General features: G+C 72.8%; 48 protein-coding genes (1 of these 48 running past the window's edge). 30 read left to right on the top strand and 18 right to left on the bottom strand.

Features of this window, described 5'->3' with window-relative positions; translation table 11 throughout:
* Nucleotides 1-54 carry the 5' end (the start) of an AAA family ATPase gene (locus BIV23_RS42795; protein WP_071386396.1) on the bottom strand. 1,809 nt of this gene lie to the left of the window's left edge, so 54 of the gene's 1,863 nt are visible here — the first part of the coding sequence; the start codon lies at nt 52-54; its stop codon lies beyond the left edge, outside the window.
* 426 nt (nt 55-480) lie between these two features.
* Nucleotides 481-1,101, bottom strand: a complete 621-nt coding sequence (locus BIV23_RS42790) for a uridine kinase family protein (RefSeq protein ID WP_079173770.1) — start codon at nt 1,099-1,101, stop codon at nt 481-483.
* Nucleotides 1,102-1,316: 215 nt separating this feature from the next.
* On the opposite strand from BIV23_RS42790, the gene BIV23_RS42785 reads away from it, so the two are divergent.
* The 8 genes from BIV23_RS42785 (at nt 1,317) to BIV23_RS42755 (ending at nt 10,399) form a co-directional block, all read left to right on the top strand.
* Nucleotides 1,317-2,273 carry a hypothetical protein gene (locus BIV23_RS42785; protein WP_177240240.1) on the top strand — a complete coding sequence of 319 codons (957 nt, stop codon included), beginning with the start codon at nt 1,317-1,319 and terminating at the stop codon, nt 2,271-2,273.
* Nucleotides 2,274-2,339: 66 nt separating this feature from the next.
* Nucleotides 2,340-3,881 carry an amino acid permease gene (locus BIV23_RS42780; RefSeq protein ID WP_071386394.1) on the top strand — a complete coding sequence of 514 codons (1,542 nt, stop codon included), beginning with the start codon at nt 2,340-2,342 and terminating at the stop codon, nt 3,879-3,881.
* A 175-nt stretch (nt 3,882-4,056) separates the two neighbouring features.
* Nucleotides 4,057-5,433 (top strand): peptidase C39 family protein, encoded by a 1,377-nt coding sequence (locus BIV23_RS42775; RefSeq protein WP_071386393.1) that lies wholly within the window; start codon nt 4,057-4,059, stop codon nt 5,431-5,433.
* 100 nt (nt 5,434-5,533) lie between these two features.
* Nucleotides 5,534-5,674 (top strand): SCO1431 family membrane protein, encoded by a 141-nt coding sequence (locus tag BIV23_RS49380; protein ID WP_107471435.1) that lies wholly within the window; start codon nt 5,534-5,536, stop codon nt 5,672-5,674.
* Between the two features lie 81 nt (nt 5,675-5,755).
* The gene (locus tag BIV23_RS42770) at nt 5,756-6,409 is read left to right on the top strand and encodes a TetR/AcrR family transcriptional regulator (protein ID WP_071386392.1); all 654 of its coding nucleotides are present in this window, start codon (nt 5,756-5,758) and stop codon (nt 6,407-6,409) included.
* 274 nt (nt 6,410-6,683) lie between these two features.
* A complete protein-coding gene (locus BIV23_RS42765; RefSeq protein ID WP_071386391.1) occupies nt 6,684-7,856 on the top strand; it encodes an acyl-CoA dehydrogenase family protein in 1,173 nt (390 codons plus the stop codon).
* Between the two features lie 345 nt (nt 7,857-8,201).
* Nucleotides 8,202-9,302 carry an Rv3169 family protein gene (locus BIV23_RS42760; RefSeq protein ID WP_071386407.1) on the top strand — a complete coding sequence of 367 codons (1,101 nt, stop codon included), beginning with the start codon at nt 8,202-8,204 and terminating at the stop codon, nt 9,300-9,302.
* A gap of 14 nt (nt 9,303-9,316) precedes the next feature.
* The gene (locus BIV23_RS42755) at nt 9,317-10,399 is read left to right on the top strand and encodes a phosphotransferase family protein (protein ID WP_071386390.1); all 1,083 of its coding nucleotides are present in this window, start codon (nt 9,317-9,319) and stop codon (nt 10,397-10,399) included.
* A gap of 30 nt (nt 10,400-10,429) precedes the next feature.
* Here BIV23_RS42755 and BIV23_RS42750 read toward each other — a convergent pair whose 3' ends face one another.
* A complete protein-coding gene (locus BIV23_RS42750; protein WP_071386389.1) occupies nt 10,430-10,864 on the bottom strand; it encodes a hypothetical protein in 435 nt (144 codons plus the stop codon).
* Nucleotides 10,865-11,108: 244 nt separating this feature from the next.
* On the opposite strand from BIV23_RS42750, the gene BIV23_RS42745 reads away from it, so the two are divergent.
* The 4 genes from BIV23_RS42745 to fxsA all read left to right on the top strand — a co-directional run bounded on the left by BIV23_RS42745 (nt 11,109) and on the right by fxsA (nt 15,266).
* Nucleotides 11,109-11,549, top strand: a complete 441-nt coding sequence (locus BIV23_RS42745; protein WP_067046457.1) for an Lrp/AsnC family transcriptional regulator — start codon at nt 11,109-11,111, stop codon at nt 11,547-11,549.
* 70 nt (nt 11,550-11,619) lie between these two features.
* Complete coding sequence (locus tag BIV23_RS42740; protein ID WP_071386388.1) at nt 11,620-13,236, top strand: amidohydrolase; 1,617 nt, start codon at nt 11,620-11,622, stop codon at nt 13,234-13,236.
* A gap of 589 nt (nt 13,237-13,825) precedes the next feature.
* Nucleotides 13,826-14,614, top strand: a complete 789-nt coding sequence (locus tag BIV23_RS42735) for a polyprenol monophosphomannose synthase (RefSeq protein WP_071375086.1) — start codon at nt 13,826-13,828, stop codon at nt 14,612-14,614.
* 88 nt (nt 14,615-14,702) lie between these two features.
* A complete protein-coding gene (gene fxsA / locus BIV23_RS42730; RefSeq protein WP_071386387.1) occupies nt 14,703-15,266 on the top strand; it encodes an FxsA family membrane protein in 564 nt (187 codons plus the stop codon).
* A gap of 82 nt (nt 15,267-15,348) precedes the next feature.
* Here the strand turns inward: fxsA and BIV23_RS42725 are convergent, their stop codons facing one another.
* The 4 genes from BIV23_RS42725 to yczE all read right to left on the bottom strand — a co-directional run bounded on the left by BIV23_RS42725 (nt 15,349) and on the right by yczE (nt 18,830).
* Nucleotides 15,349-15,723 carry an RNA polymerase-binding protein RbpA gene (locus BIV23_RS42725; protein ID WP_003977404.1) on the bottom strand — a complete coding sequence of 125 codons (375 nt, stop codon included), beginning with the start codon at nt 15,721-15,723 and terminating at the stop codon, nt 15,349-15,351.
* Between the two features lie 278 nt (nt 15,724-16,001).
* Nucleotides 16,002-17,348, bottom strand: coding sequence for an MFS transporter (locus BIV23_RS42720; protein WP_071386386.1), 1,347 nt, complete (start codon nt 17,346-17,348; stop codon nt 16,002-16,004).
* 55 nt (nt 17,349-17,403) lie between these two features.
* Entirely contained in the window at nt 17,404-18,180 is a 777-nt protein-coding gene (locus BIV23_RS42715) for a glycerophosphodiester phosphodiesterase family protein (protein WP_071386385.1), read from the bottom strand.
* Nucleotides 18,177-18,830, bottom strand: coding sequence for a membrane protein YczE (gene yczE, locus BIV23_RS42710; RefSeq protein ID WP_071386384.1), 654 nt, complete (start codon nt 18,828-18,830; stop codon nt 18,177-18,179). The genes BIV23_RS42715 and yczE overlap by 4 nt, the downstream gene beginning before the upstream one ends.
* Before the next feature lie 102 nt (nt 18,831-18,932).
* Here yczE and BIV23_RS42705 point away from each other — a divergent pair, with 102 nt between their 5' ends.
* On the top strand, nt 18,933-20,441 hold the full coding sequence (locus tag BIV23_RS42705; protein ID WP_071386383.1) for an SCO1417 family PLP biosynthesis transcription factor: 1,509 nt from the start codon (nt 18,933-18,935) through the stop codon (nt 20,439-20,441).
* Nucleotides 20,442-20,486: 45 nt separating this feature from the next.
* Here the strand turns inward: BIV23_RS42705 and BIV23_RS42700 are convergent, their stop codons facing one another.
* Complete coding sequence (locus tag BIV23_RS42700; protein WP_071386382.1) at nt 20,487-22,094, bottom strand: P-loop NTPase family protein; 1,608 nt, start codon at nt 22,092-22,094, stop codon at nt 20,487-20,489.
* 38 nt (nt 22,095-22,132) lie between these two features.
* Nucleotides 22,133-22,327, bottom strand: a complete 195-nt coding sequence (locus tag BIV23_RS42695; RefSeq protein ID WP_071375079.1) for a hypothetical protein — start codon at nt 22,325-22,327, stop codon at nt 22,133-22,135.
* A 310-nt stretch (nt 22,328-22,637) separates the two neighbouring features.
* Here BIV23_RS42695 and BIV23_RS42690 point away from each other — a divergent pair, with 310 nt between their 5' ends.
* From BIV23_RS42690 to BIV23_RS42650, 9 genes are all read left to right on the top strand, one after another.
* Nucleotides 22,638-23,030 (top strand): ankyrin repeat domain-containing protein, encoded by a 393-nt coding sequence (locus BIV23_RS42690; RefSeq protein ID WP_071386381.1) that lies wholly within the window; start codon nt 22,638-22,640, stop codon nt 23,028-23,030.
* Nucleotides 23,031-23,330: 300 nt separating this feature from the next.
* Nucleotides 23,331-24,749 carry a hypothetical protein gene (locus tag BIV23_RS42685; RefSeq protein ID WP_071386380.1) on the top strand — a complete coding sequence of 473 codons (1,419 nt, stop codon included), beginning with the start codon at nt 23,331-23,333 and terminating at the stop codon, nt 24,747-24,749.
* A gap of 188 nt (nt 24,750-24,937) precedes the next feature.
* Nucleotides 24,938-26,065: a glycosyltransferase family 4 protein gene (locus BIV23_RS42680; protein WP_071386379.1), complete on the top strand. Its 1,128-nt coding sequence runs from the start codon at nt 24,938-24,940 to the stop codon at nt 26,063-26,065.
* Entirely contained in the window at nt 26,062-27,237 is a 1,176-nt protein-coding gene (locus BIV23_RS42675; RefSeq protein WP_071386378.1) for a glycosyltransferase, read from the top strand. Before BIV23_RS42680 ends, BIV23_RS42675 begins: the two co-directional genes overlap by 4 nt.
* Entirely contained in the window at nt 27,234-28,202 is a 969-nt protein-coding gene (locus BIV23_RS42670; RefSeq protein ID WP_079173768.1) for an SGNH/GDSL hydrolase family protein, read from the top strand. Before BIV23_RS42675 ends, BIV23_RS42670 begins: the two co-directional genes overlap by 4 nt.
* A gap of 81 nt (nt 28,203-28,283) precedes the next feature.
* The gene (locus BIV23_RS42665; protein WP_071386377.1) at nt 28,284-28,991 is read left to right on the top strand and encodes a GntR family transcriptional regulator; all 708 of its coding nucleotides are present in this window, start codon (nt 28,284-28,286) and stop codon (nt 28,989-28,991) included.
* 69 nt (nt 28,992-29,060) lie between these two features.
* Nucleotides 29,061-30,590, top strand: a complete 1,530-nt coding sequence (locus BIV23_RS42660; protein WP_071386376.1) for a hypothetical protein — start codon at nt 29,061-29,063, stop codon at nt 30,588-30,590.
* Between the two features lie 31 nt (nt 30,591-30,621).
* Complete coding sequence (locus tag BIV23_RS42655; RefSeq protein ID WP_071386375.1) at nt 30,622-31,500, top strand: hypothetical protein; 879 nt, start codon at nt 30,622-30,624, stop codon at nt 31,498-31,500.
* Between the two features lie 64 nt (nt 31,501-31,564).
* Nucleotides 31,565-36,208 carry a hypothetical protein gene (locus BIV23_RS42650; protein WP_071386374.1) on the top strand — a complete coding sequence of 1,548 codons (4,644 nt, stop codon included), beginning with the start codon at nt 31,565-31,567 and terminating at the stop codon, nt 36,206-36,208.
* A 39-nt stretch (nt 36,209-36,247) separates the two neighbouring features.
* Here the strand turns inward: BIV23_RS42650 and BIV23_RS42645 are convergent, their stop codons facing one another.
* On the bottom strand, nt 36,248-36,781 hold the full coding sequence (locus tag BIV23_RS42645) for a hypothetical protein (protein ID WP_071386373.1): 534 nt from the start codon (nt 36,779-36,781) through the stop codon (nt 36,248-36,250).
* Between the two features lie 431 nt (nt 36,782-37,212).
* On the opposite strand from BIV23_RS42645, the gene BIV23_RS42640 reads away from it, so the two are divergent.
* The 4 genes from BIV23_RS42640 to BIV23_RS42625 are packed head-to-tail and all read left to right on the top strand — an operon-like array spanning nt 37,213 to nt 41,717.
* Nucleotides 37,213-40,242 carry a sensor histidine kinase gene (locus BIV23_RS42640; protein ID WP_071386406.1) on the top strand — a complete coding sequence of 1,010 codons (3,030 nt, stop codon included), beginning with the start codon at nt 37,213-37,215 and terminating at the stop codon, nt 40,240-40,242.
* On the top strand, nt 40,239-40,673 hold the full coding sequence (locus BIV23_RS42635) for a roadblock/LC7 domain-containing protein (RefSeq protein WP_071386372.1): 435 nt from the start codon (nt 40,239-40,241) through the stop codon (nt 40,671-40,673). Before BIV23_RS42640 ends, BIV23_RS42635 begins: the two co-directional genes overlap by 4 nt.
* 9 nt (nt 40,674-40,682) lie before the next feature.
* Entirely contained in the window at nt 40,683-41,075 is a 393-nt protein-coding gene (locus BIV23_RS42630; RefSeq protein ID WP_071386371.1) for a DUF742 domain-containing protein, read from the top strand.
* A gap of 36 nt (nt 41,076-41,111) precedes the next feature.
* The gene (locus BIV23_RS42625) at nt 41,112-41,717 is read left to right on the top strand and encodes a GTP-binding protein (protein WP_071386370.1); all 606 of its coding nucleotides are present in this window, start codon (nt 41,112-41,114) and stop codon (nt 41,715-41,717) included.
* Between the two features lie 118 nt (nt 41,718-41,835).
* On the opposite strand, the gene glpK is transcribed toward BIV23_RS42625, so the two are convergent.
* The 5 genes from glpK to BIV23_RS42600 all read right to left on the bottom strand — a co-directional run bounded on the left by glpK (nt 41,836) and on the right by BIV23_RS42600 (nt 47,931).
* On the bottom strand, nt 41,836-43,356 hold the full coding sequence (gene glpK, locus BIV23_RS42620) for a glycerol kinase GlpK (protein WP_071386369.1): 1,521 nt from the start codon (nt 43,354-43,356) through the stop codon (nt 41,836-41,838).
* 138 nt (nt 43,357-43,494) lie between these two features.
* The gene (locus BIV23_RS42615; RefSeq protein ID WP_071386368.1) at nt 43,495-44,238 is read right to left on the bottom strand and encodes an MIP/aquaporin family protein; all 744 of its coding nucleotides are present in this window, start codon (nt 44,236-44,238) and stop codon (nt 43,495-43,497) included.
* A gap of 263 nt (nt 44,239-44,501) precedes the next feature.
* Nucleotides 44,502-46,163, bottom strand: a complete 1,662-nt coding sequence (locus tag BIV23_RS42610; RefSeq protein ID WP_071386367.1) for a GGDEF domain-containing protein — start codon at nt 46,161-46,163, stop codon at nt 44,502-44,504.
* 134 nt (nt 46,164-46,297) lie between these two features.
* Entirely contained in the window at nt 46,298-47,488 is a 1,191-nt protein-coding gene (locus tag BIV23_RS42605) for a lipid-transfer protein (protein ID WP_071386366.1), read from the bottom strand.
* Entirely contained in the window at nt 47,485-47,931 is a 447-nt protein-coding gene (locus BIV23_RS42600; RefSeq protein WP_071386365.1) for a Zn-ribbon domain-containing OB-fold protein, read from the bottom strand. Before BIV23_RS42600 ends, BIV23_RS42605 begins: the two co-directional genes overlap by 4 nt.
* 133 nt (nt 47,932-48,064) lie before the next feature.
* On the opposite strand from BIV23_RS42600, the gene BIV23_RS42595 reads away from it, so the two are divergent.
* Nucleotides 48,065-48,880 (top strand): M15 family metallopeptidase, encoded by an 816-nt coding sequence (locus BIV23_RS42595; RefSeq protein ID WP_079173765.1) that lies wholly within the window; start codon nt 48,065-48,067, stop codon nt 48,878-48,880.
* A 46-nt stretch (nt 48,881-48,926) separates the two neighbouring features.
* Complete coding sequence (locus tag BIV23_RS42590; RefSeq protein ID WP_071386364.1) at nt 48,927-49,463, top strand: NUDIX domain-containing protein; 537 nt, start codon at nt 48,927-48,929, stop codon at nt 49,461-49,463.
* Nucleotides 49,464-49,473: 10 nt separating this feature from the next.
* Here the strand turns inward: BIV23_RS42590 and BIV23_RS42585 are convergent, their stop codons facing one another.
* Nucleotides 49,474-51,834: a glycoside hydrolase family 31 protein gene (locus tag BIV23_RS42585; protein WP_079173764.1), complete on the bottom strand. Its 2,361-nt coding sequence runs from the start codon at nt 51,832-51,834 to the stop codon at nt 49,474-49,476.
* A 214-nt stretch (nt 51,835-52,048) separates the two neighbouring features.
* On the opposite strand from BIV23_RS42585, the gene BIV23_RS42580 reads away from it, so the two are divergent.
* Together BIV23_RS42580 and BIV23_RS42575 are read left to right on the top strand one after the other, a co-directional pair.
* Nucleotides 52,049-54,025 carry an acetoacetate--CoA ligase gene (locus BIV23_RS42580; RefSeq protein WP_071386362.1) on the top strand — a complete coding sequence of 659 codons (1,977 nt, stop codon included), beginning with the start codon at nt 52,049-52,051 and terminating at the stop codon, nt 54,023-54,025.
* 127 nt (nt 54,026-54,152) lie between these two features.
* Entirely contained in the window at nt 54,153-55,046 is an 894-nt protein-coding gene (locus tag BIV23_RS42575) for a hypothetical protein (RefSeq protein WP_071386361.1), read from the top strand.
* An 88-nt stretch (nt 55,047-55,134) separates the two neighbouring features.
* Here the strand turns inward: BIV23_RS42575 and ptsP are convergent, their stop codons facing one another.
* Both ptsP and BIV23_RS42565 read right to left on the bottom strand, forming a co-directional pair.
* Nucleotides 55,135-56,805 (bottom strand): phosphoenolpyruvate--protein phosphotransferase, encoded by a 1,671-nt coding sequence (gene ptsP, locus BIV23_RS42570; protein WP_071386360.1) that lies wholly within the window; start codon nt 56,803-56,805, stop codon nt 55,135-55,137.
* Nucleotides 56,806-56,883: 78 nt separating this feature from the next.
* A complete protein-coding gene (locus tag BIV23_RS42565; RefSeq protein WP_071386359.1) occupies nt 56,884-57,333 on the bottom strand; it encodes a PTS sugar transporter subunit IIA in 450 nt (149 codons plus the stop codon).
* Nucleotides 57,334-57,671: the final 338 nt, after the last annotated feature.

The following is a 57,671-nucleotide window of genomic DNA, read 5'->3' as shown; positions in this document are numbered from 1 at the left end:
TCGCAGCCAGGCGAGGTCGGCCGGGGCGTCGGGGCCCTGCGTGCCGAAGTCCATCCGTCCCCCCACAGACCGTACCCCCGTGGTTCACCACCGGGCGGACGCCCGGGGCCGCCGCGGTCGAACCGCCGTGCCGCGGACCGGAGTTGCCGTGTGCGAGGCAGCCGCTCGTAACCCGCACCGATGGCATCGTACCCGCGCCGGGACCGCCTGCCGAAGGGTGCCGTAGGAGCCGTTTGACGAGGTGGGAGCGGACGGCGCACACAGGCTTCGTGACCGAGAGTGAGCGGTTCGGTGCGCGGGGCGCCCGGAAAGCGGCTTAAGGGCAATACGAAGCCCCCGGTCACGGGGGAACAACCGGGGGCTTCGCGTTGGTGAGCGGTTCCGATTGACCGCACATTGAGAACGTAAGACCTGTACGGGCCCCCGGTCAAGCAGAGTTGAGGCACTCGGAGAAGTTCACCCACAGGTGCCTTCACAACTTCACCACATTGCCGATGGCCCGTCACTCAGGGTCACGGTCTGGTCCGGTCCAGGGGTTGACCCGGGACCCGGCAGTACCTCGTACCCCACCGGCGTCTGTGTCACCAGGAGATCGGCATGGGGGTACGAGGGGTCCGCGGCGAAGTGCGCGCGCTCCGCCTCGACCCAGCCGTCCCAGAACTCGCGCTGCTCCGCCCCGTCCCGCAGCCGGCCGCGCGCCCAGGACTCCTCCCGGGGCAGCTCCATCCACAGCAGCCGCGCCAGATGCGGCCGCAGCTCCCGGCGCCCGGCGCCGACGCCCTCCAGCAGCATCACCGGCGCGGCCGGCAGCGGCCGCGGTGCCGCGAAGGCGCGGGCCCGCCAGTCGTAGGGGGTGTAGTACCCGCTCTCGCCGCGGGCGAGCGGCCCGATCACCTGGGTCAGGAGCCGGTCGGTCCAGGCGAACAGCTGCTCATGGCTCGCGATGTCGTCGAGGTGCAGCACCGGCGCCCCGTCCAGCGCGGCGGCCAACCGCCCGGCGAACGTGGACTTCCCGGAGCCGGCGTGCCCGTCGACGCCGATCAGCCGGACCGGCCCGAGGGAGGGCGGGAGCCGGCGCAGCCGGGCGGCGAGGTCGCGAATGGCGGTTCCCGAGGTGTGCGGCGGTGTGGACGGATTCCCGGAAACAGTCTAGTCGAGGCTTGAACCATCGGCTGGCGGCCAGTCAATGGCCCGGAAAAACATTCGGGAAATCACCTGACCGATATGTCGAATTCGGCGTTCCGGGCGTGCCCGCCCGTGAGTAGGGTGCCTCCAGCGCAACTGACCATGCGTCGCACGGGGACTGGTAGGGGGACATGGCTGCGGAGTTATTCGAAGGGCAGTATGTGTGGCATCCGGCCGCCGACGACCGTGTACTGGCCAGTGTATGCGTCGATGTGCGCGCCGGGCGTTATCGATACGCGTACGAGGCGCTCGCCGAGACGCGTTCCGACTTCGGCCTGCGTGCCCATCGCTCGCTGGTTATCGCCTCCGAGGCCGCCGGCACCGATCTGGTCGAGCGCTGGCTCGCCGAGGAGCCGACCCCCGAGGCCGCGCTGATGTGGGCCCGGGTCGCGGTGCAGCGCGCGCTGCGTGCCGCGGACGCGCACGACGAGCGCGCCGAGGCACTGGAGCGGATCGCCGTGACCGCCTGCGATCGCGCCGCCGCCCTGGCTCCCGCGGACCCCACGCCGTGGGCGGCCAAACTCGCCATGGCCCGGCTGCACCGGCTGCGCGACCCGGCCCCGCACGGCCTGCTCACCGCCCCGCCCGGCCCCTGGCGGCTGTTCGCGCACGTCCTGTCGCTGGACCCCTGGCACCGCGAGGCCCACCACCGCTTCCTCTCCTTCTTCTTCACGCGCCACGGCGGCTCCGTCAACGCGGCCTGGGACGTGGCCGCCTTCCTCAGCCAACGGGCACCCGCCGACTGCGCCCTGCGGCTGCTGCCCCTGGTGGCCCTGGTGGAGAGCTACAACCCGACTCAGTTGCTCGCCGACCAGGTCTGGGAGCAGCCGCAGTGGCGTGCCACCGCGCTCGCGATCTACCAGAACTGGCTGCCCGCGGTGGCGGGATACCGCTTCACCCCGGTGCTCGACCTCGCCTACCTCGCGCACGCGCTGGTCATGGGCCAGCGCGAGTTCGAGGCCCGGGCGGTGTTCACGGCGATGGGCCCGTACGCCTCGCGCATGCCCTGGAGCGCCTTCGGCGACCCGGCCGAGCAGCTCTCCCGGGCCCGGCGCGCCTGCGGCTTACCCGTCCCCGGACCCGCCTGACCCCGCACGGTCTCCGCCCCCCACCGGGAGGCGTGTGCTCCGCCCCCACCGAGAGAAAGGCGAACAGTGTCGGAACGGATGTCGGCTCCACGGGCGAAGGCCCGTGCGGGCGAAGAGGCGGTCGCGCTCGACGACGACGCGACCCTGCATGCGATGGGTTATCCGCGCAAACTCACCCGGCGCTTCCAGGCGTTCGACAATTTTGCGATCTCCTTCACCATCATCAATATCCTCTCGGGTATTTTCTCCTCCTTCGGATTCGGAATGGGTGCGGGCGGCCCCCGCATTCTCGTTTTCGGCTGGATCGGCGTATCGGTGATGGTGCTGCTCATCGGCGCGGCCATGGCGGAAGTCGCCTCGGCCTATCCGACCAGCGGTGCCCTGTATTTCTCCGCCGGTAAACTCGCCAAGCGGCACAAAGGGGCCTGGTCCTGGTTCACGGGCTGGCTGAACTTCGTCGGCCAGATCGGCGGCACCGCCGCCACGGGCTACGCGGCCGCCACCTTCGTCCAGGCCTTCGTGAGCCTCCAGTGGTCGTCCTACCGGCCGACCACGCATCAAACGGTGCTGATCACAGCGCTGATCATCGTGGTGCAGGGGCTCGCCAACACCTACACCGTGCAGCTCGTCGCCGTACTGAACCGCATTTCCGTCTGGTGGCTGCTGATCGGACTGGTCGTGATCGTGGGCGCACTCATAGTGATCCCCGATCATCATCAACCGGCTTCGTTCGTGACGCATTTCGAGAACAACACCGGCTTCACGAGCGGACTTTACGGCGGCATGCTCGGTCTGCTGGTGACCAGCTGGACCTTCACCGGCTTCGACGGCAGCTTCCACATGTCGGAGGAAACGGTCCGCGCGACGGTCAACGCACCGAAGGGGATCACCCGCGCCGTCGGCTATTCGGCGATCACCGGTCTGATCCTGATGCTCGCATTGGTCTATAGCATTGGCGACTACGCCAAGCAGGCCGGCGCGGGCGCACCACCCGTGCAGATCCTCATCGACGCGCTCGGCCTCGGCGCCGCCAAGGTCATGCTCCTCATCGTCATCGGCGCGATGCTCTTCTGCGGTCTCGCCAACCTCACCAGCAACACCCGGCAGATCTTCGCCTTCTCCCGGGACGGCGCGATGCCCGGCTCGCGCTGGTGGCACTCGGTCTCGACGCGCACCCGTACGCCCGTGAAGGCGGTCTGGCTCGCGGTCGCCTGCTCGCTGGCCCTCGTCGTGCCCGGCTGGTGGTCCCACACGGCGTTCACCGCGATCGTCAGCGTCAACGTGGTCGGTCTCTTCCTCGCCTACGCCGTGCCGATCTTCCTGCGGCTGCGGCTCGGCGACGCGTTCGAACCCGGCCCCTGGCACCTGGGCCGCTGGGGCCGGCCGGTCGGCTGGCTCGCGGTGGTCTGGATCCTGCTCAGCAGCGTGCTGTTCATGCTGCCGCAGGCCTCGCCGATCACCGTCGACTCCTTCAACTACGCGCCGATCGCGCTTGCCGCCGTCCTGCTCGTCGCGACGGTGTGGTGGTTCGCCACGGCCCGCCGCCGCTTCCAGGGTCCGGTCAGCTATGGCGGCCCCGACGAGGTGGCGGCGATGGACCTCGTCTGACCGCCCGCACCCCGCGCCCCGCCCAGGGGCGCGGGGAACGCCGTCAGAGGCGCAGACCAATATTCGTCGCGCGGCATGCGCCGAAGCGCTGGCAGGGCCATGGCGCCTGCTTCATAGTTGGCGCGAACCACCTACCGGACCAGCCCGACCCGGACACCTGGGGGTAACCGCGCCCATGAGCAGAGCCCAGCAGCCGTCCCGCAGAACCGTCCTCACCGTGGCCGCGGCGGTCGCCGCAGCCACGGCCGGCGCCGCGGCCCCCGCTGCCGCCGCCGCGCAGCGGCCGTCCGCCGAGGCCGGCGCGCCCGCCCGGACACCGGCCCGCCCCATCGACTACCGGGCCTGGACCACGTACCGCCAGTGGCGCCAAGGCGCCGCCGAGGGCGTCCGGGCCGTCTCCGGCGCCCGCCCCGGCGTCGTGATCGGCATCCCCGCCGGCCGCACCGACTACACCGACCCGCACACCGGCACGACCGCCACCTGGGAGTACGCCGTGTGGACCTCCCCGGTCCACCTGCTCACCGTCCCGGCCACCGAGGTCGTCGCCTCCTGGAACGCCCACACCCCCGAGGGCACCTGGCTCCAGGCCGAGCTCCGGGGCACGTACTCCGACGGCACCGCCACCCCCTGGTACGTGATGGGCCGCTGGGCGGCCGGCGACCAGGACATCAGGCGGACCTCGGTGGACGGCCAGGCCGACGGCAGGAGCGCCGTCTCGACCGACACCTTCGCCATCGACGACGCGAGCACCGGCCTGCGCCTGGTCTCGTACCGGCTGCGCCTGACCCTCTACCGCAGGCCCGGCACGGAGCTGACCCCGACCGTCTGGCGGCTCGGCGCCATGGGCTCCGACATCCCCGACCGCTTCACGGTCCCGGCCTCCGCCCCCGGCCTCACCCACGAACTGACCGTCCCGCGCTACTCGCAGGAGATCCACAAGGGCCAGTACCCGCAGTACGACAACGGCGGCGAGGCCTGGTGCAGCCCCACCTCCTCACAGATGATCATCGAGTACTGGGGCGGCCGGCTCACCCCCGGACAGCTGGCCTGGGTGGATCCGTCCTACGCCGACCCGCAGGTCGACAACGCGGCCCGGTTCACCTACGACTACCAGTACGAGGGCTGCGGCAACTGGCCGTTCAACGCCGCCTACGCGGCCACCTTCGACGGCATCCAGGGCGTGGTCACCCGGCTCGCCTCGCTCACCGAGGCGGAGACGCTGGTCGCGGCCGGTATCCCGGTCATAACGTCCCAGTCCTTCCTGGCAAGCGAGTTGACCGGCGCGGGCTACGGCACCTCCGGCCATCTGATGACCGTCATCGGCTTCACCGCGGAGGGCGACGTCATCGCGAACGATCCGGCCTCGCCGGACGACGCGGCGGTCCGACGGGTCTATCGCAGGCGGGAGTTCGAGAACATCTGGCTGCGGACCAAGCGGTACAACGCCTCCGGCAAGGTCGTCTCCGGCAGCGGGGGAGTCTGCTACCTCTACTTCCCGGCGCGTCCGGGCCCGCGCCGGCGCAAGGCGCTCGCGGCGGTGGGCGTGTGCTGACCGTGTGAGCAAGCTCATCACCGCACAAGCCGTCGCGGGTGGCAAGGTGGACAAACGGGTGGGGAACCTGTCTGTACGTCCGACCTCTGCGAGTAACGCCATGAGCGCACACCCGGTCACCGCCACCCGCGCCCGCACCGGAGGGCCCCGCGACGACGGCCCGAAGATCGTCGAGCACGTCATGGGATGGGTCCTCGTGGCCGTCGTCGCGATGCTCGTGACCCAGCTCGGTCTGCTCTGATCCGACCCGCTCACGTGTGCGGCTTGTTCTGACATACTGCGGATGTCCCGCCGACCGCCTGGAACAGGGTCGAAATTGAACATGCCGCACCAGCGTGCCGCCGTCCGTCCCCGGATGCGCGGCACCGAGCGCTCGGTCGCGCGTCGCGCCGAACTCATCGCCATCGGGCGGAAGTTGTTCGCCGACACGTCCTACGACGCGCTGTCCATGGACGACATCGCCCGCCAGGCGCATGTCGCCAAGGGGCTGATCTACTACTACTTCCAGTCCAAGCGGGGCTACTACCTGGCGATCATCCAGGACTCCGTCGCCGACCTGGTCACCTTCGCGGCGAGCGGGCGCGACCTGGCCGCCGTCGACCGCGTCCACCGCACCATCGACAGCTATCTGCGCTACGCCGAGCACCACCAGGCCGCGTACCGCACGATCGTCAGCGGCGGCGTCGGCTTCGACACCGAGGTGCACGCCGTGCGGGACGGCGTGCGCGAGGCGATCATCGACACCATCGCCGAAGGCGCCTACAGCCGCCGGGACATCTCCGCGCCCGCCCGGATGGGCCTGCTGTCCTGGGTGTGCAGCGTCGAGGGTGCGACCCTGGACTGGATCGACCGCCCCGGGCTGTCCCGCGACCTCATGCGCGAGCTGCTGGTGAAGACGCTGGGCGGCGTCCTGCGTGCCGTGGAGGAGCTGGATCCGGCCTACCCGGCCCCGCAGCCGGCCCGCCGCGACAGCTGACACCCGGCCGTCCGGCGTGCGTCCGGCGGCGCGCGGACCCCACGTCACTCTCTGCTGAAGGCCGCGCGCACTCAGTAGCGCTGCTTTCTTGAAGTAAGCGGTCGTTAACTGGTGACGGGAGGTCCCCGATCGGGCATACTCACAGCGCACAGCCGCTGGTCAGCAGCCCCCGAGACCCGGGAGCGGGCGCCCGTGGCCATCCGGAACGATCAGGCGGAGCCGCTCCCACCCCACGGGCCAACCGCCTGCGCCCGACAGGGAGGAGACCGACGCCATGTCCGACCGCGCCCCGCAGCCGGTGGAGCGTCAACTGCCCACGGAAGAGGCGAGGGATCTGCTCGCCCTCGTCCGTGAGATCGCCCAGCGCGAGATCGCGCCGAAGGCCGCCGAGGAGGAGGAAGCGGGCCGCTTCCCGCGCGAGGTCTTCACCCTGCTCTCCGAGTCGGGCCTGCTCGGCCTGCCCTACGGCGCCGAGTACGGCGGCGGCGACCAGCCCTACGAGGTCTACCTCCAGGTCCTGGAGGAGCTGGCCATGGCCCGGCTCACCGTGGGCATAGGCGTCAGCGTGCACACGCTCGCCTCCTATGCGCTCGCCACCTACGGCACCAAGCAGCAGCAGATCGAGTACCTGCCCGCGATGCTCGGCGGCGGACTGCTCGGCGCCTACTGCCTCTCCGAGCCGTCCTCCGGCTCGGACGCCGCGTCCCTGCGGACGAAGGCCGTGCGGGAGGGCGAGGACTGGGTACTGGACGGCACCAAGGCCTGGATCACCCACGGCGGGATCGCCGACTTCTACACCGTGATGGCCCGCACCGGCGAGGACGGCCCGCGCGGCATCACCGCCTTCCTGGTCCCCGGCGACGCCCCCGGCCTCAGCGGGGCGGTGCCCGAGAAGAAGATGGGCCTGAAGGGCTCACCCACCGCACAGGTCCACCTCGACGGTGTCCGCATCGGGGACGACCGGCGGATCGGCGAGGAGGGCCAGGGCTTCCCGATCGCCCTGTCCGCCCTCGACTCCGGCCGGCTCGGCATCGCGGCCTGCGCCATCGGCCTCGCCCAGGCCGCGCTGGACCAGGCGGTCGCCTACGCCACCGAGCGCCGCCAGTTCGGCCGCCCCGTCGCCGACTTCCAGGGGCTGCGCTTCATGATCGCCGACATGGCCACCCAGATCGAGGCCGGCCGCGCGCTCTACCTCGCGGCGGCCCGGCTGCGCGACGCGGGCCGGCCGTTCGCCCGGCAGGCCGCCATGGCCAAGCTGCACTGCACCGACACGGCCATGAAGGTCACCACGGATGCCGTGCAGATACTCGGCGGCTACGGCTACACCGCCGACTTCCCGGCCGAGCGCTACATGCGCGAGGCCAAGGTCCTCCAGATCGTCGAGGGCACCAACCAGATCCAGCGGATGGTCATCGCCCGTCACGTGGCGGGACCCGAGGGTCGCTGAACTCCCCCCGGAGGACCGTGGGGGCTGCCAGCCTGATCCACTCCGGGTCGTGGCGGCCCGGCAGGGTGCGGCCCCGGTCGGCCCAGGCCCGCATGAGGGCGCGGTAGATGGGCGGATCCTGCGGCGCCGGCGGAGGCGGAACCGACTCCGCCGGGCGTGGGACGAAGAGTCGGCGCTGACGCCCGGTGTCTTCGTACATGAGGGTCATACCCGGGCAACGGCCTCTGGGCCGGACAGGTCACCGCCCGGTGGAATCGGGCGTCAGTTCACGCACGTCCGGTTCCCGCTCTGGTCACCTCCCGTCATCTGACGTACCGTCAGCGGACTGTCCACCAGGGGGTGTCCGTGGCCGACGACCGTCCCGTACCGCTCGACGAGTACCCCGTGCACCAGGTGCCGCTGTCCATGAAGCACGTGGCCACCGGGGACCGAAACGCCTACGACCGCTGCATCTTCCACGTCTTCGACCACGCCGGGCGAGCCCTGCTCGTCCTGGGCCTCGGCGTCTACCCCAACCTCGGCGTGATCGACGCGTACGCCACCCTGCGCACCGGCGACACCCTGCACGCCGTCCGCGCCTGCGACGCCCTCGGCGAGGACCGCATGCGGCTCGCCGTCGGCCCGCTGCGCATCGAGGTCGCCGAGCCGCTGCGCCGGCTGCGCCTGGTCTGCACGGACGAGCAGCTCTCGTACGACCTCACCTGGACGGCCGCCTTCCCCGCGCTGTGGGAGCCGCACCACCTCCAGCGCCGGGGCGACCGGCTCACCCTGGAGGGCCGCCGCTTCGTGCAGGCCGGCACCGCCGAGGGCATGATCCGGGCCGGGGGAGAGGAGTTCCCGGTCACCGCCGCGGACTGGACCGGCACCCGGGACCGCAGCTGGGGCGTGCGGCCGATCCCGGGCGAGGACGGCGGACCGCTCGCCGAGAACCACCCCACCGAGGGCTTCCACTGGATCTGGTGCCCGGTCCGCTTCGAGGACCGCTTCCTGATGGTCGTCACCCAGGAGGACGCCGACGGCCACCGCTCCCTCAACGACGCGACCCTCGTCCGCCCCGGCCACCGCGACCGCCAACTGGGCTGGCCCCAGGCAGAGATCAGCTACCGCTCCGGCACCCGCCACCCGCGGCGTGCGGTCGTGCACCTGGGCGACGCCCGCAGCTCCCGGAAACTCGACGTCGAGATCCTGGCCTCCTCGCCGCTCGCCGTCGGCGCCGGCTACCCGCCGGCCGACGACTGGCAGCATGGCACCTGGCGCGGACCGGGCTGGACCGAGCGCCGCACGTACGACATGACGGCGCCGCACCCGCTCGCCGCCTACGGCGTCACCGACCACTCCGCCCGCTTCCGGCTCGACGGACGGACCGGGTACGGCATCTTCGAACACGGCTCGTTCGGCCGGCACGACCCGAGCGGATTCACCGGCTTCGACTCGGTCGCGCCCTGACGGAGGAGCCCGGAATGCGCCCGCGCACCAGCACCCGCGACCCCGAGGAACTCGGCCGTCGCCTCACGGCCTGGCTCGGCACCCGGCTGCCCGGCGCCAAGGCCACCGGGATCACCGTCCCGGCCTCCAACGGCATGTCCAGCGAGACCCTGCTGTTCGACATCGCGCACCCCCGGCCACCGTTGCGGGCCTGCGCGTTGCGGCTGGCCGCGGACCCGTCGGCGTACACCGTCTTCCCGGAGTACGACATGGCCCGCCAGTACCGCACCCTGCGCCTGGTGGCCGAGCGCACCGACGTGCCCGTGCCCCGGGTGCTCTGGCTGGAGGAGGACCCGGAGCCGCTCGGGGCGCCGTTCTTCGTCATGGAACGGGTGGCGGGCCGGGTGCCGCCGGACGTCATGCCGTACACGTACGAGGGCAGTTGGCTGCATGCGGCCGGCGAGGCCGAGCGCGAGCACCTGGAGGCGGCGACCATCGGTCTGCTGGCCCGGCTGCACGACCAAGTCCCGGCCGGGGAAGCCGACTTCCTGTCCCTGCCCGGCGAGGGCGACGCGTTGCACCGCCATGTGTCGGCCCAACGCGCCTACTACGCCTGGGTGGTCGACGGACTGCCCCGCTCGCCGCTGATCGAGGACGCCTTCGACCAGCTGGCCCGCATGTGGCCGAGCGAGCCCGGCGCACCCGTGCTCACCTGGGGCGACGCGCGCATCGGGAACGTGGTCTACGACGGCTTCGACCCCGTCGCCGTCCTCGACTGGGAGATGGCGGCGCTCGCCCCGCGCGAGGTCGACCTCGGCTGGACGGTCTATCTGCACCGCTTCTTCCACGACCTCACGGTCGGCTCCGGACAGCGCGGCCTGCCCGAACTCCTGCGCCGCGACCGGGTCGAGGCCCGCTACGCACGCCTGACCGGGCACACCCCGCGCGACATGGACTTCTACCTCCTCTACGCCGCCCTGCGGCACGCGATCGTCATGCTGCGCATCGCCTACCGCCAGGTGCACTTCGGGGAGGCCGCCGTGCCGGCGGACCCGGACGCACTGATCCTGCACCACGACAGCCTGCGCGCCATGGTGCGGGGCGGGTACGGGAGTTGAGCCGGTCCGGCCGGCGGGAACCGCGGGGGCTCAGGCGGCCTGGTGGCGCATCTCCGGCATGCGCATCGGGCGCGAGCCCGGGCCGCCGACGTGCGAGAACGGCTGCGTCCGCCAGTTCAGACCCTGGGGCAGCGTGAGCAGCAGGGCGGTGTCCTGCTCCTGCGGCCCGGCGGACTCGTCCGCCGAGCGGGCCTCGGCCGCCGCGCGGCCCGTACCCGCACAGACCGTGAGCCCGAACGGGTTCCACGGCGAGGCGCACAGCGCGTGCTCCGGCAGGATCTCCTCGTCCGCCAGCAGCGCGATCGGCTGCGCGCAGTCCGGGCAGATCACCCGGTACATCTCGAAGGTGTCGTAGGCGTCCGGTTCGTCGTCGGGGGCGTCGGATTCGACGTACTCCGGATCGGGCTCGACGACCGGCTGCTGCCGCTTGGACGTGCTGCGACCAGGGCGATGGGCACTCTGCATGGGATTCTCCCCCTAAGGCTGGGCCGTGAAGGCGCTGCGGCCTCGACCACAGCAAGCACTTCCCGTCCGGTCCCGGGGGTAATCACGAGAACATCACGGAGCCCGTTCGAGGCGTGTGTCATTCGTCACATGCCGCGTGCAGGTGCGCGCGCTGGGCGATTCGCGGTGCTTTTCGGCGCGAACCGGCCATGACCTGCGCTCTCGGCTACCCCAGGAGATCAGGCGCACGGTAGGTTTTGGCGCCATGGAGGAGCTGGACCGACAGATCGTGCAGCTGCTCGTCAAGGACGGGCGGATGAGCTACACCGACCTGGGCAAGGCCACGGGCCTGTCCACGTCGGCCGTGCACCAGCGGGTGCGGCGGCTCGAACAGCGGGGCGTCATCCGCGGCTATGCCGCGGTGGTCGACCCCGAGGCCGTCGGACTGCCGCTCACCGCCTTCATCTCGGTGAAGCCGTTCGACCCCAGCGCCCCCGACGACATCGCGGACCGCCTCGCCGGCGTCCCGGAGATCGAGGCCTGCCACAGCGTCGCCGGCGACGAGAACTACATCCTCAAGGTCCGCGTGGCCACCCCGCACGAGCTGGAGGAGCTGCTGGCCAGGCTGCGCAGCCTGGCGGGCGTCTCGACCCGTACGACCGTGGTGCTGTCGACGCCGTACGAGGCGAGGCCGCCGAAGATCTGACTTCTCGGCGGGCGCGCTGGGCCGTGCCCCTGGTGCGGCGCCGCCGCGGCGGCGAGGGAAACTGTCGGCTATGAGTGAGCGCACCGCCGAGCCCCCCGAGACCGTTCTCCTGCGCCGCGGCGAGGTGCACAGCCCCGCGGACCCCTTCGCGACGGCGATGGTCGTGGAGGCCGGCCACGTCGCCTGGGTCGGCTCCGAGGGCGCCGCCGACGCCTTCGCCGAGGGTGTGGACGAGGTCGTCGACCTCGACGGCGCCCTGGTCACCCCCGCCTTCACCGACGCCCATGTGCACACCACGTCCACCGGCCTCGCCCTGACCGGCCTCGACCTGTCCGCGGCGCCCTCGCTGGACGCGGCCCTCGCCCGGGTCCGCGAGTTCGCCGCCGCCCGCCCGGACGACCGCGTCCTGCTGGGCCACGGCTGGGACGCCGCCCGCTGGCCCGGTGGCCGCCCGCCGACCCGCGCCGAGCTGGACGAGGCCACCGGCGGCCGTCCGCTGTACCTCTCCCGCATCGACGTCCACTCCGCGGTCGTCACCACCGCCCTGCTCGACCTGGTCCCCGGCGGTCTCCCGCGTACGGACGCCCCGCTCACGAAGGACGACCACCACGCCGTACGCCGGGCCGCGTACGCCGCCGTCACCCCGGCCCAGCGTGCCGAGGCCCAGCGCACCGCCCTGGCCCGCGCGGCCTCGCTCGGCATCGGCACGGTGCACGAGTGCGGCGGGCCGCAGATCTCCTCCGAGGACGACTTCACCGGCCTGCTCGCGCTCGCCGCCGAGGGGTCCGGTCCGCGGGTCGTCGGCTACTGGGCCGAGCGGGCCGACGAAGGCGTGGCCAGGGCGCGCGAACTGGGCGCCGTGGGCGCGGCCGGTGACCTCTTCGCCGACGGCGCCCTCGGCTCGCACACCGCCTGCCTGCACGAGCCGTATGCCGACGCCGCCCACACCGGCACCGCCTACCTGGACGCCGAGGCCGTCGCTGCCCATGTCGTCGCCTGCACCGAGGCGGGCCTGCAGGCCGGCTTCCACGCCATCGGCGACGCCGCCGTGAGCGCCGTCGTGGAGGGCGTGCGCGCCGCCGCCGAGAAGCTGGGCCTCGCCCGCGTCCGCGCCGCCCGCCACCGCGTCGAACACGCCGAGATGCTCACCCCCGAGACGGTCGCCGGCTTCGCCGAGCTGGGCCTGATCGCCTCCGTGCAGCCCGCCTTCGACGCGCTGTGGGGCGGCGAGGACGGCATGTACGCCCGGCGGCTGGGCGCGGAGCGGGCCCGCACCCTCAACCCGTTCGCGGCCCTGCTGCGCGCCGGCGTGCCGCTCGCCTTCGGCTCCGACAGCCCGGTCACCCCGCTCGATCCGTGGGGCACCGTGCGCGCCGCCGCGTTCCACCGCACGCCCGAGCACCGGGTCTCCGTGCGCGCCGCGTTCACGGCCCACACGCGCGGCGGCTGGCGGGCCGTGGGGCGGGACGACGCGGGGATCCTGGTGCCGGGTGCCCCCGCCGACTACGCCGTCTGGCGCACCGACGAACTGGTCGTCCAGGCTCCTGACGACCGGGTGGCCCGCTGGTCGACCGACCCGCGCTCCGGCACCCCCGGCCTCCCCGACCTCACCCCGGGCCGCGACCTGCCGGTCTGCCTGCGTACGGTGGTGGGCGGACGAACGGTGTTCGTACGGCCGGGCGAGTGATCTACCGGGGTGGCGCGGCGCCGGCCGGTCGCCTCCGCCGCGCCGCCCGACCTGCGCATCCTCCCAGGCCGGCCCGGCGCCCCGGCCGTCGTGGCCGGTCCGAGGGGTGTTTGACAGTCGGCGCCCACGGGCCGGTAGGTTCGTCCGAGTCCACCACCGGACGTCCGACCGGGGAGCGTTCACGCAACTCGCCGCAGCGCCGCTGGGTCAGGGACGGTGTGCCGCACCGGGCACCGTCACTGGGAGCCAGGCTCAGCGCCCGCGCCGACGAGGGAACGTTCCGGCCGGTCGGCAAGGTGTGACCCGGGTGGGGCCCGGCGCTCAGTAGACAACGGCTTTCGGTCGATCCGCAGCCAGCGGGTCCCAGGTCGGCCCGAAGGGCGCCGGGCCTCCATCCGCAGGGGGCCGCAGGGGTGCGCAAGGGTCACAGGTGGCGTAAAGATACTCAATGCCCACCGTAAAGGTGCCGAAAAACGCGTTCTTACCCCACTCTTGTGGAATCGACACCACGATACGAACGATGTCGGTGCGACCGGCCAGGCCACGGCCACTATGGTGGGACCCCTGCGTACGACCAGAAGGGGCAGCAGTGAACGACGGCGACGGGACCCTGGACGCCAACACCCAGGGGAGGCAGTTCGGTCCGCTCGGCACGGCCTTGGTGATCATTCCGACCTACAACGAGGCGGAGAACATCAAGACCATCGTCGGCCGGGTACGCAAGGCCGTCCCCGAGGCGCACGTGCTGATCGCGGACGACAACAGTCCCGACGGCACCGGCAAGCTCGCCGACGAACTGGCCGCCGAGGACGACCACGTCCAGGTGATGCACCGCAAGGGCAAGGAAGGCCTCGGCGCCGCCTACCTCGCGGGCTTTCGCTGGGGCATGGAGCACGACTACGGCGTGCTGATCGAGATGGACGCCGACGGCTCTCACCAGCCCGAGGAGCTGCCGCGGCTGCTCACCGCCCTCAAGAGCGCCGACCTGGTGCTCGGCTCCCGCTGGGTGCCCGGCGGCCGGGTGGTCAACTGGCCCAAGTCCCGTGAGTTCATCTCGCGCGGCGGCAGCCTTTATTCCCGCATCGCCCTCGACCTGCCGCTGCGCGACATCACCGGCGGCTACCGGGCCTTCCGGCGCGAGACGCTCGAGGGCCTGGGCCTGGACGAGGTCGCCTCGCAGGGCTACTGCTTCCAGGTCGACCTCGCCCGCCGCGCGGTCAGGGCCGGCTACCACGTGGTCGAGGTCCCGATCACGTTCGTCGAGCGCGAACTCGGCGACTCCAAGATGAGCAAGAACATCCTCATCGAAGCGCTGTGGCGGGTCACCGCCTGGGGCGCGGGCGACCGTGTCGCCAAGCTCAAGGGCAAGCGCGCCTAGCACGTATCGGACGGCCGGGGCGGGCCCACCCTCCCGGGCCGACCGACCCCTTATCCCGCGCTGAGGGGCCGCCAGGCACACTGGGAGCATGACGACTGGCGCTCCCACCTCCGCGTACACCACCCGGCCCCGGCGCTCCCGGCTGCGCAGGTATCTGCCGCTGGGGGTCGCCGCGTGGCTGGTGCTGGAGATCTGGCTGCTGACCCTGGTCGCGGGCGCGGCCGGTGGTCTCGCCGTCTTCCTGCTGCTCGTCGCGGGCCTCGTCGGCGGCTCCGTGGTCATCAAGCGGGCGGGCCGCCGCGCCTTTCAGAGCCTCAACGAGGCCTTGCAGCAGGGCGGTTCCCCGGCGCGCGGCGGCGGCAACGGACTGATGATGCTCGGCGGTCTGCTGCTGATGATCCCCGGCCTCGTCTCCGACGTGGCCGGTCTCCTGCTGCTCCTGCCGCCGGTCCAGAAGGCCGTGAGCCGTTTCGCGGAGAGCGCCCTGGAGAAGCGGCTGCGTGCCGCGGCCCCGGGCAGTCTGGGCGACGCCTTCCAGCAGGCCCGTATGCACCGGCCCGACGGCAAGGTGGTGCAGGGCGAGGTCATCCGCGAGGACGGCCCGGGGCACCGTCCGGAGCCGGGGGAGCAGTACCCGCCCCTGACGCGCTGAGCCGGTCCCGCACCCACGCGAAAGCCGCGGGCGCCGTACGTGAGATTCACGTACGGCGCCCGCGGCTTTGTCGTCTGCTGCGTTATGCGGACTTACGGCTGTCCCGAGGGTGAACCGCGATGTTCATCGCCCCCGAGCGCAGAACCGCCAGGCGCTCCTCGAGGACCTCTTCGAGTTCCTCACGGGTACGCCGCTCCATCAGCATGTCCCAGTGGGTACGCGCGGGCTTGGCCTTCTTCTCCTCAGGGCCGTCGCCGTCGACGAGGAGTGCCTGGGCCCCGCAGACCTTGCACTCCCACTCCGGCGGGATCTCCGCCTCGACCGAGAAGGGCATCTCGAAGCGGTGCCCCTTCTCACATGCGTACTCCACGGCCTGGCGCGGGGCCAGGTCGATACCGCGGTCCGTCTCGTAGCTGGTCACCACGAGGCGCGTACCGCGAAGAGCTCGCTCACTCATGAATCGTGCCTCCCGGGCTTGTCGCCCACAGGACAGGTGTCGCTGTCGTCGTCATCCGGTCAACGTCCGGTCGGCGGTAAAGATTCCCGTTCCGAGTCCCGTTCCGGGTCATGCGTCGCCGTCGTAGCCGCCCCTTGTTGTACCCACCAGCGCCCGGTTTGTCACATCTGCTAGCAGATGTCACCCAGCGTTTCGGCATCTTTGACGCGCAGTAACGGTACGCCTGGCAGGCCAAACGCGTACACTACCGCCCTTTCGCCCTGAGCGCTAAATCCGCGTTAGATCTTCTCCGGGACGGGGTTCCCGGCCTCGGCGATCGCCCGCCGCACCGGAACCCGGGCGAGCAGGGCGAAACCGATCACGAAGAAGGCCACCAGTGAGATGATCGCGGAGCGATAGCTGCCGGTCATCTGGTACGTCACGCCGAACAGCAGCGGCCCGAGCCAGCTCATCCCGCGGTCGCTCATCTCGTACGCCGAGAAGTACTCGGCCTCCTTGCCGGGCGGCACGAGATGGGAGAACAGCGAGCGGGACAGCGCCTGGCTGCCGCCGAGGACCAGGCCGATCCCGGAGGCCAGCACGAAGAAGAACACCGGCGCCTTCGCGGGCAGGAAGTAGCCGGCTGCCAGCGTGAGTGTCCAGGCCACCAGCGAGCCCAGGATCGTGCGCTGCGCGCCGTACGTCCGCGCCAGCCGCCCCATTGCCAGCGCCCCGGCCACGGCCAGCACCTGCACCAGCAGCACCGCCACGATGAGCGTCGACTGCCCGAGCCCCAGCTCCTGCGAGCCGTAGACCGAGGCCTGGGAGATCACCGTCTGGATGCCGTCGTTGTAGATCAGGTACGCCAGCAGGAACGACAGCGTCAGCGGATGCCGGCGCATGTCCCGGACCGTCGCCGCGAGCTGGCGCAGCCCGGGTGCCGTGGTGCGCTCCACGCGCGTGTGCCGGTCGCGCAGCCGGCTCAGGGGTACGAGCGTGAACGCGCCCCACCACAGGCCCGCCGCGGCCAGGCAGATCCGTACCGCCTCCGTCTGGGACAGCCCGAAGGAGCCGTGTGCCGAGTACAGCACCAGGTTGGCGACGAGGACCGTGGAGCCCGCCGCGTAGCCGAAGGCCCAGCCCCGTGAGGAGATCGCGTCGCGTTCCTCGGGCGGGGCGATCTGCGGCAGGTACGAGTTGTAGAGCATCATCCCGACGGACTGCGCCGCGTTGGCCACGACGAGGAGCACCCCGCCGAGCAGATACCGGTTCCCGTCGAGGAAGAACATGCCCGTGGTCGCGGCCGCCCCGGTGTACGCCGCCGCGGCGAGCAGGGGCTTCTTGCGGCCCGTGCGGTCGGCGGCGCTGCCGACCAGCGGCATCAGCACCACGGCCACGATCACCGAGAGGGACACCGAGTAGGCGAAGAAGGAGCCCGCCCGGACCGGCACGCCCAGCGGATGCACGTAGCCGCCGGAGTCCGCGGCCCGCTCGGCGACCGAGGTGAGGTAGGGCCCCAGGAACACCGTCAGGACGCTCGTCGAGTAGACCGAGCAGGCCCAGTCGTAGAAGTACCAGCCGCGTTGCTCGCGCCGGAGGGCGGCGGTCTCGTCCGCAGCCCGTGTGCGCACGGTGTCGGTTTCCACCCGTGCCCTCGCTTTCCCCGCTGAACTGCGAAGGCTCGGGCCGCCGCGGAGCCGGTCAGGCCCAGACGCCGCGGTCCTCCATGACCTTGCGCAATGTGTCGATGTGATCGGTCATGATGCCATCGACACCGAGGTCCAGGAGCCGGTGCATGCGTTCCGGTTCGTTGACCGTCCACACGTGCACGTGCAGTCCGCGCGCGTGGGCGGCGCGCACGAAGCGCTGGTCGACCACCGGTACGCCCGACTGCGCCTCGGGCACCTGGGCGGCGACGGCGGAGCGGCGCACGGCGGCCGGCAGACCCCACGAGCGCAGCCGCAGGCTGAGCACCCCGCGCGTGCCGAACGAGGTCGCGAGGCGCGGCCCGGCCAGCCGCTGGGCGCGCAGCACCCGTGCCTCGGAGAAGGAGCCGACGCAGACCCGGTCCCAGGCGTCCGTGCGCTCGATCAGGTCCAGCAGCGGCCGCAGGGCGGGCTCCGCCTTGACGTCGACGTTCCAGCGGACCTCGGGGAAGGTGTCCAGCAACTCCTCGAACAGCGGCACCGGTTCACGCCCGCCCACGCGCGCGTGCCGCACGTCCTCCCACGGCAGGTCCGCGATCCGGCCCGCCCCGTCGGACACCCGGTCCAGGGTCGAGTCGTGGAAGGCGACGAGGCGGCCGTCCGCCGTGGCGTGCACATCGGTCTCGATGTACCGATAGCCCATCTCCACCGCGCGGCGGAACTGCGCCACGGTGTTCTCGATGCCGTCGGCGGCCCCGCCCCGGTGGGCGAAGGGGATGGGGCCGGGGTGGTCGAGGTACGGATGGCGCTTGGCCGGTGTCGTGAGGCTCACGGACGCAGTATCACTCGTTCCGGTGTCGCTTCGGCAACGACCGTGCTGCGTGCCGACTCCGCCGGGATGGCGAACACCCGCAGGAAGAGCTGGGCGAGCGGGCCGATGGCCACCGCGTACAGCACGGTGCCCACGCCGATCGTGCCGCCCAGGAGGAAGCCGGTGACCACCACCGCCACCTCGATCGTCGTCCGCACCAGCCGGATCGAGCGGCCGGTGCGCCGGTGCAGCCCGGTCATCAGGCCGTCGCGGGGACCGGGGCCGAAGCGCGCGGAGATGTACAGGCCGGTCGCGGCGCCGTTCAGCGCGATCCCCGCGAGCATCAGGGGGATCCGTACGGCGAGGGAGCGCGGGTCGGGGATCAGCGCGAGCGTGCCGTCCATGGCGAGGCCGATGGCGAAGACGTTGGAGACCGTGCCGAGTCCCGGGCGCTGGCGCAGCGGGATCCACAGCAGCAGCACCGCCGCGCCCACGATGATCGACACCACGCCGATGGTCAGCCCGGTCAGCTTCGCGAGCCCCTGGTGCAGAACGCCCCAGGGCTCCAGGCCGAGCCCCGCTGTCACGAGCAGCGCGGAACTCGCGCCGTAGAGCGCGAGGCCGGCGTACAACTGGATCAACCGCCGTACGAGACGGTCGGGAGTGGACACGAAATACCCCCCTGGGTGGTGGCAGTGGCCTGACGCATGTCACTCTGTGGCTTGGGATGACGAGTCATCCATGGCCAATTCGGGGAAGGTGGACTGATCTTCATGGCGCAGTGGACCTCTGCGATGGGCGCCGCGCAACTCGCCCGGCTCCTCAACTCCCAACAGGAGCGCCCGGCCGGTCCGGGCGCCCGCCGCCCGCCCGCGTACCGCGCCCTGGCCGACGGCATCCGGCTGCTGGTGCTCGAAGGGCGCGTGCCGGTCGCCGCCCGCCTCCCCGCCGAACGCGAACTCGCCCTCGCCCTGTCCGTGAGCCGTACCACCGTCGCGGCCGCGTACGAGGCGCTGCGCAGCGAGGGCTTCCTGGAGTCGCGGCGCGGCGCCGGCAGCTGGACCGCCGTGCCGGCCGGGAACCCGATTCCGGCCCGCGGCCTCGAACCCCTGCCCCCGGAGGCGCTGGGCTCGGTGATCGATCTGGGCTGCGCCTCGCTCCCGGCCCCCGAGCCCTGGCTGACCCGCGCCGTGCAGGGCGCCCTGGAGGAACTGCCGCCGTACGCCCACACGCACGGCGACTATCCGGCCGGGCTGCCCGCGCTGCGCGAGATGATCGCCGAGCGCTACACCGCGCGCGGGATCCCCACCATGCCCGAGCAGATCATGGTGACGACGGGCGCGATGGGCGCCATCGACGCGATCTGCCATCTCTTCGCGGGCCGCGGCGAGCGCATCGCGGTGGAGTCCCCGTCCTACGCCAACATCCTCCAGCTGATGCGCGAGACCGGCGCGCGCCTGGTCCCGGTCGCCATGGCCGAGGGCCTGTCGGGCTGGGACATGGACCGCTGGCGCCAGGTGCTGCGCGAGGCCGCGCCGCGCCTCGCCTACGTGGTCGCCGACTTCCACAACCCCACCGGCGCGCTCGCCGACGAGGACCAGCGGCGCCGGCTGGTGGACGCGGCACGCTCGGCCGGCACCGTGCTCGTCGTGGACGAGACGATGACCGAACTGTGGCTGGACGAGGGCCTGGGCGTGGCGGACATGCCCCGCCCGGTGTGCGGGTTCGACCCGGCGGGTTCCACGGTGATCACGGTCGGCTCGGCCAGCAAGGCGTTCTGGGCGGGCATGCGCATCGGCTGGGTGCGGGCGGCGCCGGACGTGATCCGCAGCCTGGTCGCCGCCCGGGCGTACGCCGACCTCGGCACCCCGGTGCTGGAACAGCTCGCCGTCAACTGGCTCTTCAGCGCCGGGGGTTGGGAGCAGGCGGTGGACCTGCGCCGCGCTCAGGCCCGGGAGAACCGGGACGCGCTGGTGTCGGCGATCCGGCGTGAACTGCCCACCTGGGAGTTCGAGGTGCCGCAGGGCGGTCTGACCCTGTGGGTCCGCGCGGGCGGTCTGTCCGGTTCCCGGCTCGCCGAGGCGGGCGAGCGCACCGGAGTCCGTGTCCCCTCCGGCCCCCGCTTCGGCGTGGACGGCGCGTTCGAGGGCTATGTGCGGCTGCCGTTCACCGTCGGGGGAGCGGTGGCGGAGGAGGCGGCGGTACGGCTGGCGGCCGCGGCCCGGCTGGTGGAGACGGGGGCGACGGGGGGCGTGGAGGCGCCGCGGACGTTCGTGGCCTGACGCCTCCTGGGCGGCTTTGCGGGGCGGTGCTGATCGCGGGATCCCCTACGCGGTCTCCGCCCTCATGGCCTCGGCGCTCGCCGCGGGCTTCGTCAGATCCGGCGGTTCCGGCGGCTGGGCCTCCACCACCGCGGTCCGGGGCGGCAGCAGGTCCAGCACCGCCGCGCTGTCGGCGTCGCTCGTGGCGTCGTCGTACGGGTCCGGGGTGCGCGGCACCTGGAGGCGGTGCACCGGGCCGCAGCCCAGGCGGGCGTAGCCGCGGCCGGGCGGGACGTGGCTCGGCGGTGTGGTGTGCGGCGGAGCGCCGAGGACCGCTTCCACCTGACGGGGTGTGGTGGGACCGAGGACGACACGCGCGTGCGTGTGCTGCCGCACCACGTCGCTCAGCGCCTCCGCGCCGTCGAACTGCTCGGCCACCACGACGGTCACGCTCGCCGCACGGCCGTGCCGCAGTGGGACCTGGAGCAGGTCCTGCGGGTCCGGGCGGTCCTCCGAGGCGGCGAGGTGGGCGAGGACGGCCGGGCGGTCGAGGAGGATCCACAGCGGGCGGCGGGTGTCCGCCGGCGGCGGGTCGCCCGCCTGCCGGGCCAGGTTGATGGTGATGAGCCGGCGTTCGGTCTCCTGCGCGGCCCACTCCAGGCTCGCCAGGGCGCCGGGCAGCGCGCACTCCACGGCCAGGACGCCGTCCCGGCCGGTCAGGCACGTGTACTCGCCGGTGCCGCCGCCGTCGACGATCAGAACGTCGCCGTACCGCAGCGCCTGGAGCGCGAGGGAGCGCAGCAGGGTCGACGCGCCGCTGCCCGGCCGGCCCACGGCCAGCAGGTGCGGCTCGGTGGAGCGCACGCCGGTGCGCCAGACGACCGGCGGGACGTCGATCTGTTCGTCGCCGTGGGTGAGGGGAAGCGTGCGCTGGACCTCGCCCGGGTCGGTGAAGCCCAGCACGGTCTCGCCCGGCGCGGTGACGAAGTGCTGGGCGGCGATGTCGGTGGGCAGCGGGTCGAGGACGGTGACGGTGAGCTGGTTGCCCTCCTCGTCCCACCCGAAGCGGTATTCGCGGCCACGTCCGGCCTTCGCGGTGAGCAGGTGCTCGATCCGCGCGCGGGCCTCGGGCTCGCCGTCCGGGAAGTAGGCGGGGTAGCGGAGCACGAGGTGGCCGACGCGGCCGTCGTCGTCGAACTCGTGCTCTGCGAAGGCCTTTTCCCACTCCCCGCCGTGCGTGTACAGCGGGGCGGGGTCCTCGGGGTCGGTGAAGTACGGCACCAGGGCCTCGTAGAGGGACTGGAGCCGCTCGATATGGGACTCGTCCGGCCCTTCGGGGACGGGCTCGGTGCGGTCGCGGCCGTGCCAGGCCGCTGCCGCCGTCACGGACACGACGGCGAGCAGCGGGCCGTACGGCGCCAGCGCCACGACCAGGACCACGGCTGCCACCAGGAACAGCAGTGGCCCGCGCCTGTCCTCGGGCGTGTCCGCCCACTTGCGCTGGCCGGCCGTGGCCAGCCGGCGCATCCCGCGCGTGACGGTGATCAGCGGGTGGAGGACGTCGGTGGCACTGTCGGCCGCCGTCCGGGCCAGCTCCCGGCTCCGGGCGAGCTGCATCCGGGCGATCTGGGCGCTGTCCTTGCTCAGGATGCGGGGGAGAGGGCGCCGGGCCACTGCTGTCTCCTGATGGTGCGGGCGGGACACGGGATGGGTCAGAACTTGATGCCGCCGAGGAGGCTCGCCAGGCTCTCGCCGCCGGCCTTGATGCTCGGGGCGATGCCCGTGCTGGCGAGATAGAAGCCGAACAGGGTCGTCACGGTGGCGTGTGTGCCCTTCAGTCCGTCCTTGCGGAAGAACAGGAAGACGACCACGCCGAGAATGATGACGCCGGACATGGAAAAGACCATTTGAGGCCTCCTGGTGTCGAGAGGGGACAGTCACCATGAGTTGTTCCAGGATCACAGAATGTGTCCATATGATAAAAGGTGCAAATGAGTGAAATCAGATTGATTTCCCTCGGTTGACGGAGCGGGTTCCGCCCGGTCGGCCGGGGCCGATGCTCCGAGTGGGGGTGTGAACGCGATCTTCACCCCGGGCACATCGGGTCATGTGCCCCGCGAGCCAGTACGCTGACGATTCACTCGTACGGCCGTGTTCCACTCGCTGCCGTACGCTCCCTGCACATCACCGAAGTTTCCAGGAGAGGCGGTCCGGCCGATGAGCGAAGCCCCCGACCCCGAGGTCGTGGAGCTGGCGACCAAGATCTTCGATCTGGCCCGGCAGGGGCAGACCGAGGCGCTCGCGGCGTACGTCGACGCGGGTGTTCCGGCCGACCTCACCAATGACCGAGGCGACTCCCTGGTGATGCTCGCCGCTTACCACGGCCACGCGGAGACGGTGCGTGAACTGCTCGTGCGCGGCGCGGCGGCGGACCACGTCAACGACCGGGGGCAGACCCCGCTCGCGGGAGCCGTCTTCAAGGGCGAGACCGAGGTCATCAAGGCGCTCCTGGCGGGCGGGGCCGATCCCGCCGCGGGCACGCCCTCCGCCGTCGACACCGCGCGCATGTTCGGCAAGACGGAACTCCTGGAACTGTTCGGCGCATTCTGACGTACATGTCCTGACCAGGCACGACACACAAAACGGGGGAGGCGGTACAAGGCCGCCGGAAATACGGTCGCGGCAGCACACACCGCGGGTCATCATGACGACGTGATTCACGGACGCGATGGCCGGGCAGGTGTTGCCGCACCGCGCGGGCCGTGATGCGGTCCGCATGGGCCACCGACGAGAGGCAGAGAGAAATGGTCTACAGCAAGCAAGAGACGGCGGGCGCTCCGACGTTGTGTCACGCGGCCAGGTAGTTCGTGTTCCCCGGTTGCGTCGACGCTTGATGTGAGGCTGTTTCCCATGTTCGATCCGTTCATAGCGCCGAGCGGTACGCTGCTCGGCCTGTTGCAGCGGGGCCGCGGCGACGGCACGCTGCACGCGCTCACCGCGCCGCGCGCGGAAGCGCTCGCGGCGCTGAACCAGTGCGTGCTGCGCGATCCCCGCCAGGACTGGCAGGTGGAGAACCGCTCGCTCTACTACGCGCGCCTGTACCTCGACCTGAATGGCGAGCTGGACGCGATCGCGGCCCACCTCTTCGGCCCCGAGGACGTCCTCGACACCGACGAGTCCCGCACGGGTCTCGCCCTCGCCGTGCTCGGGCACCTCGCCTCCTACGGCAGACTCGACGCGCTCGAACTGCTGCGGCGGTACGCCGCCACGGGCAGCAGCTGGGCGTGGGCCCTGGACGAGCTGGCCCTGCGGGACGACGACGCGGGCCTGCGCGCCCTCGCCGCCCCCGTCCTGGCACGCTTCGGCACCGACCCCGAGGGCGAGGCCGAGCTGGCCGCCGCCGTCCGGGACGCCTTCGAGCCCCGGCCCTGGCGGCTGTGGGCGGAGGATCCGCGCGAATCGATCGCCACGCGTGTGCGTGCCGCGCAGGAGACCGGCTGTTTCGACCGCTGGCAGCGGCAGATGCAGCCGACCGGTCCCCGGCCGGGCTGGAGCGTGCGCGCCGTCTTCGAGTGGGCGCAGGCGGGCATGGACCGCGGCGCCGCACTCCATGTGCCGGCCGCCCGCTGTCTGGTGGCCGTGGCCGGCCCCGAGGACCGCGCGGAGATCGTCCAGGCCGCCCGGACCGGCACCGACGGCGCCCGCTGCACCGCGCTGCGCTACCTCGCCGACGGCAACGACGCCGAAGCCCTCGATCTGATCGAGGCCGCGGTCGCCGACGGCACCACCGTCGTAGTGGAGGCCGCCGTCGACTCCTTCGAACGCATGCGCAGCGTCGCCGCCGTCGACCGTGCCCGCCGCTGGGCCCAGCGCCCCGACCCCCTCGGCGCCGCCGCGGGCCGCATGCTCGCCTGCCGGGGCGGCGCGCGCGACAAGGACCTGGTCCTCGGCGCCCTGCGCGAGGCCGTACGCGGCGAGGGCCCCGACGCGCCGACCCTGTGGACCCTCGTCGACGGCGCCGGACGCCTCGGCATCGCCTGCGCCGCCCCCGTCCTGCGGCACGTCTACCGCGAGACGGCCTCCTCCCACCTGCGCGGCCGCGCCGCCCACGCCCTGGCCGCCACCGACCCCTCGTTCGCCGCCGGCTTCGCCGTCGAATGCCTGTGGGACTGCGAGGAGACCACCCGCGAGATCGCCGCCCGGCACGCCGAGACCGGCGACACCCGGGTCGTGGAGCGCCTGCGCCGCCTGGCCGCCGATCCGGCCGAAGAGGCAGAGGTCCAGACGGCCGTCCGCAGCCGCTTCGGCCCCGACACCGCCGGCGGCTGACCCCCCCACGCGCGCGTACGGAACGGGCGGACGACCGCCCGCCGGGTGAACACCGGATGACCCGCGGGTCAGGCGGCCATGACGGCCGTCTGACCCGCTCGGGTGCGCAGCCCAACGCTCACAGGACGTTCCCCGAGCGGAAAGATCGACGTTGACGCGGCCACTTCCAGCGCGGCGACAACACCCGTATGCGTGTCGTCATCGTGACCGAATCCTTTCCCCCCGATGTGAACGGCGTGGCCCACTGCGCGCTCCAGACCGCCCGGCACCTCGTTGATCGCGGTCACTCCCCGCTCGTCGTCGCGCCGGCCCCCGCTCCCGGCAGCGCTCCGGACACGGACGCCCCGTGCCCGGTCGTCCGCGTCCCTTCCCTCCCCCTGCCCGGCTACCCCCAGGTCCGCGTCGCCCTGCCCAGCCGACGCCTCGCCGCGGCCCTCCTCCACCACCGCGCCGACCTGGTCCATCTCGCCAGCCCCTTCGTCCTCGGCGTCCGCGGCATGGCCGCCGCCGCCCGGCTCGGCATCCCCGCCGTCGCCGTCTACCAGACCGATCTCGCCGGGTACGCGCGTACGTACATGGGCGCCGGGGAAGCGGCCGCCTGGCGGCGGATCCGCTCCGTCCACTCCGCCGCCAACCGCACCCTGGCCCCCTCCAGGGCCGCCCTCACCGACCTCGAGGCCCACGGCGTTCCCCGGGTCCGGCTGTGGCCGCGCGGTGTGGACACCGTACGTTTCAAGCCAGAACACCGGGATGAGGCCCTGCGCCGCGAACTCGCCCCGCACGGCGAACTGATCGTCGGCTACGTCGGCCGGCTCGCCCCCGAGAAGCACGTCGAACTCCTCGCCGGGGTCTGCGGGCTGGAGGGCGTGAAGGTCGTGGTCGTCGGTGACGGGCCGAGTCACGTCCACCTCACCGAGGCGCTGCCCGGCGCCGCCTTCCTCGGCCGCCGCACCGGCCACGACCTCGCGAGGATCTTCGCCTCGATGGACGTGTTCGCGCACACCGGCCCCTTCGAGACGTTCTGCCAGACCGTCCAGGAGGCCATGGCCAGCGGCGTCCCGGTCGTCGCGCCCGCCGCGGGCGGCCCGCTCGACCTGGTCGCCCACGAGCGCACCGGACTACTCGTCCCCGCGCTCGACGCCGCCGCCCTGACCGAGGCCGTGTGCACCCTGGTCACCGACCCCGACCGCCGGATCGCCTACGGCCTCGCCGCCCGCACCATGGTCGAGGGCCGCACCTGGGCCGCCGTCGGCGACCAGCTGATCGGCCACTACGGCGACGTCCTCGCGGCCCGGAAGACGGCGGTGGCGGCATGACCGGCACCGGCTCCTCCCTGCGCATCGTGCGCCTCGCCAACTTCGTCGCCCCCGCCTCCGGCGGCCTGCGCACCGCCCTGCGCGAACTCGGCAAGGGCTTTCGCGCGGCCGGCCACGAACCGGTGCTGATCGTGCCCGGCGAACGCCACACCGACCAGGACACCGAGCAGGGCCGCGTCATCACCCTGCCCGGCCCGCTGCTGCCCGGCACCGGCGGTTACCGCGTCCTCACCGACAAGCGGCGCGTGGCCGCCGTCCTGGAGGAGCTGGCCCCGGACCGGCTGGAGGTCTCCGACCGGACCACCCTGCGCTGGACCGGCCGCTGGGCCCGACGCGCGCGCGTGCCCGCCGTGATGGTCTCCCACGAGACCGCCGACGGCGTGCTGCGCACCTGGGGCCTGTCCGAGAACCTCTCCTGCAGGGCCGCCGACGCCCTCAACACCCGCACCGCGCACGTCTACTCGCGGGTGGTGTGCACCACGGAGTTCGCCGAGCGCGAGTTCGTCCGCATCGGCGCGCGCAACGTTGTACGCGCCCCCCTGGGGGTCGACCTGATGCAACGCCACCCCGCGCTGCGCGACCCCGCCCTGCGCGAGCGCCACGCGCGCGGGGACGAGGCGCTGCTCGTGATGTGCTCGCGGCTCTCCGTCGAGAAGCGTCCCGGCACCGCCCTCGACGCCCTGGAGGCGCTGCTGCGGCGCGGCCGGAAGACCGTGCTCGTGGTCGCCGGGGACGGACCGCTCAAGGCCCGGCTGGAGCAGCGCGCGCGGGAGCGCGGGCTGCCGGTCACCTTCCTGGGCCACGTATCCGACCGGACCCTGCTCGGGGCGCTCCAGGCGTCCGCCGACATAGCCCTCGCCCCCGGGCCCGCCGAAACCTTCGGGCTGGCCGCACTGGAGGCCATGGCCTGCGGCACGCCCGTCGTGGCGAGCGCCTCCTCGGCGCTGCCCGAGGTGATCGGGTCCGCGGGCGCGACCGCGGCCGACCACGGCGAGGCCTTCGCGGACGCCGTCGACATGCTCCTGGAACGCGGCGAACGCGAGCGCCGCGAAACGGCACGCGCGCGTGCCGAGTGCTTCGGGTGGGGTACGGCCGTGGAGGCGTTCCTCGCCGCGCACGACGCCCCGGTGACCGCGCCCCGGCGCGGCGCCGTCCCGGAGGGTGTGGCATGAGAGCCGTCCGCTTCGTCGCCCTCGGTGACTCGCTGACCGAGGGCGTGGGCGACCCCGTCGGCACCGGCTGGCGGGGCTGGGCCGCGCTGCTGGCGCCGTCCCTCGCGGGGGAGGTGGAATTCACCAACCTCGCCGTCAGCGGGGCGCAGACCCGGGACGTGGGGGAGCGGCAGCTCCCGGCCGCCCTCGCGCTGCGCCCGGACGTGGCCTGCGTGGTCATCGGCGTCAACGACACGCTGCGCCACACCTTCGACATCCGCGCGGTGGCCGCCCGCCTCGACGAGGCCTACGCCGCCCTCACCCGGCAGGGCGCCACCCTGCTCACCGCCTGCCTGCCCGACCCCGGCGCGATGCTGGGGCTCCCCGGCGCCCTCGCCCGCCCGCTGGCCCGCCGGCAGCGCGCGGTCAACACCGTCGTGCACACCTTGTCCGAGCGTTACGGCGCCGTCCACCTGCACGCGACGGGCGGCACCTGGATCACCGACCGGGCCCTGTGGAGCGCGGACCGGCTGCACCCGAGCGAGCGCGGGCACCGGCAGTTCGCCGCCCGCTTCCACGCCCTGCTCGCCGAGGTGGGCCGGGCGAGCGGTCAACCTCCCTCGCCCGAGCCGGAGTTCCCCGCGCCGACTCGCGCGGCGAGCCTGCTGTGGCTGGCCACCGCCGGTACCGGGTGGGTGGTGCGGCGGTGCAAGGACCTGCTGCCCCAGCTGCTGCGTCTCGCCGCCGACGAGGTGCGCCACCAGGCCCGCGGGACCAGCGCCCGGCTCGACCGGAACACGTCGGCGGAGGTGTCCGCGGCCCTGGCCGCCCTGCCGGAGCGCACCGGCGCCGCCGACGGGGCACAGCTGCGCCGTATCGTCGTGAACCGCGCCGGAGCGCCCGGCGGTGCAGGCCACCGCGCGGGGACGTCGACGCCGGCGTCCCACCGGGAGGACGCGGAGGTGGCGGCGAACGGGGTCGGTTAGACGCGGTCGACCACGTATCGTTCAACGATCCGACAATGCCCATGTTGTCTCGTTCCGCTTGTCTGCGATTGAATTCCCGGCATGGCAGAGCAGCTGACGGGACTGGCGGGCGACCGGGCCCTCCTCGGGCGTACGAGCACGGCCGAGCGCGTGTCGGACATCCTCCGCAGCCGTATCGCCGACGGGTACTTCCCGCCCGGCACACGGCTGTCGGAGGACGGCATCGGCGGGGCGCTCGGGGTCTCCCGCAACACCCTGCGCGAGGCCTTCCGGCTGCTCACGCACGAACGCCTGCTGGTCCACGAGCTGAACCGGGGCGTGTTCGTCCGGGTCCTGACCGTCGAGGACGTCGAGGACATCTACCGCGCGCGCACGCTGGTCGAGTGCGCCGTCGTCCGCGGGCTCGGCGAGCCGCCGTACCCGCTGGACGGGCTCGCCGCGGCCGTCGCCGAGGGGGAGACGGCGGCCGCCGCGACCGACTGGAAGGCGCTGGGCACCGCCAACATCCACTTCCATCGCGAACTGGTCGCCCTCGCCGGCAGCGAACGCACCGACGAACTGATGCGCAGCGTCTTCGCCGAACTGCGGCTCGCCTTCCACGTCGTGGACGATCCGCGCCGGCTGCACGAGCCATACCTCGCCCGCAACCACCAGATCCTCCAGGCGCTCCGGACCGGTGACCGGCTCGCAGCGGAGGAACTGCTGGAGACCTACCTCATCGACTCGCTGGAGCGGGTGGTGGAGGTGTACCGGCGCAGGGTCGGTGAGGAGAGCACCGGGCTCTGTTGAGCCACTGTGACGCCCGTCGCTTCTGCGTCGTTTGGGTCGATGTCAGACCGAGGACCTAGTCTGTGCACCGTGACTTCACCCGCATCGACGGACCGTGTTCCGCCCCAGCTCAGCGCCGCGGCGCGCCCGGCTCCGGGCCCGGCCGCCGACGAGGGGCTGGCGCGGCGGCTGCGCGCGCTCGCCTGCACGGCGCCGTTGCACGACCTCGACGCGCGCAAGGTCAACCTCGCCGGTGAGTACTCGGTGTACGGAATGGCCGAGGTGGCCCTGGCCGCCATCGACCTCGTCACGCTCAACATGGACTTCGACACCGGCGCGGACCACGAGCAGATCGTGGCCCGGCTGATCCCTCGCATCGCCGCCCAGGCCCCGCAGCGGCCCACCGGCGAGCACGAGCGCGTGGCCCGCTGGGTCCTGGAGAACCTGATCAACGTCGGCAGCGTCGACCGCGGCTTCCGCGCCGTGTACGGCACCTTCGGCCCGGACGGCACGTACGTCCGCCGGGACTACGACTTCAAGCTGATCGAAGAGGTCCCCGGCCCCGGCGGCACGGTCTACCTGCGCACCACCGACGAAGCGGTCAACGTCCTGGTCGGCGCCCTGGACACCGACGTCACCAGTGCCCAGATCGCCGCCGAGGTCAAGCTCGAAGTGCTGATCAACCGCGGCCGGCTGGCCGACGCCCAGCTCGCCGCCGAGCAGGCCCGCTACCGCACGGTGCAGTACTCCGAGACCCTGCGCCGCGCCCTGGAGGCCACCCGGCGCAACGTCCGCGCGGTCGACTGGCTGAACTCCGTACCCGACATGATCGCCGAGGCCCTGGACCACGTGGCGGACCGCTACCGCCACGAGAACGCGATCCTCACCAACATCCGCAAGGCCCGCGACGAGACCGAGGAGCCAGAGCACAAGCGCCGCGCCGCCGAGCTCGTCGACATCGTCAAGGACTGCATCCGGCGGCACACCCAGCTCCAGTCCCGCCTGCTGGAGGCGGGTCCGCTCTTCCGCGCCGAGCAGGACCGGCAGGCCTTCGCCACCCCGGCGACGACGTCCGGAACGGATCTGTACGGCCATCTCGTCGCCCCCGTCCTGCCGCTGCCCCTGGAGCAGGCGATCCGGGTCACGGACGCCTTCTTCGCCCAGGGCACAGGGCTGCGCACGCCGGTCTCCGTGCGCGTGGCGGACCTCGTCGACATACTGCTGACCCCGCCCGTCGAACGGGAGCACCTGGGCGCGGAGATGCCCGAACCCGACCTGATCGCCACGCCCGACGACAGCCGGTTCAGCGAGGAGCAGCTCGTCGCCGCGACGGAGCTGCTGGACCTCCCGGCCGACGCACCGCGCAGGCTGTCCGGGCTGCTGGCCGAGGCCCGCCGCACCGGCGACCCCGATCTCGCCTATCTGGTCGCCCTGCTGGCGGTGCACGCGGCCAGCCCGGCCGTCGGCACCGCGTACCGGCAGGGCGAGGAGAAGCTGCTGTTCGCCGTGGACGACGGGACCGAGCTGGACGATCCGGAGTTCGGCGGGGCGGACCTGATCGTGGGCACCGCGCTGCTGGACGCGGCGGGGATGGCGGCGGACCGGACGGAAGCAGCATGACCGAGCAAGCACGCGACAAGGAGCCGAAGCCGTGACCGAGCACGTCGACTGGAGTGAGCCCGAGCCCGCCGCCGCGCCGGCCGGTGCCTCCCTCACCCCCGCCGACGCCGCCGACGCGGCGCGGCTCGTCGCCTTCGGCCTGCAGCCCAAGGTGCAGCCCGCACGCGACCAGGAGTACACGGAGCTGTTGCGCCGCTACCGCGAGGACCCGGCGTTCGCGCGGCTCGCCGACGCCGTCGCCGCCGGACTCGGCCTCGTCGTGCTGGAGGTGTCCCCGCGCGCGGGGATGGCCGTGACGGCCGCCGAGGACTCCCTCTTCGCCGTCCGCATGGGCGACTACGCGCGTCGCACCGCCGCCGACTCCGGTGACCGCTTCCTGCACGGCCTCGCCCATCTCGCCGCCGCCGCACTGGCGTTCCCGCGCCCCGAGGACCTGGCCGACGACTCCTACATCGGCCGCGTCACGGTCAACGGAGTCGACGCCTTCGTACGGCAGGCCTGCCGGCGCCTGGAGGAGCGGGCCGAGCAGCAGGGCGAGAACACCGACCCGGCGACCGACGCGCCCGGCCTGGAGGCCGCGTGGCGGATCTGGGCCAGACGCAGTGCCACCGGCGCCACGAAGGACGCCCGCCGCCCCGCGGCCTCCACCACCGGCATCGTCGCCAAGGCCCTCGTCTTCCTCACCGACTCGGGCTTCCTCCAGCGCACCGGCGACGACGGCGGCGGCACGTACCGCACCACGGCCCGCTACCAACTCCAGGTCCGCGACATGGCCGGCGCCGCGGCGATGGCCGAACTGCTCGACCTGGGCATCGTCCCGGTGACCGACGGCACGGCCAGCCTGCTGCCCGCCGAGGACACCGAGGACCTGGAGCTGGTGGCCGACGCCGGACTGCCGTTCCACTCCTGAGGCCCGCCGGGCCCCGCCACGACCTGAACCACCGCACCTTTCACCAGACTTACGAGAGTCCGCCATGTACGAGCTGTCCCGGGTCCGCCTCTACTCGATCGGGCCCGCCGGTGCGCGCTACGCCGACACCGTGCTTGACCTGCGGGGCGTGGGCGAGCCCGTGCCCGACCCGGCGCCCACGCAGGCGGAGTTCTTCGAGGAGGAGCCGGTCGGGCCGCCGCGCCGCCCCGCGCCCGCGGGCGTGCTCTTCCTGGAGAACGGCGGCGGCAAGTCGGTCCTGCTCAAGCTGATCTTCTCGGTGATGCTGCCGGGCCACCGCAACACCCTCGGCGGCGCCAGCTCCGGCGTGCTGCGCAAGTTCCTGCTCGCCGACGACTGCGGACACGTGGCGCTGGAGTGGCAGCACGTGCAGACCGGCGAGTGCGTCGTGGTCGGCAAGGTCAGCGAGTGGCGGGGGCGGCAGGTCTCCAACGACCCGCGCAAGTTCGCCGAGGCCTGGTACTCCTTCCGGCCCGGCCCCGGACTGAGCCTGGACAACCTGCCGGTCGCCGAGGCCACCGCCGTACGGCCGCCCGTCGAGGGCGCCTCGGGCGCCCAGGGCCGGCGCCGCACCATGAAGGGCTTCCGCGACGCCCTGACGGAGGCGGACAAGGCCTACCCGCATCTGGAGGTGCACTGGGAGGAGATCCACGACCGCTGGATCGAGCACCTCGGCGACCTCGGCCTCGATCCCGAACTCTTCCGCTACCAGCGCGAGATGAACGCAGACGAGGGCGAGGCGGCCGGCCTCTTCGCGGTCAAGAAGGACTCCGACTTCACCGACCTGCTGCTGCGCGCGGTCACCGACACCCGTGACACCGACGGCCTCGCCGACCTCGTCAGCGGCTTCGGCAACAAGCTCGGACGGCGCGCCGAGCTGATCGCCGAACGGGACTTCACCGCCGGCTCGGTCGACCTGCTCGGGCGCATCGTCGAGGCCGCCGACAGCCGCGCGCGTGCGCGTGACGTCCACGCCGGTGCCGAGCGCCGCACCCGCACCCTCGCCCGGCGGCTGTCCGCGCGGGCCGTGCGGGAGCGGGTGCGGGCCGCCGACCTCGCCCAGCGCGTCACGGCCGCCGCCTACACCGTCACGCACTCCGAGGGCGGGCGGGAGCGCAGCGCCCTGACCGCCGCCGAACTCGCCTACCGGCACGCCTCCCTGGCGCTCGCCGCCGCCGAGAAGTCCGCCGCCGCGCAGAAGCGCGAGCTGGCCGACGCCCGCACCCTGCACTCCGCCTGGCAGGCCGCCGAGGCCGTGCTGCGGCACCGGGCCGCCGCCGACCGCGTCGCGCGCGTGTCCGCCGCCATCCAGGAGGCCGAGCGGGACGCGGCGCCCGCGCTCGCCGCCCGTGCCAAGGCCGCCGTGGACCTCGTACGGGCCCTGCACACCGCCGCCGAGAGCGCCGAGGCCCTCGCCAACGAGGAGGAGGAGCGCTCCGCCGCCCTCCAAGAGGTCGGCGACTGCGCCCACCGCGACTCCACGACCGCCGCGACCGAGGCCCAGCGCGCCCGCAGCGAGGCCGGGCATCTGCGCCAGCGTCTCACCGAGGTCGAGCAGGAGACCGCCGAGGCGGTCCGCGCGGGCTGGCTCGACGACAGCGCCCCGGACGCCGACCCGGCCCGGGCCGCGCTCGCCGCCAGCGACGCCGAGAAGACCGCGGTGGCCGCCTGGGACGCGGCCCGCGAGGCCGCCCGCAAGGTCACCGAGCACGCACGCGAGGCGGCGTCCGCCGAGTCCCGGGCGGAGCTGACGGCGGCCCGCGCGGCCGATGCGGCGGCGGCCGCCGCACGCGCCCACGAGGCCGAGCAGCGTCTCGCCGAGTCCCTGGCCGCCGAGGAGCGGCTCGCGGAACTGCTGAGCCTGCCCGGCACCCCGAGCAGGGCACGCGTGCCCGGCCCGCGCACCGACACCGACGACGACACGCGCGTCACGGCGGCCACGGAGGCGCGCCCCGCCGCCGACGGCCCGCTGCGGCCCGAAGAACTCGACCGGTTCGCGGACGAGTTGCGCGAACTCCTCGACGACGCCGTGACGGCCGCCGAACGGCACCTGTTCGAGCTGCGCACCGCGGCCGCCGACGACGCCCGGATCCTCGGCGCGCTCGGCGACGGCGGGCTGCTGCCGCCCGGCCCGGACGTGCTGGCCACCGTGGAGTTCCTCGGCGAGCACGGCATCCCCGCGCTGCCCGGCTGGCGCTACCTCGCCCAGTCCGTCGACCCCGCCGACCACGCGCGCGTGCTCGCCGCCCGGCCCGAACTCGTCGACGGTGTGATCATCACCGACCCGGACACGCACGCCCGTGCCCGCGACGCCCTCGCCGACGCCGCCCTGCTGCCCCGTTCGACCGTCGCCGTCGGTACGGCCGCCGCCCTGCTCGCCCCGCCCCCCGCCACCGACGCCTCCTCCGAGGACGTCTTCCTCGTGCCGCCGAACCCGGCCATGCACGACGAACTCGCCGCCGACGAGGAACGGCACGCGCTGCGCGCCCGGGCCGCAGAGCGCGACGAGGAGATCCGCACCCTGGCCGCCCGGCTCGGCAAGGACCGCGAGCTGGCCGCCCGGCTCGCCTCCTGGCGCACCGGCTGCCCCGCCGGACGCCTCACCGAACTCGCCCGGGCCGCCCATGAGGCGGGCGCGTTCGCCGAGGAGACCGAGGCGGAACTGGCCGAGCTGCGCACCGCACGCGCCGAGGCCGAGGAGGCCGCCGCCGAGGCCGCCCAGCTGCGCGACGAGCGTCAGGAGGCCGCGCAGAAGGCCCGCCGCGCCGCCGACGCCCTCGCCGGACTCGCCTTCCGGCTCCGTGAGCGCGCCGGCTGGCAGGTCAGGCTCCGCGAACTCGCCGACGAGGCCGCCGAGTCCGAGGTCCGCGCCCAGATCTGCCTGGACCGCGCCCGCGCCGCCGACGAGGACCGCCGCGCCGCGCAGCGCGCCGCCGACGACGCCCGCCGCACCGCCCGCGCCCTGCGCGCCGAGCGCTCCGAGATCGCCGGCGCCCCCGACGACGTACCGGTCGAGGACGTGGACGCCCCGAAGGCGGCCCTGCCCGCCCTCCGCGAGGCCTACCGGGCCGCCTCCCAGGTGTACGAGAAGGTCGGCGTCGGCGCCGACCTGCGGGCCGAGCAGGCCCGCGCGGAGAGCGACGAGAGCGCCGCCCGCGCCGAACTGGACCGGCTCACCAACAGGGTGCGCACCCGCGCCGAGCAGCTGCTCCAGTCGCCCGACGGCTCCGACGGCCCCTCCCGGCAGGCGGCCGCCGCGCGCGCGGAGGAGCTGGTGCAGCTCCTGGAGACCCGCATGTCCACCGCGAGCGAGCAGCTCGGCCGGCTGCGCGGCGAGGCCGAGCGCCACGCCCCCGAGGACGGCGAGGCGCACACCGAGCTGCCCGCGGACCTCGTCCCGCGCGACGCCGAGCACGCCCAGGCGCTGCTGCGCACCGCGACGGGCGAACTGGCTTCCCGTACCGAGGCGTTGGCCCAGGCCCGCGACGCGCACGCCGAGCTGCAGGGCGCCCACCGGGGCGCCGAGGACGCGGCCGGCGGCTTCGACGAGATCGCCGCGATGCTCCGCGACCTGCTGCGCGAGCACGCCCCGGAGGAGGACCAGGAGGAGCCGGAGCCCTACCCGGGCAGCCTGGACGACGCCCGGCACTCCGCCGCCGAGACCCGCCGCTCGCTGCGCGGCTGCGCCGGCGACCTGTCCGCCGCCGAGGCGGCCGTGCGCGAGGCGAGTGACGTCCTCGTCCGGCACGCCAACTCCACGCGCTTCGAGCAGGTCCGCACCCCCGCCCGCCAACAGATCCGCGAACTTCCCGCCTCCGCGCTGCCCGAGCACGCCCAGAAGTGGGCCGACGCCTTCGCACCCCGGCTGCGCGTCCTGACCGACGAACTGGCCCAGCTGGAGCGCAACCGCGACTCGATCGTGGACCGGTTGCGCGGGCTGGTGGAGTCCGCGCTCGCCACGCTGCGCTCCGCCCAGCGGCTCTCCCGGCTGCCGGAGGGGCTCGGCGAGTGGTCCGGGCAGGAGTTCCTCCGCATCCGCTTCGAGGAACCGGACCAGGTCACGCTCACCGAACGCCTCGGCGAGGTCATCGACGAGGCCACCCGCGCTGCCGTGAAGAAGAACTCCGACCTGCGTCGCGACGGCATGTCGCTGCTGCTGCGGGGCGTCGCGGCGGCCCTCCAGCCGAAGGGCGTGGCCGTCGAGATCCTCAAGCCCGACGCCGTACTGCGCGCCGAGCGCGTCCCCGTCGGACAGATGGGCGACGTGTTCTCCGGCGGACAGCTGCTCACCGCCGCCATCGCGCTGTACTGCACGATGGCCGCCCTGCGCTCGAACGACCGGGGCCGTGAGAAGCACCGGCACGCCGGCACGCTGTTCCTCGACAACCCGATCGGCCGGGCCAACGCGACGTATCTGCTGGAGCTCCAGCGGGCCGTGTCCGACGCGCTGGGCGTACAGCTGCTCTACACCACCGGCCTGTTCGACACGACCGCCCTCGCCGAGTTCCCGCTGGTCATCCGGCTGCGCAACGACGCGGACCTCAGGGCGGGCCTGAAGTACATCAGCGTGGAGGAGCACCTGCGGCCCGGGCTGCCCCAGCAGGCCCAGGCCGGGGAAGCGGTGCACAGCGAGATCACGGCGACGCGGATGTTCAAGAAGCCCGCATGACGGTCATGCGGTGAGGCGGTGCGGCGGGGCCGCGCCGGGTCAGGGGTGGGACAGCTGACCGGCGCCGCCCCGCCTGCGTATCCGCTCCTGCTCGCGCAGGGCCGCCCGCTCCCGGCGCCGGCGCGCACGCCGCTCGCGGCGCAGGGTCCGGGCGGTGCTGCTCGGCTCGGAGACCACGCCGTTGCGCTGGTTCCACACCTGGCGGGTGACCCACACGTCGACCACCGCCCATGTGGCCACCACCGTGCTCACCACACTGCTGATCACCATGGGGAAGGCCGGCCAGGACCCGGCCATCGTGCACAGGAAGGCCACCATCGCCTGGATCAGCGTCACCGCCATGATCAGGACCGCCCGCACCGCCGCCGTCCGCACCGGATCGGGCAGCGGGTGCCGCTTGGCCGGCTCCTCGATCCACAACGGCCGGTACCCCGGCTGCCGTTCCGTGTCGGCCGACCCCCCGACGTGCCCGCGCACCGGAATGTCGCGATCCGGCTCTCGCTGCCCGCGTGTCGCCGCCGGGCGCTCCGCCACGCGCTCGGCCTGCGCCTCGCGCCCCTCCGCCGTCCCCATCACCCTTGTCACTCCCCACCGCCGGCACACCGCTCGCCCCGGAGTACCAGGACTCCGACTCCCCAGTGGCTGCCCGGCTTGCGCAGTTTTACGCCGCCGAGGTCAGAGATGCGGCACCTGTGGCCCATTCCGCACCCATTTCCCGAAGACCTCCCACAGACAAGGACGAACGAGATCACCGGAAGATTCCCCACCAGCGAAAAAATCCAGCCAACCACCTGGCCGTGACGCCGTGGTCGGTGCGGGGCCGGCCGCTCGATCGCGGGTGCAATCTCCCGCAATGCCCGGACAACTCGCCATCTCTTGCCGCCGGAGCGGAAGTTCGTCCTCCGGACGTGTCTTCGAGTTAACTGTGGGGCGGTAGTAGGCTCGCGCCGTTTGTTGACACTCATGTGCACCCCCGGCCGGCGGGGGTCGAGCTGGGGGAGGCCATGCGCTTTCGCGGGAAGTCGATCCGCCGGAAGATCGTGGCGCTGCTTCTCGTGCCGCTGGTGTCCCTGGTCGCCGTCTGGGCCTTTGCCACGGTGATCACAGGGCGCGAGGTCGCCCGGCTGTTCCACGCCACCGACGTCGTCAAGGACATCGGCTATCCCACCGAGGACACCGTCCGCGCGCTGCAGCAGGAGCGCCGCCAGACGCTCGTCTACCTCGCGGACCCCCGCGCAGCCGACGCGCTCGCCGCGCTGCACCGCACGCGGATCGCCACCGACCAGGCGATCGTCGAGGTCCGCAAGAACGCCGGGGAGCACGACAAAGCCGACGGCATGAACGCGGCCGAGAACGAACGCCTCGCCAACGTCCTGGACGCCTTCGATGGCCTCGACTCCCTGCGCCGCGGCGTCGAGCAGGGCACGGTCAGACGGGCCCAGGCACTCGACCTCTACAACCGCCTCGTCGACCCCTGCTACACGCTGCTCGACGGCCTCGACGGCGTGGACGACGTCGGGCTGGACAAGCAGGCCCGCGCGCTGGTCAACGTCACCCGCGCGCGCGAGCTGCTCTCCCGCGAGGACGCCCTGCTCGGCTCCTCGCTCGTCGTCGGCACCCTCACCCGCGACGAGACCCGGGACATCTCCGACCTGGTCGCCCAGCGCACCCTCCTGTACGACATCAGCCTGCCGCTGCTGCCCGCCGGTGAGCGCGCACGCTACGAACGCTTCTGGCAGGACGCCACCACCGCCCCGCTGCGCACGGCAGAACAGTCCGTCATCGGCACGGGTTCCGGCACGCCCCGCGACGTCACGGCCAAGAGCTGGGACACCGCCGCGGCAGGCGTCCTGGACGAACTCGGCACCATGGACGACCACGCGGGCGACCGCTTCCAGCACAGCACCCGCCCCGTCGCCCTGACCATCATCTTCCAGGCGGCGGTACCGGGCGTCCTCGGGCTGATCGCGCTGCTGTTCTCCCTCTTCGTGTCGGTCCGGATCGGCCGCGGCCTCATCCGTGACCTGCGCCAGCTGCGCCTGGAGGCGCATGAGGCCTCCGGCGTCCGGCTGCCCAGCGTGATGCGCCGGCTGTCCGTCGGCGAACAGGTCGACATCGAGACCGAGGCGCCGCGCCTGGAGTACGACAAGAACGAGGTCGGCGAGGTGGGCCAGGCCCTCAACACCCTTCAGCGCGCCGCCGTCGAGGCCGCCGTCAAACAGGCCGAACTGCGCGCCGGTGTCTCCGAGGTGTTCGTCAACCTCGCCCGCCGCAGCCAGGTGCTGCTGCACAAGCAGCTCACCCTGCTCGACACCATGGAACGCCGGACCGAGGACACCGACGAACTCGCCGACCTCTTCCGCCTGGACCACCTCACCACCCGCATGCGCCGGCACGCCGAGGGCCTGGTGATCCTCTCCGGCGCGGCGCCGTCGCGGCAGTGGCGTCGCCCCGTGCAGCTGATGGACGTCGTCCGGGCCGCCGTCGCCGAGGTGGAGGACTACGAGCGCGTCGAGGTGCGGCGGCTGCCGCGGGTCGCCGTCACCGGCCCGGCCGTCGCCGACCTCACCCACCTCGTGGCCGAACTCCTGGAGAACGCCACGGTGTTCTCACCCCCGCACACCGCCGTCCAGGTCCTCGGCGAGCGCGTCGCCAACGGATTCACCCTGGAGATCCACGACCGGGGACTCGGCATGACCGCCGAGGCGCTCCTGGACGCCAACCTGCGCCTCGCCGAGACCCCCGAGTTCGAACTGTCCGACACCGACCGGCTCGGCCTCTTCGTCGTCAGCCGCCTCGCCCAGCGGCAGAACGTCCGGGTCTCCCTCCAGCCCTCGCCGTACGGCGGCACCACCGCCGTCGTGTTCATCCCCGACGCGCTGCTGAGCGACGACGTACCGGACACGAACGGCCTCGGCTTCCGCCTGGACCGGGACCGTTCGGCGAGGGGGCCGGGACAGGCCCTGGGCCGTTCCGCGCCGCCGGCGCAACTGCCCGCGCTCCAGACCTCCCTGCTGGACGGCCCCGTCGAGCTGGAGGCCCCCGTCGATCTCGACGCCCTCGACGACTTCCCCGGCGTCCTCGGGGACGAGGACAGCGAGCTCGGCGGACTGTTCCGGCACCGGCGCTCCCGCCCCCGCGACGAGGACCGGGCCCCCGCCCCGGCCGCCGACCGCCTGCCGCGTGACCCGGCCGGCGACCGCGGCCCCGTGCCGCCGCCGCGCCGTCAGCCGCCCAAGCTGGTCAGCTCGCACGGCAGGCCCGTCACCGACCAGCGCTCCCGCGCCGACTCCGACCAGGAGTCCGCCGCCGGCCCCCGCCGCCCCGAGCCGGGCGGGCCGGCCCCGCTGCCCACCCGGCGGCGCGGCGCGACCGTCCGGCGCACCGGTGAACCCGCCGAGCGCGTGGAGGACGGCGGACCCGCCCGTGCCGGCGCCGCCGACGCGTCGCCCGGGATTCCCGCACTGCCCCGGCGCACCCGGACGAAGGGGACGGCCGAGGGCGGTCCCGGCAGGGCGGCCCCGTCGGACGAGGCGCTCCGGCGCGGCCCCGGCGCCTCCGCCCTGCCCTCAGGCGGCGACGCGACGCGGCCCGGCGACACGGCTTCGCCTGCCGGCACCGCGGCCGGACCCGACAGCGATACGGCCGGACCCGACGGCGATACGGCACGCCCCGGCGTCGCAGCGCCGCCGAGCGGCGAAGGAGCCGTCACCCGCACCGACGCGGCCCCGCCGCGCGGACGGACCCCAGACCTCACCTCCGGTGCCGCGGCCGCCCGGCCGGACGCGGCACCGGACGGCAGCGCGCCGTTGCCCCGGCGGGTGCGCCAGGCCAGCCTGGCTCCCCAGCTCAAGCAGGACACCGCACGACGCGCCGACCGGACGGGGCCGCCCGCCGACCGCGACGCCGAGGAGGTCCGCAGCCGGATGGCCTCGCTCCAGCGCGGCTGGCAGCGCGGCCGGGAGGAGAACGCCGCGGGCGAGGAGTCCGGCAACGGCACAGCACCAGGAACGACTAAGGGGGACGGTCGATGACCGCACCGAAGGCCACCGGCCACACGACGACCGACAAGGGGGGGCTGAACTGGCTCCTGGACGACCTGGTCGACCGGGTCGCCAGCATCCGCAAGGCCGTCATCCTGTCCGGCGACGGCCTTCCCATGGGCGTGTCGAAGGACCTGACCCGGGAGGACAGCGAGCATCTGGCCGCCGTGGCGTCCGGGTTCCACAGCCTCGCCAAGGGCGTGGGCCGCCACTTCGACGCAGGTAGCGTCCGCCAGACGGTGGTCGAGCTGGACGACGCCTTCCTGTTCGTCACCGCCGCCGGCGACGGCAGCTGCCTCGCCGTCCTCTCGGACGCCGACTCCGACGTCGGGCAGGTCGCCTACGAGATGACCCTGCTGGTCAAGCGGGTCGGTGTGCATCTGGGTACCTCCCCGCGCACCGATCTGCCCGCAGGAGGGTAGTGGGATGGCATGAGCACAGACGAGGGAAGAAGCCACTGGTTCGACGACGAGGCGGGACCGGTCGTCCGTCCCTACGCCATGACGCGCGGCCGGACCACCAGTCCGGCCCAGCACCGCCTCGACCTGATCGCGGTGGTCGTCACGGAACCGGACGCGGGCGACGTGGAAGCGGACCCGACGCTCTCGCCGGAGCACGTGGCGATCGTCGGACTGTGCCGGGCCGAGCCGCAGTCGGTGGCCGAACTCGCCGCGGAGGTCGACCTGCCGATCGGCGTGATCCGGGTGCTCGTCGGCGATCTCGTGCACGCGGAACTCGTCCATGTGTCCCGCCCGATACCCCCGGCCGAGCTGCCGGACGAGAGCATTCTGCGCGACGTGATCAACGGCCTGCGGGCCCTGTGACCGTCCCCCGACCCCATCGAGCAGGAGAAGAGACCGATGATCTTCGGGCGTTCTGAGCGAGGCAAGCCCCCGGTCGAGCCCGTCACGCTCAAGATCCTGGTGGCCGGCGGCTTCGGCGTGGGCAAGACGACCCTCGTCGGCGCCGTCAGTGAGATCAGGCCGCTGCGCACCGAGGAACTGCTCACCGAGGCCGGCCGCCCGGTCGACGACGTCAGCGGCGTGGAGGGCAAGCACACCACCACGGTGGCCATGGACTTCGGCCGCATCACCCTGCGCGAGGACCTGGTGCTGTACCTGTTCGGCACACCCGGGCAGGAGCGGTTCTGGTTCATGTGGGACGAGTTGTCCGAGGGTGCGCTCGGCGCCGTCGTGCTCGCCGACACGCGCCGCCTGGAGGACTGCTTCGCCGCCGTGGACTACTTCGAGCGGCGCTCCATCCCCTTCCTCGTCGGCGTCAACTGCTTCGAGGGCTCGGCCCGTTACCCCGGTGAGGCGGTCCGGCAGGCCCTCGACCTGGACGACGACGTCCCCGTCGTCCTGTGCGACGCGCGTGACCGCGAATCGGTCAAGGAGGTGCTCATCGGCGTCGTCCAGCACGCGATGCACCACGCGGCCGACCACCGCGAACCCGTCATCGGCTGACGACGGACACGGCCCGTACCCCCGCCGACCGGGGCACGGGCCGTGGTCCGGTGAGAAGCACGCGCGCGTACGGCGAACAGCACGCGCGTGTACGGAGATCCGTACGCGCGCGTGGCCTCTACTCGCCGTCCTCCTCCAGCCAGCCGAAGCTCTTCTCCACCGCCCGGCGCCAGTTGCGGTACTCGCGCTCGCGCTCCGACGCCTCCATCGCGGGCGTCCACTGCGCGTCCTCGCGCCAGTGCGACTTCAGCTCGTCCAGGTCGTTCCAGACGCCCGTCGCCAGACCGGCCGCGTACGCGGCCCCCAGGCAGGTCGTCTCCGACACCCGCGGGCGGATCACCGGCACGCCGAGGACGTCCGCCTGGTGCTGCATGAGCAGGTTGTTCCTCGTCATGCCGCCGTCGACCTTCAGGGTGCTGATCCGCACCCCGGAGTCCTGGTACATCGCGTCCACGACCTCCCGCGTCTGCCAGCTCGTCGCCTCCAGCACCGCGCGCGCGAGATGTGCCTTCGTGACGTACCGGGTGAGGCCGGTGACGACCCCGCGCGCGTCGGCGCGCCAGTACGGCGCGAACAGGCCGGAGAACGCGGGCACGATGTAGGCGCCGCCGTTGTCGTCCACGCTCGCCGCCAGCGTCTCGATCTCGTCGGCGGTGCGGATGATCCCGAGCTGGTCGCGGAACCACTGCACGAGCGCGCCCGTTATCGCTATGGACCCTTCCAGGCAGTACACCGGCGCCTCCCCGCCGATCTTGTAGCCCATCGTCGTCAGCAGCCCGCTCTTGGACGGCACCGGCCGGTTGCCGGTGTTCAGCAGCAGGAAGCTGCCGGTCCCGTACGTGTTCTTCGCGGTGCCGACGTCGTAGCAGGCCTGCCCGAACACGGCGGCCTGCTGATCGCCCAGCGCCGAGGCCACGGGCACCCCGGCGAGCTGCCCGACCGCCGTGCCGTAGACCTCGGCGGAGGACCGGATCTCCGGCAGCAGCGCCGCGGGGATGTTCATGGCGGACAGGATGGCGGGATCCCACTGGAGGGTGTCGAGGTTCATGAGCAGGGTGCGGCCGGCGTTGGTGACGTCGGTGAGGTGCCGGCCGCCGTCCGTGCCGCCGGTGAGGTTCCAGATCAGCCAGGAGTCGATGGTCCCGAACGCGATCTCGCCGCGCTCGGCCCGCTCCCGCAGCCCCGGCACGTGGTCGAGCAGCCAGGCCGCCTTGGGCCCGGAGAAGTAGCTGGCGAGCGGCAGCCCGGTCTGCTCGCGGAAGCGGTCCTGCCCGTCCGCGCCGCCGAGTTCGGCGCACAGCGCCGCGGTACGGGTGTCCTGCCAGACGATGGCGTTGTGCACGGGCTTGCCCGTGGCGCGGTCCCACAGGACCGTGGTCTCCCGCTGGTTGGTGATGCCGAGCGCGCTCAACTGGTCGGCGCGCAGCCCGGCCTTGGCCAGCGCCCCGGCCACGACGGCCTGCACCTTGGCCCAGATCTCGGTCGCGTCGTGCTCCACCCAGCCCGGCTTGGGAAAGATCTGGCGGTGCTCGCGCTGGTCGACGGCGACGATCGCGCCACTGTGGTCGAAGACGATGCAGCGGCTGGACGTGGTGCCCTGGTCGATGGCGGCGACGTACTTCTCGGCGGTGTCCGTCATGGCAGTCCCTGGGTCGCTGGTGTGCGCGGTCGCTGCGTGGGTCGCTGAGACGCGCGGGGGTCGGAGAAGTCAAGAAGGGCGTACGGGGGATCAGGACGTACGGGACCGGGGCGTACCCGGACGACGGGGGCACGGGGGTCAGAAGGCCGCGTTGTAGAGGAGGCCGGCGAGTGTGCCGCCGATCAGCGGGCCGGCGACCGGGACCCAGGCGTAACCCCAGTCGGACGTGCCCTTGTGGGGGATCGGCAGGAAGGTGTGCACGATGCGCGGGCCGAGGTCGCGGGCCGGGTTGATGGCGTAGCCGGTGGGGCCGCCGAGGGAGAGTCCGATGCCGACGACGAGCAGGGAGACGATCAGTGCGGTCGTGCCGGACTCGCCGAGCCCCTTCGTCAGCCCGAAGGCGAGGACGGGCAGCACCAGCGCCATGGTCGCGATGATCTCGGTGATCAGGTTGGCGACCGGGTTCCGGATCTCCGGGATGGTCGAGAAGATGCCGAGCGTCGCCACCGGCCCGTCTGTCTCGCCGTCGCCCTCCTCGCGGACATTGGCCTGGAACTGGGCGAGGTACGCCAGATAGGCGAGTACGGCGCCGAGCATCGCGCCGACGAGCTGGCCCAGCAGATACACCCAGACCTTGCCCCACTTGCCGGTGTCGATCGCGATGCCGAGGGTGACCGCGGGGTTGAGCTGGCCTCCGGAGAGGGGCGCGGCGGTGTACGCGCCCGCGAGGACCCCGAAGCCCCAGCCGAACGCGATGACGATCCAGCCCGAGGCCCGCGCCTTGGAGTGTCTGAGGGTGACGGCGGCGCAGACACCGGCACCGAACAGGATCAGGATCGCGGTGCCGATGACCTCGCCGACGAAAATGTGCCCGTTGCTCATGGCGGCTCCCTTGGCGCGGGTTGAGGGGGCACGCGGCCCCGGGCCTCCGTGCAGAAACGGTTCCCTTGACGACTTCGACCGACGGTGGGAAGCAGGACGGTTCGATGGCACAGTGCCTGATAACGCCGAGAATGTACGGCGATGTCGGCCGACACCGGGAAGTGTTCACCGGTGTTCCGGGGGCGTCAAGGCTGCCGACGGCGACGGTGACACCGGCGCACCCGTCACATGCGTGCCTCAAGGGCCGTATACGAAGGGGGCGTTCAGAGTCCGGGCTCCACGGCCGCGTACCCGGCCTGCGCCGCAGCCGTCCCCGTGCCGCCGCGCCGCACCTCGTGACCGGCGGCCCCGGCGCGCCCGAGGACCCAGCTCGCGCCGCGCAACGCCTTGGCCTCCTTCTTCAGCGGCGCGAGATGGGCCGCGGCCTGCCGATGGTCGCCCACGCTGCCCGGGACGCACACGACGGTCGCGACGGAGAGCGTGACCGGCCGGCCGCCCGCCGACCACGGCGCGTCGAGCACGCCGGCGACCACCGGACCGAGCGCTTCCTCGTCGGCCAGCACCAGGAAGTCGTCCCCGCCGATGTGCCCCACGCGCGCGTGCCCCACGACCGCCTGCTGGAGCGCGCGGCCCACGGACCGGATCAGCTCGTCGCCCGCGGCGAACCCCGCGCCGTCGTTGACCTGCTTGAAATGATCGATGTCCAGCCAGCTGAGCGCGAACGTCCGCCCGTCCGCGATCCACCGGTCGACCTCGGTCGTGATCGCGTCCGAACCGGGCAGCCGGGTCAGCGGGTTGAGGCCGGCCGCCTCCTCGACCCTGCTCTCGGCCAGGGCCCGGACCAGGTCCGCGAGCCGTACCACCCCCACGCAGCGCTCCCGCGCGTCGACCACCGCCACATCGTCGGAGGTCCGGTCCCGGTCGCCGATCGCGACCACGTCCAGCACCTCCCAGGCCGTGGCGTCCACGCCGACCGTGCGGGGCGCGTCGCCCAGCTTGAAAGCGGGCCGGTCGGCGTACAGGGCGTGACCGTAGCGGGCGGACATCGACAGCAGGAAGCGCGAGCGGTGCACCGACCGGACGGGCCGGCCGGCCTGGTCCACCAGCAGCACGCCGGAGACGTCCGGCGACCCGGTCAGCAGCGCCCGCACCTGCCCCGCCGACGCGGTCACCGGCAGGACGGCGGCCGGGCGCACGAACTCCCGCACGGAGGGCACGGACGGCCCGGACCGGGGCACGCCCACGGCACCGGGGGAGCGCGGCGGTACGTACACGTCCGCGACCGGGATCCGCGCGGGCGGCGCGAACAGCTCGCCCTGGGCCAGCTGGGCACCGGCCGAGAGCGCCGCCGCACACTGGAGCTCGGTCTCGACCCCCTCCACGGCGACCAGGGCGCCCAGTCCCTCGCACAGCGTCCGCATCGCCCGCACCGCGGCGGGCCGGGCCAGCAGCGAGCCGTCGAGCTTGACCAGGTCGGGCGAGAGGTCGTTGAGTAGCCGCAGCGGTATGTCGCCGTCTCCGATGCCGTCCGCGCTGATCCGGAACCCCTGTTCGCGCATGGACGCCACCGCCTCCAGCAGCGCCCGCTGCGGCACGTGCGTGTACGGCGGGACGATGTCGAGCGTCACCTCCCAGGGCATGCGCCCGGTCGCGCGCACGGCGTCGTGCAGCGGGGTGAGGCCGCCGAGGTCGGCGAGCGTGGCCGCGAACACGTTCAGGTGCAGCGGCAGCAACGTCTCCTTGTGCGTCGCCGCCCGCAGAGCCAACACCGTGAGCCTGCCGTCGAGTTCGGGATCCCGGCGGGCCTCGGCGAGGATGTCACCCGTTTCCGGGCGGGCGAGCGTCTCCAGTGCGGTGACCGCGCCAGTCCTCAGGTTGACCACCGGCTGGAAGGCGAAGCGGAGAGTATCCGTCCAGGAGTGCACGGGAGCATGATTGCGCTGCCCGGGCGTGCCCAGGCGCAGTTCATGAGACGTTCACACAGGATTCCGGCGTGATCACAGAGAGTGGAAAACCTTTGTGTCACCACACCTCGCACGCCGCTCTGCTCGCGTCACCCTCACCGCACCGCGACCACCGACGAGCCGTGCCCGAACAGCCCCTGGTTGGCCGTGATCCCCACGCGGGCCCCGGCGACCTGCCGATCGCCCGCGGTGCCTCTCAGCTGCCAGGCCAGCTCGCAGACCTGGGCGATGGCCTGGGCCGGCACCGCCTCCCCGAAGGAGGCCAGTCCACCGCTGGGGTTGACGGGTATGCGCCCGCCCGGGGCCGTCACGCCCTCGCGCAGCAGCTTCGCGCCCTCGCCCGCGCCGCACAGCCCCAGGTCCTCGTACCACTGCAACTCCAGCGCGGTGGACAGGTCGTAGACCTCCGCGAGGGACAGGTCCTCGGGGCCGATGCCCGCCTCCTCGTAGGCCGCACGCGCGACGGACGCGCGGAACGTCTCGCCCGGCGGCTCCACCGCGACCGCGGAGTCCGTGGCGATGTCCGGCAGGTCCAGCACCGTGTTCGGGAAACGTGGGGTCACCGTGGACACCGCGCGGATCCGCACCGGCCGACGCACGCCGTGCCGGTGCGCGAAGCCGACGCTGGAGAGGACCAGGGCCGCCGCGCCGTCGGAGGTGGCGCAGATGTCGAGCAGCCGCAGCGGATCGGCGACCACCGCGGAGGCGGCGACCTCCTCGGCGGTGACCCGCTTGCGGTACCGGGCGTACGGATTGAGCGCCCCCAGGGCGGCGTTCTTCACCTTGACCAGCGCGAAGTCCTCCGGTGTGTCCCCGTGCACCGCCATCCGCCGGCGCGCGTACAGCCCGAAGTACACCGGGTTCGTCGCGCCCAGCAGCCGGAAGCGCAGCCAGTCCGGGTCGTCGGGACGGTCCCCGCCCGCGGGCCGGAAGAAGCCCTTGGGTGCGGCGTCGGCCCCCACCACGAGGACGACCTCCGTGAGCCCTGCGAGGATCTGCGCCCGCGCGGCGGCGATCGCCTGCGCCCCGGACGCGCACGCCGCGTACACGCTCGCGACCCGCGCCCCCTGCCACCCCAGGGCCTTGGCGAACGTCGCCCCCGCGACGTACCCGGGATAGCCGCCGCGCACCGTGTCCGCGCCCACGATCGAGCCGACGTCCCCCCAGGCGACACCGGCATCCGCGAGGGCGGCGCGGGCCGCCGCCGTCCCGTACTCCACGAAGGAGTGCCCCCACTTGCCCCAGGGGTGCATGCCCGCGCCGAGCACCGCCACGTCCCTCGTCATGCGCGCACCCCCGTCGGCCGCCAGTGCCAGATCGTCCGGGCCGTCTCCGCGTCCTCGTCGAGCACGCCGGGAACGGCCTCCACCTCCATGCCCACCGCCAGGCCGGCGACGGTGACCCCGGGAGCCGCCTGTCCGAGCACCACGATCCGCTCGGCCGCCAGCTCCACAGCGATCAACGCGTACGGCTCCCACGGAAGTTCCGGATTGCTCACATAGGGTGACGGTGGTCGATAATGACTGTCGGTGTACGACCAGATATGCCCCTTTCGTGACAGCGGAACCTCCTCCAGTGCGCCGCCCGCGCACAGCGGGTTGCGGCAGTGGACGTCCTCACGCGGGAAGAACACCGACCCGCAGGACGAGCAGCGCGTGCCCAGCAGCCGGAAATCCTCGCCCTCTCCGTCGAGCCAGCCGGCGACCGCGGGTGTGCGTGTGTGCGGCAAGGTACCTCCCCGGTATCGAATCTGACGAAGCGTCAGAAGTGTGCCACCGGCAGCGGGAAAAGGGCAGGGCGTCCGGGGGAATCGCATCCGATCGCTTCCCCGCCGGAGCCCGGACCTGATAGATGCAGGAGACATGACACGACTCACCGGTGCGCTCCGCGGCCTCGTCACCGCCCTCGCCACCCTGCTGGCCGTGGCCGTCACCCCCGCGACCGCGACGGCGGGGACGACGACGGAGCCCAAGGCGCCCAGGGACTTCGTCGCCCTGAGCACCGTGGATCCGACGATCATCCAGGAGATCCGCTACTTCACCCCGCACAACTTCGTCGGCGAGCCCGTCGACGGCTACCGGCAACCGATCTGCATCCTCACCCGTCCCGCCGCCGAAGCCCTCCACAAGGCTCAGCTCGAACTGCTGCGCAAGGGATACACGCTCAAGGTCTACGACTGCTACCGGCCCCAGCGCGCCGTGAACGACTTCGTCCGCTGGGCCGAGGACCTCGGCGCCCAGTCGATGAAGGGCGAGTTCTACCCGAACGTCGACAAGACCCGGCTGTTCGAGGACGGTTACATCGCCGCGAAGTCCGGCCACAGCCGCGGCTCGACCATGGACCTGACGATCGTGAAGCTCCCCGCGCGGCCGACCCGGCCCTACCGCCCCGGAGAGCCGCTGGTGCCCTGCTTCGCGCCCAAGAACGAGCGCTTCCCCGACAACTCCGTCGACATGGGCACCGGATTCGACTGCTTCGACACTCTCGCGCACACCCTCGACCCGCGCATCCAGGGCGTCCAGAGTGCCAACCGGATGCTGCTCAAGAACACCATGGAGAGCCTCGGATTCGTGAACCTCGCCGAGGAATGGTGGCACTACACGTACCAGCCCGAGCCCTACCCGGACACCTACTTCGACTTCCCCGTCTCCTGGAAGTCGCTCCGCCGCGCCCCCTAGGCGACCATCGGAAGATCTCCCTCCGCCGATCGGATACAGTCCGCGCGTGTCCGAAACCCAACACCCAACTGTCAACTCCGTGCCGAACTCGCACTGTTCGAGCTGCGGAGCGCCCTATGGAGAGGGCGTCACCGGCTGGCCGCGCACCTGCCCGTCCTGCGGAAACGTCGCCTACCGCAACCCGCTGCCGGTCGCCATCGCACTCCAGCCCGTGTACGACGCCCAGGGCACGGCCCTGATCGTCATCACCCGCACCATCGCCCCCGCGCGCGGAGGCACCGCCCTGCCCGGCGGCTACGTCGACGACCGCGAGGACTGGAAACAGGCCGTCGTACGCGAACTCAAGGAGGAGACCGGCATCGAAGCCGCCGCCCGGGACGTGCGACTCGTGGACGCCATGAGCTCGCCCGACGGCCACCTGCTGCTGTTCGGGGTCCTCCCCGAACGCCCGGTCCACGGTCTGCCGCCCGCCGACCGCACCGACGAGACCGAGGGCTGGCGGCTGCTGCGCCGGCCCGAGGAACTCGCCTTCCCGCTGCACACCGTGGCCGTGCGGGCCTGGTTCCAGGGCCGCTACGTCTGAGCCGTCCGGCTCAGCCCAGCCCCCGCACCCGCACCGGGTAGGGCGGCTGTGCCGAACCGCCCTCCCGCTCCCGGGTGACCACCACCGAACGGCCCTGCCGGCGGGCGACGTAGCGCTCCGTCTCCGGTCCGTCCCCACCGTCGCCCGCGTCCGGCACGACCAGACCGCCCCCGGTCCGGCCCCGCGCGGGCGCCCACACCTCCAGCTCCACCTCGCCGTCGGCGCCGCGCACCGGAATCACCGCACCCGCGCGCGCGAGCACCGGTATCCGCGACAGCGGCGCGTTCACGTACACCTGCCCCGGCCCCTCGTACGCCTCCTCCGTCACCGTGTCGTACCAGCGGCCCCGCGGCAGCTGCACCGCGCGCCGCTTCACGCCCGGATCCAGCACCGGCGCCACCAGAAGAGCGTCCCCGAGCAGAAACGCGTCCTCACAGCCGCGCAGCGCCCGGTCCTCCGGGGAACCCCACCACACCGGCCGCACATAGGGCGCGCCCGTCCGCCGGGCCAGATACGCCAGCGTCACCCAGTACGGCAGCAGCCGCCGCCGCTCCAGCAACGCCACGCGCGCGTGCTCCAGCACCTCCGCCCCGAACTCCCAGGGCTCCCTGCGCCCCGCCCGCAGACCCGCGTGGGTGCGGAACAGCGGCAGATACGCACCGAGCTGGAACCAGCGCAGATACAGCTCCGGAGACGGGCTCCCGTCGAACCCGCCCACATCCGGACCCGAGTACGGCACCCCGCACAGCCCGAGCCCCAGCACCAGCGACAGCGAGGCCCGCAGCCCCGGCCAGCCCGTCGCCACGTCCCCCGACCAGGTTCCGCCGTAACGCTGCATCCCGGCCCAGCCCGAGCGCGAGAACACGAACGGCCGCTCCTCGGGCGCCAGTTCGCGCAGACCCTCGTACCCCGCGCGGGCCATGCACAGCGCGTACACGTTGTGCGCCTCACGATGGTCGCCGCCGCGCCCCTCCAGATCGTGCCGGGCCGAACGCGGCAGGGTCGGCTCCCCGAAGGCACTGAACGACGTCGGCTCGTTCATGTCGTGCCAGAAACCCGCGAAGCCCTGCGCCAGCCGCTCCGCGTACAGACCGCCCCACCACTCACGCACACGCGCGCGCGTGAAGTCCGGGAACACCGACTCCCCGGCCCACACCACACCGCGCACCTCGCGCCCGGAGCCGTCCCGCACGAACGCGTCCCGCGCCGAACCGCCGTCGTACACGGCATTGCCCGGCGCCGCCTTCACCGCCGGATCGACGATCGACACCAGCCGGATCCCGTCCCGCCGCAACTCCTCCGCCAGCACCGGAAGCTTGGGGAACCGTTCCTGGTCGACGGTGAACACCTGGTCGCCGTCGTAGTGGTCGATGTCCAGGTGCACGGCATCCAGCGGCAGATCCCGCTCCTGGTAGCCCGCCACCACCCGGCGGACCTCCTGCTCGCTGCCGAATCCCCAGCGCGCGTGATGGTGACCGAGCGCCCACGCCGGCGGCAGCGCCGGCACACCGGTCAGCGAGGCCCACGTGGCCAGCACGCGCGCGGGAGTACCCACGATCACCCAGCAGCGCAGCGGACCACCGTCCATCCGCAGCTCGCACCGCCCCGCCCGGTCGTGCCCCGACCCGGCGCCCTCCTCGCCCTCCCGCAGCACCACCGTGCCGTCCCACGTGGAGTCGTGGAACACCAGATGCGTGCCCGCGTCGGCCACCACGAGCTGCACCGGCATGGTCAGATACAGCGGATCCACCTCGGGCCCGAACGCCCGGCCCGGGTCGGTGTTCCACAGCCGGTACGACCCACTGCGCAGCCGAGGTCCCGACGCCCGCCCGCCCAGACCGAAGAACCGGGCGTCCGCCGCCACCTCCGAGCGCTGCAGCCACCGCGCCGTACCCCCGCCCACCGGCTCCCACCAGCGCGGCGGCAGATCGTGCCGCAGCGTCACCCCGCCGGGCGTACACACCTGCACCGCGCCGTGCCGCGAGACGACGACCGTCACCCGCTCGGCGACCACCCGCCAGCCACCGTCCTTGTCCGGCTCCAGCACCGCCCGCGGATCCGGCTCCGGACAACTCCCGGCCAGCGCGTACGACGGCTCCGGACCCGCCCCGTCCCAGCCCCAGAACACCGCCCCGTTCACCGTGACCGTGATCCGCAGCTCGGACCGGCCGAACCGGATGACACCGCCGCCCGGCCCCGGCTCCACACCCGCCACCTGCCCCGGGACCCGCGCCCGCTCGGCCCCCCGAGGCGGCAGCCCGGCAGCGTCGATCCGCCGCCTGCGCCACGCCGCACGCACGGTGCGCAACCCCCGAAGCGCCCTCCCCGAACCAACCACACTCACCGAACGCACCAGGTCACGACCGTCCATGCTGCTCACCCTGCCACTGTGCGCCCCACGCGTGCGTGTCGTTCAACTGCCGTTCACCAGTGTCAGGGCCACATCTTCACGACACGGACTATGTGGGGCGAGCCCTGGTGCTGAAGTCGATCACATGGCATCGTCCCTGTCAGCCGCGTCACGCGCACACCCCAGCACGTGCGCGGACCGACGCCCACGACGCGCACAGCCCGGGAGCCGCCCCATGTCGACCGCGAACCCCCAGCCGCTCTGGCAGCCCGATCCCCAGCAGATCGCCCAGGCCCGCATCACCCGGTTCCAGGCATGGGCCGCCGAACACCACGGCGCCCCCGCCGACGGCGGCTACCCCGCCCTCCACCAGTGGTCCGTCGACCATCTCGACACCTTCTGGAAAGCCGTCACCGAGTGGTTCGACGTACGGTTCTCGACCCCCTGCACGCGCGTGCTCGGCGACCGCTCGATGCCCGGCGCCCAATGGTTCCCCGGCGCCACCCTCAACTACGCCGAACACGCCCTGCGCGCCGCCGCCGACCGCGCCGACGAACCCGCCCTGCTCCACGTGGACGAGACCCACGAACCGCGCCCCGTGAGCTGGTCCGAGCTGCGCCGCCAGGTCGGCTCCCTCGCCGCCGAACTCCGCACCCTCGGCGTCCGCCCCGGCGACCGCGTCAGCGGCTACCTCCCCAACATCCCCCAGGCCGTCGTCGCCCTTCTCGCCACGACCGCCGTCGGCGCCGTCTGGACCTCCTGCGCCCCCGACTTCGGCGCCCGCAGCGTCCTCGACCGCTTCCAGCAGGTCGAACCCGTCATCCTGTTCACCGTCGACGGCTACCGCTACGGCGGCAAGGAACACGACCGCCGCGACACCGTCGCCGAACTGCGCCGCGAACTGCCCACCCTGCGCGCCGTCGTCCACATCCCGCTCCTCGGCACCGACGCACCCGAGGGCGCCCTCGACTGGGCCGTCCTCACTTCGGGCGACACCGAGCCCGTCTTCGAACAGGTCCCCTTCGACCACCCCCTGTGGGTCCTCTACTCGTCCGGGACCACCGGCCTGCCCAAGGCCATCGTCCAGTCCCAGGGCGGCATCCTCGTCGAACACCTCAAACAGCTCGGCCTGCACTGCGACCTCGGTCCCGAGGACCGTTTCTTCTGGTACACCTCGACCGGCTGGATGATGTGGAACTTCCTCGTCTCCGGCCTCCTCACCGGGACGACGATCGTCCTCTACGACGGCAGCCCCGGCTACCCCGACACCGGCGCCCAGTGGCGCGTCGCCGAACGCACCCGGGCCACCCTCTACGGCACCTCGGCCGCCTACGTCATGGCCTGCCGCAAGGCCGGCGTCCACCCCGCGCGCGACCACGACCTGTCCGCCGTGCGGTGCGTCGCCACCACCGGCTCGCCCCTGCCGCCCGACGGCTTCCGCTGGCTGCACGACGAGTTCGCACAGAGCGGGGCCGACCTCTGGATCGCCTCCGTCAGCGGCGGCACCGACGTCTGCTCCTGCTTCGCCGGAGCCGTACCCACCCTCCCCGTCCACACCGGCGAACTCCAGGCCCCCGGCCTCGGCACCGACCTCCAGGCCTGGAACCCGAGCGGCCACCCCGTCATCGACGAAGTGGGCGAGCTGGTCGTCACCAACCCCATGCCCTCCATGCCGATCCGCTTCTGGAACGACCCCGACGGCAGCCGCTACCACGACAGCTACTTCGACACCTACCCGGGCGTCTGGCGCCACGGCGACTGGATCACCCTCACCGCACGCGGCACCGTGATCATCCACGGCCGCTCCGACTCCACGCTCAACCGGCAGGGCGTGCGCATGGGTTCGGCCGACATCTACGAGGTCGTCGAACGCCTCCCCGAGATCAACGAGTCCCTCGTCATCGGCGTCGAGCAGCCCGACGGCGGCTACTGGATGCCCCTGTTCGTCCACCTCGCACCCGGCGCCGTCCTCGACGACTCCCTCCTCGCCCGCGTCAAGCAGTCCATCCGCGAACAGCTCTCCCCGCGCCACGTACCCGACGAGATCATCGAGGTGCCCGGTATCCCGCACACCCTCACCGGCAAACGCATCGAGGTCCCCGTCAAGCGGCTGCTCCAGGGCACCCCGCTGGAGAAGGCGGTCAACCCCGGATCCATCGACAACCTCTCCCTGCTGGGCTTCTACGAGGAACTCGCCCGCAAACGCGCCTGAACCCACCCCGCACCACCTGCGCCAACGACCCCACCACCCGCGCTCCGTCCACCGGCGGCACCACCCGTTGTCAGTGCCGCCGGTTACGGTGAGTGAGCATTGATCGACTGCGCACTCTGGGGGAAACATGGCGCACATCGACGACCGGACCATGCGACGCGTCCTGCGCCGCGAGATCGCCGGCACCATCGGCCTGCTCACCGACGAGCACGACTTCCACGCCATGCGGCGCTACCGCAGCTTCACCTTCGACGACCACACGGCCTACCTCCAGCAGGTCGAGGCCCTCCTCATGGCCCGCGCCGCCCAGGGCAGCCACACCACCCTCGCCCTGTTCGACCCCGAGGACTACGCCGTGTACTGCGCGGACACCGGCCTCGACCCCGAGGCACCGGCCAGCCGCACCAGGTTCACCGCCGAACTGGCGGCCACGGGCCCCACCATCCCCTACGACGGCCGGCCCCTCGCCGCCCTCGTACCCGCCCTCGTGGACGAGGCCGTCCGCCAAGCCACCTGGGAGTACGCCACCACGCTGCTCGCCCGCCTCGGCCCCTGCCCCACCTGCGGCGAGGACATCGGCAGGGCCGCCTTCACCCGCGCCTCCGACCTGCTGGTCCGCATCCTCGACACCGCTCCGCCCGGCGACCGGCACCTCGTGATCAGCGTCTCCGGCCCACCGGACACCCTGATCTCCGTCCTCCACGCCGACCAGGACGGCGCCGGCGGAACCCGCCTGGACGAGGCCGAAGCCCTGGAATTCACCAGCGTCCTCGCACTCGGCCTCGCCACCCGCAGCCCCGGCGGACTCGTCATCCGCACCAGCCGCCCCGGCACGCCCGACCGCGTCCACGGCTGGCGACTGCGCTGCGGTGAGTTCGAGCCCCTCACCGCCGCCGAGGTGTTCGACGCCTACTGCACCGACGTCGAATCCGGCGACCTCATCTCCCCGGAGTCCGGCGTCGACTACGACGCGCCCCCCGACCTCGGAGACGACGGCACCGACCTCGACCACCACCACTGATCGCAGACGCTCCGGACGCCGACACACGCCAGGGGCGCCCCACCCAGGGCGGGGCGCCCCTGAACCCGACCACGCGAACGCGGCGCGACTACTCGCCGGACAGCACCGCCTGAGCAGCGCCGCGCGCCTCCTCGGCGCTGTCCGCGGCCCGCGCCGCCGCCGCGGCCCGCTCGCACTGCGCCAGTGTGTGCTTCGCCAGCGTCGCCCGGACATAAGGAATCGACGCCGACCCCATGGACAGGGAGGTGACCCCCAGACCGGTCAGCACACAGGCCAGCAGCGGATCGGACGCGGCCTCACCGCACACACCACAGCTCTTGCCCTCGGCCTTGGCCGCCTCCGCGGACAGCGCCACCAGGTCGAGCAGCGCCGGCTGCCACGGGTCCTGGAGCCGGGACACCGCACCCACCTGACGGTCGGCCGCGAAGGTGTACTGCGCGAGGTCGTTGGTCCCCAGCGAAAGGAACTCGACCTCCTGGAGGATCGAACGCGCCCGCAGCGCGGCCGACGGGATCTCCACCATCGCGCCGAACTTGGCCCGCAGGCCCGCCTCACGGCAGGCGTCCGCGAACGCCTTCGCGTCCGTGCGGTCCGCCACCATCGGCGCCATGACCTCGAGGTAGACCGGCAGCCCCTCGGCAGCCTTGGCCAGCGCGGTCAGCTGCGTGCGCAGGACCTCCGGGTGGTCCAGCAGCGTCCGCAGACCCCGCACACCCAGCGCGGGGTTCGGCTCGTCGGCCGGAGTCAGGAAGTCCAGCGGTTTGTCCGCACCCGCGTCCAGCACACGCACGACCACACGGCCCTCGGGGAACGCCTCCAGCACCTGCCGGTAGGCCTCCACCTGCTTCTGCTCGGAAGGAGCGTTCTTGCTGTCGTCCAGGAACAGGAACTCGGTACGGAACAGACCGACACCCTCGGCCCCGGCCTCCACCGCGGCCGGCACATCCGCCGGACCGCCCACGTTGGCCAGCAACGGCACCTTGTGCCCGTCCGCCGTCGCACCCGGCCCGGTGGAGGCGGCCAGCGCAGCCTTGCGCGCGGCGGCCGTGGCCTCCAGCTCCGCCTTCTTCGCCTCGGTCGGGTCCACGAAGATGTCGCCGGTGCTGCCGTCGACCGCGATCAGCGTGCCCTCGGCCAGCTCACCGGCACCGGGCAGGGCCACGACCGCCGGTACACCCAGCGCCCGCGCCAGAATCGCGCTGTGGCTCGTCGGCCCGCCCTCCTCGGTGACGAAACCGAGCACCAGAGACGGGTCCAGCAGCGCGGTGTCGGCGGGGGCCAGGTCCCGGGCCACGAGCACATAGGGCTGGTCGCTGTCCGGCACCCCCGGCATCGGAACGCCCAGGAGCCGCGCGACGATACGATTCCGCACGTCATCGAGGTCGGCCACACGACCGGCGAGGTACTCACCCGCACCGGCCAGCAGCTCGCGGTACGCCGCGAACGCGTCGTACACGGCACGCTCGGCCGTGCTGCCGACGGCGATCCGCCGGTCCACGTCGGCCATCAGCTCGGGGTCCTGCGCCATCATGGCCTGCGCCTCGAGCACGGCCTGTGCCTCGCCGCCCGCCAGATTGCCGCGCGCCATCAGATCGGCGGCCACGGCGTCGACGGCCTGGCGGGCACGCCCCTGCTCCCGCTCGGCCTCGTCCGAGGGGATCGACTTGGCCGGCGGCTCCAGCACCGCCGTACCCATGTGCCGAACCTCGCCGATGGCCACGCCATGGCTCACGCCCACGCCTCGCAGCGTTGCTTCCATCTCACCCGTCTCCGATAGTGCGGCGGGTCCCGCCGCCGCGATGGTTGTCCTGAACGCCGCCGTGCGACGGCACCGCCGTCAGTTCCAGGCGAAGAGGCTGTCGCCGGCCTTCACGTCACCGCTGTCACGGAGGTCGGAGAGGGACTCGGCGGTGGCTTCGAGTGCGACGACGGGGCAGACCGGCGACTTGCCGGCGGCCTCGACGGCGGCGGGGTTCCAGCGCACGACGGCCTGCCCGCGCTGCACGGTGTCGCCCTTGTTGACGAGCAGCTCGAAGCCCTCGCCGTTGAGCTGCACGGTGTCGATGCCGAGGTGGGTGAGTACGCCGCGCCCGTCCGCGTCGACCACGACGAACGCGTGCGGGTGCAGGGAAACGATGACACCGTCCACGGGTGATACGGCCTCGGAGGCCTCACGCACGGGGTCGATGGCGGTACCCGGGCCGACCATGGCCCCGGAGAAGACCGGATCGGGCACGTTGGCCAGTCCGATGGCGCGTCCGGCAAGAGGGGACGTCACGGTGGTCATGGGAAGCCTCCCAGGAGTGGAGCTGCTTACGGGCCGCCGCTGCCTGTCCCGGACGGCACCGAGCAGCAGCGTATGTCATAGGAAGTTGGGGTTCCGTATGGAAGCTACCAGCTAGTGGTCTAGACCACCACCCCCGTTGGATTTGCACGGCGTTCAGGGCTCCGTGTACAGTCGTACTCCTGCCTGGGTCGGAGGGACGCGAAAGCGACCTCACTCAGCAGCACCCAAACTTGTCAGATCCTATCTCTGGATCTCCTTCTGCGTGTCCGCAGAACGGTGGTCAGGGAGACGGAAAAACCCTGATAGAGTTTGAAACACCGAAGGGAAGCCCGGAGGAA

The organism is Streptomyces monashensis (assembly GCF_001866665.1).
Classification (GTDB): Bacteria; Actinomycetota; Actinomycetes; order Streptomycetales; family Streptomycetaceae; genus Streptomyces; species Streptomyces monashensis.
Note: the sequence above shows the minus strand (reverse complement) of the source record. Positions and strands in the feature narration are given on the sequence as shown.

Bases quoted from the DNA above. Each gene is read 5' to 3' on its own strand.
- BIV23_RS42785 (WP_177240240.1), top strand. From the start codon at position 1,317: ATGGCTGCGGAGTTATTCGAAGGGCAGTATGTGTGGCATCCGGCCGCC.
- BIV23_RS42775 (WP_071386393.1), top strand. From the start codon at position 4,057: ATGAGCAGAGCCCAGCAGCCGTCCCGCAGAACCGTCCTCACCGTGGCC.
- BIV23_RS49380 (WP_107471435.1), top strand. From the start codon at position 5,534: ATGAGCGCACACCCGGTCACCGCCACCCGCGCCCGCACCGGAGGGCCC.
- BIV23_RS42770 (WP_071386392.1), top strand. From the start codon at position 5,756: ATGCCGCACCAGCGTGCCGCCGTCCGTCCCCGGATGCGCGGCACCGAG.
- BIV23_RS42765 (WP_071386391.1), top strand. From the start codon at position 6,684: ATGTCCGACCGCGCCCCGCAGCCGGTGGAGCGTCAACTGCCCACGGAA.
- BIV23_RS42755 (WP_071386390.1), top strand. From the start codon at position 9,317: ATGCGCCCGCGCACCAGCACCCGCGACCCCGAGGAACTCGGCCGTCGC.
- BIV23_RS42750 (WP_071386389.1), bottom strand. From the start codon at position 10,864: ATGCAGAGTGCCCATCGCCCTGGTCGCAGCACGTCCAAGCGGCAGCAG.
- BIV23_RS42745 (WP_067046457.1), top strand. From the start codon at position 11,109: ATGGAGGAGCTGGACCGACAGATCGTGCAGCTGCTCGTCAAGGACGGG.
- BIV23_RS42740 (WP_071386388.1), top strand. From the start codon at position 11,620: ATGAGTGAGCGCACCGCCGAGCCCCCCGAGACCGTTCTCCTGCGCCGC.
- fxsA (WP_071386387.1), top strand. From the start codon at position 14,703: ATGACGACTGGCGCTCCCACCTCCGCGTACACCACCCGGCCCCGGCGC.
- BIV23_RS42725 (WP_003977404.1), bottom strand. From the start codon at position 15,723: ATGAGTGAGCGAGCTCTTCGCGGTACGCGCCTCGTGGTGACCAGCTAC.
- BIV23_RS42705 (WP_071386383.1), top strand. From the start codon at position 18,933: ATGGCGCAGTGGACCTCTGCGATGGGCGCCGCGCAACTCGCCCGGCTC.
- BIV23_RS42695 (WP_071375079.1), bottom strand. From the start codon at position 22,327: ATGGTCTTTTCCATGTCCGGCGTCATCATTCTCGGCGTGGTCGTCTTC.
- BIV23_RS42690 (WP_071386381.1), top strand. From the start codon at position 22,638: ATGAGCGAAGCCCCCGACCCCGAGGTCGTGGAGCTGGCGACCAAGATC.
- BIV23_RS42685 (WP_071386380.1), top strand. From the start codon at position 23,331: ATGTTCGATCCGTTCATAGCGCCGAGCGGTACGCTGCTCGGCCTGTTG.
- BIV23_RS42680 (WP_071386379.1), top strand. From the start codon at position 24,938: ATGCGTGTCGTCATCGTGACCGAATCCTTTCCCCCCGATGTGAACGGC.
- BIV23_RS42675 (WP_071386378.1), top strand. From the start codon at position 26,062: ATGACCGGCACCGGCTCCTCCCTGCGCATCGTGCGCCTCGCCAACTTC.
- BIV23_RS42670 (WP_079173768.1), top strand. From the start codon at position 27,234: ATGAGAGCCGTCCGCTTCGTCGCCCTCGGTGACTCGCTGACCGAGGGC.
- BIV23_RS42665 (WP_071386377.1), top strand. From the start codon at position 28,284: ATGGCAGAGCAGCTGACGGGACTGGCGGGCGACCGGGCCCTCCTCGGG.
- BIV23_RS42650 (WP_071386374.1), top strand. From the start codon at position 31,565: ATGTACGAGCTGTCCCGGGTCCGCCTCTACTCGATCGGGCCCGCCGGT.
- BIV23_RS42645 (WP_071386373.1), bottom strand. From the start codon at position 36,781: ATGGGGACGGCGGAGGGGCGCGAGGCGCAGGCCGAGCGCGTGGCGGAG.
- BIV23_RS42640 (WP_071386406.1), top strand. From the start codon at position 37,213: ATGCGCTTTCGCGGGAAGTCGATCCGCCGGAAGATCGTGGCGCTGCTT.
- BIV23_RS42635 (WP_071386372.1), top strand. From the start codon at position 40,239: ATGACCGCACCGAAGGCCACCGGCCACACGACGACCGACAAGGGGGGG.
- BIV23_RS42630 (WP_071386371.1), top strand. From the start codon at position 40,683: ATGAGCACAGACGAGGGAAGAAGCCACTGGTTCGACGACGAGGCGGGA.
- BIV23_RS42625 (WP_071386370.1), top strand. From the start codon at position 41,112: ATGATCTTCGGGCGTTCTGAGCGAGGCAAGCCCCCGGTCGAGCCCGTC.
- glpK (WP_071386369.1), bottom strand. From the start codon at position 43,356: ATGACGGACACCGCCGAGAAGTACGTCGCCGCCATCGACCAGGGCACC.
- BIV23_RS42615 (WP_071386368.1), bottom strand. From the start codon at position 44,238: ATGAGCAACGGGCACATTTTCGTCGGCGAGGTCATCGGCACCGCGATC.
- BIV23_RS42605 (WP_071386366.1), bottom strand. From the start codon at position 47,488: ATGACGAGGGACGTGGCGGTGCTCGGCGCGGGCATGCACCCCTGGGGC.
- BIV23_RS42595 (WP_079173765.1), top strand. From the start codon at position 48,065: ATGACACGACTCACCGGTGCGCTCCGCGGCCTCGTCACCGCCCTCGCC.
- BIV23_RS42585 (WP_079173764.1), bottom strand. From the start codon at position 51,834: ATGGACGGTCGTGACCTGGTGCGTTCGGTGAGTGTGGTTGGTTCGGGG.
- BIV23_RS42580 (WP_071386362.1), top strand. From the start codon at position 52,049: ATGTCGACCGCGAACCCCCAGCCGCTCTGGCAGCCCGATCCCCAGCAG.
- BIV23_RS42575 (WP_071386361.1), top strand. From the start codon at position 54,153: ATGGCGCACATCGACGACCGGACCATGCGACGCGTCCTGCGCCGCGAG.
- ptsP (WP_071386360.1), bottom strand. From the start codon at position 56,805: ATGGAAGCAACGCTGCGAGGCGTGGGCGTGAGCCATGGCGTGGCCATC.
- BIV23_RS42565 (WP_071386359.1), bottom strand. From the start codon at position 57,333: ATGACCACCGTGACGTCCCCTCTTGCCGGACGCGCCATCGGACTGGCC.